The organism is Embleya sp. NPDC056575, from assembly GCF_042793325.1.
In the GTDB taxonomy this organism is placed as follows: Bacteria; Actinomycetota; Actinomycetes; order Streptomycetales; family Streptomycetaceae; genus Embleya.
In genome coordinates this window covers 1-54877 of record NZ_JBHTVA010000042.1, presented here as the reverse complement: position 1 = coordinate 54877, position 54877 = coordinate 1, and the positions used below count along the sequence as shown (strand labels likewise).

Annotated in this window: 56 protein-coding genes and 1 pseudogene (1 of these 57 cut by a window edge); 26 read left to right on the top strand and 31 right to left on the bottom strand. The window is 71.8% G+C overall.

The genetic code is table 11. From position 1 onward, the window contains the following. Together ACFRCG_RS29845 and ACFRCG_RS29840 are read right to left on the bottom strand one after the other, a co-directional pair. Nucleotides 1-678 carry the 5' portion of an MFS transporter gene (locus tag ACFRCG_RS29845; protein WP_380037151.1) on the bottom strand. 516 nt of this gene lie to the left of the window's left edge, so only the first 678 of its 1194 coding nucleotides appear in the window; it begins with the start codon at nt 676-678; its stop codon lies off the left edge, out of view. A gap of 386 nt (nt 679-1064) precedes the next feature. Further along, the gene (locus ACFRCG_RS29840; RefSeq protein ID WP_380005044.1) at nt 1065-2135 is read right to left on the bottom strand and encodes an NYN domain-containing protein; all 1071 of its coding nucleotides are present in this window, start codon (nt 2133-2135) and stop codon (nt 1065-1067) included. A gap of 340 nt (nt 2136-2475) precedes the next feature. On the opposite strand from ACFRCG_RS29840, the gene ACFRCG_RS29835 reads away from it, so the two are divergent. Further along, on the top strand, nt 2476-2646 hold the full coding sequence (locus tag ACFRCG_RS29835; protein WP_380037099.1) for a hypothetical protein: 171 nt from the start codon (nt 2476-2478) through the stop codon (nt 2644-2646). An 89-nt stretch (nt 2647-2735) separates the two neighbouring features. Here ACFRCG_RS29835 and ACFRCG_RS29830 read toward each other — a convergent pair whose 3' ends face one another. The 5 genes from ACFRCG_RS29830 to ACFRCG_RS29810 form a co-directional block, all read right to left on the bottom strand. Next, the gene (locus tag ACFRCG_RS29830; protein WP_380037149.1) at nt 2736-3365 is read right to left on the bottom strand and encodes an MBL fold metallo-hydrolase; all 630 of its coding nucleotides are present in this window, start codon (nt 3363-3365) and stop codon (nt 2736-2738) included. Next, complete coding sequence (locus ACFRCG_RS29825) at nt 3362-4447, bottom strand: S-(hydroxymethyl)mycothiol dehydrogenase (RefSeq protein WP_380037097.1); 1086 nt, start codon at nt 4445-4447, stop codon at nt 3362-3364. Before ACFRCG_RS29825 ends, ACFRCG_RS29830 begins: the two co-directional genes overlap by 4 nt. Nucleotides 4448-4490: 43 nt before the next feature. Then, nucleotides 4491-5105 carry a MarC family protein gene (locus ACFRCG_RS29820; protein ID WP_380037095.1) on the bottom strand — a complete coding sequence of 205 codons (615 nt, stop codon included), beginning with the start codon at nt 5103-5105 and terminating at the stop codon, nt 4491-4493. Further along, nucleotides 5102-5950, bottom strand: a complete 849-nt coding sequence (locus ACFRCG_RS29815) for a PHP domain-containing protein (RefSeq protein WP_380037093.1) — start codon at nt 5948-5950, stop codon at nt 5102-5104. The genes ACFRCG_RS29820 and ACFRCG_RS29815 overlap by 4 nt, the downstream gene beginning before the upstream one ends. Nucleotides 5951-6041: 91 nt before the next feature. Beyond that, nucleotides 6042-6677: a DUF6758 family protein gene (locus ACFRCG_RS29810; protein ID WP_380037091.1), complete on the bottom strand. Its 636-nt coding sequence runs from the start codon at nt 6675-6677 to the stop codon at nt 6042-6044. Between the two features lie 395 nt (nt 6678-7072). Between ACFRCG_RS29810 and ACFRCG_RS29805 the strand changes: the two genes are divergently transcribed. Both ACFRCG_RS29805 and ACFRCG_RS29800 read left to right on the top strand, forming a co-directional pair. Further along, the gene (locus ACFRCG_RS29805; protein WP_380037089.1) at nt 7073-7474 is read left to right on the top strand and encodes an NUDIX hydrolase; all 402 of its coding nucleotides are present in this window, start codon (nt 7073-7075) and stop codon (nt 7472-7474) included. Further along, nucleotides 7471-8382, top strand: coding sequence for a ribokinase (locus ACFRCG_RS29800; protein ID WP_380037087.1), 912 nt, complete (start codon nt 7471-7473; stop codon nt 8380-8382). Before ACFRCG_RS29805 ends, ACFRCG_RS29800 begins: the two co-directional genes overlap by 4 nt. Before the next feature lie 97 nt (nt 8383-8479). Here the strand turns inward: ACFRCG_RS29800 and ACFRCG_RS29795 are convergent, their stop codons facing one another. Both ACFRCG_RS29795 and ACFRCG_RS29790 read right to left on the bottom strand, forming a co-directional pair. Beyond that, complete coding sequence (locus tag ACFRCG_RS29795) at nt 8480-8986, bottom strand: MaoC family dehydratase (protein ID WP_380037085.1); 507 nt, start codon at nt 8984-8986, stop codon at nt 8480-8482. Between the two features lie 312 nt (nt 8987-9298). After that, the gene (locus ACFRCG_RS29790; RefSeq protein ID WP_380037083.1) at nt 9299-9907 is read right to left on the bottom strand and encodes a suppressor of fused domain protein; all 609 of its coding nucleotides are present in this window, start codon (nt 9905-9907) and stop codon (nt 9299-9301) included. 489 nt (nt 9908-10396) lie between these two features. On the opposite strand from ACFRCG_RS29790, the gene corA reads away from it, so the two are divergent. Beyond that, a complete protein-coding gene (gene corA / locus ACFRCG_RS29785; protein ID WP_380005073.1) occupies nt 10397-11473 on the top strand; it encodes a magnesium/cobalt transporter CorA in 1077 nt (358 codons plus the stop codon). 48 nt (nt 11474-11521) lie between these two features. On the opposite strand, the gene ACFRCG_RS29780 is transcribed toward corA, so the two are convergent. From ACFRCG_RS29780 to hutU, 7 genes are all read right to left on the bottom strand, one after another. Next, nucleotides 11522-12019 (bottom strand): general stress protein, encoded by a 498-nt coding sequence (locus ACFRCG_RS29780; protein ID WP_078975563.1) that lies wholly within the window; start codon nt 12017-12019, stop codon nt 11522-11524. Between the two features lie 140 nt (nt 12020-12159). Continuing rightward, nucleotides 12160-13041 (bottom strand): alpha/beta fold hydrolase, encoded by an 882-nt coding sequence (locus ACFRCG_RS29775; protein ID WP_380037081.1) that lies wholly within the window; start codon nt 13039-13041, stop codon nt 12160-12162. A 307-nt stretch (nt 13042-13348) separates the two neighbouring features. Beyond that, nucleotides 13349-14545, bottom strand: coding sequence for an acyl-CoA dehydrogenase family protein (locus ACFRCG_RS29770; RefSeq protein WP_380037079.1), 1197 nt, complete (start codon nt 14543-14545; stop codon nt 13349-13351). A gap of 174 nt (nt 14546-14719) precedes the next feature. Further along, nucleotides 14720-15886, bottom strand: coding sequence for an imidazolonepropionase (hutI, locus tag ACFRCG_RS29765; RefSeq protein ID WP_380037077.1), 1167 nt, complete (start codon nt 15884-15886; stop codon nt 14720-14722). Between the two features lie 96 nt (nt 15887-15982). Continuing rightward, a complete protein-coding gene (locus ACFRCG_RS29760) occupies nt 15983-17320 on the bottom strand; it encodes a formimidoylglutamate deiminase (RefSeq protein WP_380037075.1) in 1338 nt (445 codons plus the stop codon). Further along, nucleotides 17317-18504 (bottom strand): allantoate amidohydrolase, encoded by a 1188-nt coding sequence (locus ACFRCG_RS29755; RefSeq protein ID WP_380037147.1) that lies wholly within the window; start codon nt 18502-18504, stop codon nt 17317-17319. The genes ACFRCG_RS29760 and ACFRCG_RS29755 overlap by 4 nt, the downstream gene beginning before the upstream one ends. Nucleotides 18505-18521: 17 nt before the next feature. Beyond that, on the bottom strand, nt 18522-20195 hold the full coding sequence (hutU, locus tag ACFRCG_RS29750) for a urocanate hydratase (protein WP_380037073.1): 1674 nt from the start codon (nt 20193-20195) through the stop codon (nt 18522-18524). Nucleotides 20196-20439: 244 nt separating this feature from the next. Between hutU and ACFRCG_RS29745 the strand changes: the two genes are divergently transcribed. Continuing rightward, a complete protein-coding gene (locus ACFRCG_RS29745) occupies nt 20440-20760 on the top strand; it encodes a hypothetical protein (RefSeq protein ID WP_380037071.1) in 321 nt (106 codons plus the stop codon). Between the two features lie 32 nt (nt 20761-20792). On the opposite strand, the gene ACFRCG_RS29740 is transcribed toward ACFRCG_RS29745, so the two are convergent. Together ACFRCG_RS29740 and ACFRCG_RS29735 are read right to left on the bottom strand one after the other, a co-directional pair. Continuing rightward, on the bottom strand, nt 20793-21626 hold the full coding sequence (locus ACFRCG_RS29740) for an ABC transporter permease (RefSeq protein WP_380037069.1): 834 nt from the start codon (nt 21624-21626) through the stop codon (nt 20793-20795). Continuing rightward, entirely contained in the window at nt 21623-22636 is a 1014-nt protein-coding gene (locus ACFRCG_RS29735; protein WP_380037067.1) for an ATP-binding cassette domain-containing protein, read from the bottom strand. The genes ACFRCG_RS29740 and ACFRCG_RS29735 overlap by 4 nt, the downstream gene beginning before the upstream one ends. 65 nt (nt 22637-22701) lie before the next feature. Between ACFRCG_RS29735 and ACFRCG_RS29730 the strand changes: the two genes are divergently transcribed. Next, nucleotides 22702-23310 carry a TetR/AcrR family transcriptional regulator gene (locus tag ACFRCG_RS29730; RefSeq protein WP_380037065.1) on the top strand — a complete coding sequence of 203 codons (609 nt, stop codon included), beginning with the start codon at nt 22702-22704 and terminating at the stop codon, nt 23308-23310. Between the two features lie 471 nt (nt 23311-23781). On the opposite strand, the gene ACFRCG_RS29725 is transcribed toward ACFRCG_RS29730, so the two are convergent. Beyond that, the gene (locus tag ACFRCG_RS29725) at nt 23782-24312 is read right to left on the bottom strand and encodes an ATP-binding protein (RefSeq protein WP_380037063.1); all 531 of its coding nucleotides are present in this window, start codon (nt 24310-24312) and stop codon (nt 23782-23784) included. Between the two features lie 119 nt (nt 24313-24431). On the opposite strand from ACFRCG_RS29725, the gene ACFRCG_RS29720 reads away from it, so the two are divergent. Together ACFRCG_RS29720 and ACFRCG_RS29715 are read left to right on the top strand one after the other, a co-directional pair. After that, nucleotides 24432-25331 (top strand): helix-turn-helix transcriptional regulator, encoded by a 900-nt coding sequence (locus ACFRCG_RS29720; protein WP_380037061.1) that lies wholly within the window; start codon nt 24432-24434, stop codon nt 25329-25331. A 17-nt stretch (nt 25332-25348) separates the two neighbouring features. Further along, on the top strand, nt 25349-25537 hold the full coding sequence (locus ACFRCG_RS29715; protein WP_380037059.1) for a DUF397 domain-containing protein: 189 nt from the start codon (nt 25349-25351) through the stop codon (nt 25535-25537). Nucleotides 25538-25810: 273 nt separating this feature from the next. Here the strand turns inward: ACFRCG_RS29715 and ACFRCG_RS29710 are convergent, their stop codons facing one another. The 3 genes and pseudogenes from ACFRCG_RS29710 to ACFRCG_RS29700 form a co-directional block, all read right to left on the bottom strand. Next, nucleotides 25811-26407 (bottom strand): hypothetical protein, encoded by a 597-nt coding sequence (locus ACFRCG_RS29710; RefSeq protein WP_380037057.1) that lies wholly within the window; start codon nt 26405-26407, stop codon nt 25811-25813. Between the two features lie 197 nt (nt 26408-26604). Beyond that, nucleotides 26605-27915 carry a histidine--tRNA ligase gene (gene hisS / locus ACFRCG_RS29705; RefSeq protein WP_380037055.1) on the bottom strand — a complete coding sequence of 437 codons (1311 nt, stop codon included), beginning with the start codon at nt 27913-27915 and terminating at the stop codon, nt 26605-26607. Between the two features lie 269 nt (nt 27916-28184). Beyond that, nucleotides 28185-28343 (bottom strand): annotated as a pseudogene (locus ACFRCG_RS29700) (XRE family transcriptional regulator); the annotation flags it as partial. 20 nt (nt 28344-28363) lie between these two features. On the opposite strand from ACFRCG_RS29700, the gene ACFRCG_RS29695 reads away from it, so the two are divergent. Beyond that, entirely contained in the window at nt 28364-28720 is a 357-nt protein-coding gene (locus ACFRCG_RS29695) for a hypothetical protein (protein ID WP_380037053.1), read from the top strand. 74 nt (nt 28721-28794) lie between these two features. Beyond that, nucleotides 28795-28983, top strand: a complete 189-nt coding sequence (locus ACFRCG_RS29690; RefSeq protein ID WP_380037051.1) for a DUF397 domain-containing protein — start codon at nt 28795-28797, stop codon at nt 28981-28983. A gap of 104 nt (nt 28984-29087) precedes the next feature. Here the strand turns inward: ACFRCG_RS29690 and ACFRCG_RS29685 are convergent, their stop codons facing one another. Together ACFRCG_RS29685 and ACFRCG_RS29680 are read right to left on the bottom strand one after the other, a co-directional pair. Beyond that, nucleotides 29088-29288 carry an acyl-CoA carboxylase subunit epsilon gene (locus ACFRCG_RS29685; protein ID WP_078975586.1) on the bottom strand — a complete coding sequence of 67 codons (201 nt, stop codon included), beginning with the start codon at nt 29286-29288 and terminating at the stop codon, nt 29088-29090. A 24-nt stretch (nt 29289-29312) separates the two neighbouring features. Continuing rightward, nucleotides 29313-30899 (bottom strand): acyl-CoA carboxylase subunit beta, encoded by a 1587-nt coding sequence (locus tag ACFRCG_RS29680; protein ID WP_380005103.1) that lies wholly within the window; start codon nt 30897-30899, stop codon nt 29313-29315. A 103-nt stretch (nt 30900-31002) separates the two neighbouring features. Here ACFRCG_RS29680 and ACFRCG_RS29675 point away from each other — a divergent pair, with 103 nt between their 5' ends. Further along, nucleotides 31003-31818, top strand: a complete 816-nt coding sequence (locus ACFRCG_RS29675; protein ID WP_380037049.1) for a biotin--[acetyl-CoA-carboxylase] ligase — start codon at nt 31003-31005, stop codon at nt 31816-31818. A gap of 9 nt (nt 31819-31827) precedes the next feature. Here the strand turns inward: ACFRCG_RS29675 and ACFRCG_RS29670 are convergent, their stop codons facing one another. Continuing rightward, nucleotides 31828-32568: a class I SAM-dependent DNA methyltransferase gene (locus tag ACFRCG_RS29670; RefSeq protein ID WP_380037047.1), complete on the bottom strand. Its 741-nt coding sequence runs from the start codon at nt 32566-32568 to the stop codon at nt 31828-31830. 120 nt (nt 32569-32688) lie between these two features. Between ACFRCG_RS29670 and ACFRCG_RS29665 the strand changes: the two genes are divergently transcribed. Further along, a complete protein-coding gene (locus tag ACFRCG_RS29665) occupies nt 32689-33222 on the top strand; it encodes a PH domain-containing protein (protein ID WP_380037045.1) in 534 nt (177 codons plus the stop codon). 58 nt (nt 33223-33280) lie between these two features. Then, nucleotides 33281-34351 carry an adenylate/guanylate cyclase domain-containing protein gene (locus ACFRCG_RS29660; RefSeq protein ID WP_380037043.1) on the top strand — a complete coding sequence of 357 codons (1071 nt, stop codon included), beginning with the start codon at nt 33281-33283 and terminating at the stop codon, nt 34349-34351. A 66-nt stretch (nt 34352-34417) separates the two neighbouring features. On the opposite strand, the gene ACFRCG_RS29655 is transcribed toward ACFRCG_RS29660, so the two are convergent. After that, complete coding sequence (locus ACFRCG_RS29655) at nt 34418-34813, bottom strand: SRPBCC family protein (protein ID WP_380037041.1); 396 nt, start codon at nt 34811-34813, stop codon at nt 34418-34420. A gap of 466 nt (nt 34814-35279) precedes the next feature. Between ACFRCG_RS29655 and ACFRCG_RS29650 the strand changes: the two genes are divergently transcribed. Next, entirely contained in the window at nt 35280-36995 is a 1716-nt protein-coding gene (locus tag ACFRCG_RS29650; protein WP_380037039.1) for a diguanylate cyclase domain-containing protein, read from the top strand. 51 nt (nt 36996-37046) lie between these two features. On the opposite strand, the gene fdhD is transcribed toward ACFRCG_RS29650, so the two are convergent. Continuing rightward, a complete protein-coding gene (gene fdhD / locus ACFRCG_RS29645; protein ID WP_380037037.1) occupies nt 37047-37895 on the bottom strand; it encodes a formate dehydrogenase accessory sulfurtransferase FdhD in 849 nt (282 codons plus the stop codon). A gap of 197 nt (nt 37896-38092) precedes the next feature. Between fdhD and hutH the strand changes: the two genes are divergently transcribed. The 4 genes from hutH to ACFRCG_RS29625 all read left to right on the top strand — a co-directional run bounded on the left by hutH (nt 38093) and on the right by ACFRCG_RS29625 (nt 41573). Beyond that, complete coding sequence (gene hutH / locus ACFRCG_RS29640; RefSeq protein WP_380037145.1) at nt 38093-39628, top strand: histidine ammonia-lyase; 1536 nt, start codon at nt 38093-38095, stop codon at nt 39626-39628. Nucleotides 39629-39774: 146 nt separating this feature from the next. Next, nucleotides 39775-40635 (top strand): MurR/RpiR family transcriptional regulator, encoded by an 861-nt coding sequence (locus ACFRCG_RS29635; protein ID WP_380005119.1) that lies wholly within the window; start codon nt 39775-39777, stop codon nt 40633-40635. Nucleotides 40636-40749: 114 nt separating this feature from the next. Next, nucleotides 40750-40866 (top strand): morphogenic membrane protein MmpB, encoded by a 117-nt coding sequence (mmpB, locus tag ACFRCG_RS29630; protein WP_380037035.1) that lies wholly within the window; start codon nt 40750-40752, stop codon nt 40864-40866. A 98-nt stretch (nt 40867-40964) separates the two neighbouring features. Next, nucleotides 40965-41573 (top strand): nucleoside triphosphate pyrophosphatase, encoded by a 609-nt coding sequence (locus ACFRCG_RS29625; RefSeq protein WP_380037033.1) that lies wholly within the window; start codon nt 40965-40967, stop codon nt 41571-41573. 88 nt (nt 41574-41661) lie between these two features. On the opposite strand, the gene ACFRCG_RS29620 is transcribed toward ACFRCG_RS29625, so the two are convergent. After that, a complete protein-coding gene (locus tag ACFRCG_RS29620) occupies nt 41662-43440 on the bottom strand; it encodes a hypothetical protein (protein WP_380037031.1) in 1779 nt (592 codons plus the stop codon). Between the two features lie 232 nt (nt 43441-43672). Here ACFRCG_RS29620 and ACFRCG_RS29615 point away from each other — a divergent pair, with 232 nt between their 5' ends. Continuing rightward, nucleotides 43673-44122, top strand: a complete 450-nt coding sequence (locus ACFRCG_RS29615; protein WP_380037029.1) for a hypothetical protein — start codon at nt 43673-43675, stop codon at nt 44120-44122. A gap of 77 nt (nt 44123-44199) precedes the next feature. After that, on the top strand, nt 44200-45036 hold the full coding sequence (locus ACFRCG_RS29610) for a helix-turn-helix domain-containing protein (RefSeq protein WP_380037027.1): 837 nt from the start codon (nt 44200-44202) through the stop codon (nt 45034-45036). A gap of 40 nt (nt 45037-45076) precedes the next feature. Here ACFRCG_RS29610 and ACFRCG_RS29605 read toward each other — a convergent pair whose 3' ends face one another. Next, complete coding sequence (locus tag ACFRCG_RS29605; RefSeq protein WP_380037024.1) at nt 45077-45610, bottom strand: GNAT family N-acetyltransferase; 534 nt, start codon at nt 45608-45610, stop codon at nt 45077-45079. Between the two features lie 223 nt (nt 45611-45833). On the opposite strand from ACFRCG_RS29605, the gene ACFRCG_RS29600 reads away from it, so the two are divergent. Continuing rightward, nucleotides 45834-46046, top strand: a complete 213-nt coding sequence (locus ACFRCG_RS29600; protein WP_380005133.1) for a hypothetical protein — start codon at nt 45834-45836, stop codon at nt 46044-46046. 214 nt (nt 46047-46260) lie between these two features. Then, complete coding sequence (locus ACFRCG_RS29595) at nt 46261-48027, top strand: acetyl/propionyl/methylcrotonyl-CoA carboxylase subunit alpha (protein WP_380037022.1); 1767 nt, start codon at nt 46261-46263, stop codon at nt 48025-48027. Nucleotides 48028-48385: 358 nt separating this feature from the next. Here the strand turns inward: ACFRCG_RS29595 and ACFRCG_RS29590 are convergent, their stop codons facing one another. Beyond that, complete coding sequence (locus ACFRCG_RS29590) at nt 48386-49204, bottom strand: DeoR/GlpR family DNA-binding transcription regulator (RefSeq protein WP_020552647.1); 819 nt, start codon at nt 49202-49204, stop codon at nt 48386-48388. 544 nt (nt 49205-49748) lie between these two features. Continuing rightward, nucleotides 49749-51167 (bottom strand): NAD(P)H-quinone dehydrogenase, encoded by a 1419-nt coding sequence (locus ACFRCG_RS29585; RefSeq protein WP_126637467.1) that lies wholly within the window; start codon nt 51165-51167, stop codon nt 49749-49751. Nucleotides 51168-51203: 36 nt separating this feature from the next. Here ACFRCG_RS29585 and ACFRCG_RS29580 point away from each other — a divergent pair, with 36 nt between their 5' ends. From ACFRCG_RS29580 to ACFRCG_RS29565, 4 genes are all read left to right on the top strand, one after another. Beyond that, nucleotides 51204-51644, top strand: a complete 441-nt coding sequence (locus ACFRCG_RS29580) for a gamma-glutamylcyclotransferase (RefSeq protein WP_126637468.1) — start codon at nt 51204-51206, stop codon at nt 51642-51644. Nucleotides 51645-51750: 106 nt separating this feature from the next. After that, the gene (locus ACFRCG_RS29575; RefSeq protein WP_380037019.1) at nt 51751-52230 is read left to right on the top strand and encodes a hypothetical protein; all 480 of its coding nucleotides are present in this window, start codon (nt 51751-51753) and stop codon (nt 52228-52230) included. After that, the gene (locus tag ACFRCG_RS29570) at nt 52227-53036 is read left to right on the top strand and encodes a purine-nucleoside phosphorylase (RefSeq protein WP_380037017.1); all 810 of its coding nucleotides are present in this window, start codon (nt 52227-52229) and stop codon (nt 53034-53036) included. The genes ACFRCG_RS29575 and ACFRCG_RS29570 overlap by 4 nt, the downstream gene beginning before the upstream one ends. Nucleotides 53037-53106: 70 nt before the next feature. Next, entirely contained in the window at nt 53107-54801 is a 1695-nt protein-coding gene (locus ACFRCG_RS29565) for a phospho-sugar mutase (RefSeq protein ID WP_380037015.1), read from the top strand. Nucleotides 54802-54877: the final 76 nt, after the last annotated feature.

Here is a 54877-nt window from a genome sequence, read left to right as displayed (position 1 = left end):
GCTCATGTTCAGCACGAAGGGGGTGAACGCGAGCACCGTGAAGAAGCCGTAGTTGTAGAAGAAGGCACCGGCGGCGGTGGTCGCCAGACCCCTGTGCCCGAGCGCCTTGAGCGGATCGAGCAGACCGATCTTGCGCGCGGGCCGGGGTTGTTCCTTCAGCAGCCCGACGATCAGCGCGAAGCCGATCGCCATCAGCGCGGCGGTGCCGTAGAACGGGTAGCGCCAACTGGCGTCGCCGAGCACCGCGCCGAGCAGCGGGCCGCAGGCCATGCCGAGCCCGAGCGCCGATTCGTAGAGCAGGATCGCCGCGGCCGAACCACCGCTCGCCGCACCGACGATGACGGCGAGGGACGTCGACACGAACAGCGCGTTGCCCAGCCCCCAGCCGGCCCGGAAGCCGACCAGTTCGCCGACCGAGTCCGAGGTGCCGGCGAGGCCGGCGAAGATCACCACGAGGGCGAGGCCGAGCAGGAGTGTGCGTCGCCCGCCGATCCGGCTGGAGACGAATCCGGTCACCAGCATGGCCACCGCGGTGATCAGGAAGTAGCTGGTGAACAGCAGCGAGACCTGGCTCGGCGAGGCGTCCAGCCCCTTGGCGATCGAGGGCAGGATCGGGTCGACCAGCCCGATCCCCATGAACGCCACGACGGCGGCGAACGCGGTGGCCCACACGGCCATGGGCTGTTTGAGGATTCCGGGCTTGGGGGCGGTGTGGTCGGCCTGGGCTTCGCCCCGGGTCGGCGCGCCTTCGGGATGGGACCGCATCCGAGACCTCCGAACAATATTGTTAGCGCAGCTAATAAATGTAGCCTACACCCATCGCGCTGCGGAGCGGGGCACTCGCGGGGGGCCGACAGCGGGATACCGGGCCACACGCGAGGGGGACCGAGGCGGCGGGCGCCGGGCGCGGGGCCAGGGCGCGGGGATGCGGCAGGCGCGGGGCAACCGGGTGGCAGGCTGCCAGGCCAGGGCTCGGGGCGGGGGGCTGTGCGGCGGGCTAGGGGGCGGCCGGGGCGGCGGGCTGCCGGTCGTGGCCGGACGCGCTTCGCGGGGGTGGGCCGGGTTCAGGACTCTGCGGGCTCCGTGCCGGAGAGGCCGAATTCGTGGTTCAGGCGGTCCCAGAAGCCGTTGCGCAGGGCACGACGCAGGTCCTCGTGCGGGCGCAGCGAGTATTGGAGGACACTCTCGGCGTCCACGAGCAGGCCGCGGTCGATGGCCTGGGGCAACATCGGACCGGGCATCAGGTCGGCCAGGTTCTCCCGGCCGCGCACCACCAGCCAGCGCTCGGCGATCTCCTGGCCGATCCGCCACGCCTGTTCGGCGGTCGGCGGGCCGCCGGGTTGTACGGTCAGCACGCCGGCGTGCGTCGGCGGCAACATCACCGGCGTCACGCAGGTCTCGCAGAATTCGCGGTGCAACATTCGGGTGACGTCGGCCTCCCACACCAGCGGGTCGGCCTGATTGGTGCCGTACGCGGGTTCGACCCCCCACAGGTGCACCCGTACGCCGTAGGACTGGGCGGCCTCGACCGCCGAGACCAGGTCCTCGTCGCCACTGATCACCACCGCGTCGTCGATCGCGTGGTTGCGGGCCAACGATTCGAGGTCGCTGCGGATCAGCGAGTCGACGCCCTTTTGCTGGTTGTGCGCGTTGAGGTTGCCCAGTCGTACCTTCACGTCGGGGAGCTCGGCGATCTGTCGCTGCTCCACGGTGTGCACCCGCTCGCGCGCGCCGTCGTACCAGTACACCCGCAGCAGCCGACCCTCCGGGAACACCCGGCGGGCCTCGTCGATCAGGCCGGTGATCAACTGCTCCGCGTCCACCCGGAAGGCCCGGCGTTCGGCCGAACCGGCGACGAGCAGGCCCATCGCCGCGTACACGTAGCCGACGTCGACGAACAGCGCGTGCGTCCCGAAGTGCAGCGGCGGCGAAACCGATCGCACCAGGACGGCCGGTCGGGTGAACGGGTCGGTCAACTCCGCCAGTGCTCCGGGGGCGCCCTCGAAGCCCGCGACCGGGTGGTCCTCCAGCGGACCGCCGTGCTCGGCGCCGAGGTCCTCGCCGGATTCGTGCACCACGGCGCCGAAGGCGGCCGTCGCGCCCGTCCGGACGTCGTCCTCTCCCGGATCGTGCAAAGTCTCTCGTCCTCCCGTGGCGGCCGGGTGCCCGGCGCCTGGATGCGTGTCGATGTGTTCAGACCGCATTGTCCTATGCCGGCCGCCGTCGCGTCCTCGCTTGCCTCACGCGCGATCTCGCGTCATGCGTCACGTGTAAGCCATCGGATGTCAGGAAAGGAACATTTCAGTCACGGGAATGCTATCGGTGTGACCGCTGTTGTTCAGTGCGGTGCCGGTTGTGACCCCTGCCGGGTCTTACCCGATCCTCACGGATCCCGGCACCCATCCTTGTGAGCGGGGCTGTCGGCATGACCGTGTCGCCCCGCGCTACTTCGGACCGGAGGGAAGGGAGACGCACATGCGTTACCGAATCACCAACCTCAGCCGAGCCCAGGAATCGACCGGGTCCAACCCGGCCAACTGCGCCGTCGTCGACATCGACACCGTACAGGCGGCCCTGAAACGGGCCGAGGCCTACGGCGAGCGCCTGTACATCCGCCCCGTGAAGGCGGCGGCGGACGCGGGCTGATTTTCGAATGAGGCTGAATCGAGGGCGCTCCCCCGTTCGGGGAGCGCCCTCGTCGTATCCGCACACGATCGGGTCGGGTCGGGGCCGGCTCAGTGGCCGCGGGTCACCCACGCGTCGTAGTCCGTCGCCTCCGCGCCGATCGTCGTCTCGTCGCCATGGCCGGTGAGCACGCGCGTGCCCTCGGGCAGCCCGAGCAGGCGGCCCTTGATCGATTCCAGGATCACCGGGAACGACGAGAACGAGCGCCCCGTGGCGCCGGGGCCGCCCTTGAACAGCGTGTCGCCGGAGAACAGCGCGGCCAGGTCCGGGGCGTACAGACAGACCGCGCCCGGTGCGTGGCCCGGGGTGTGCAGCACCCGCAGGTCCAGGCCCGCGACGGTGATCACCTCGCCGTCGGCCAGGTCGGCGTCCGGCGCGCGGTCGGGATACACCGCGTCCCACAACATGCGGTCGCTCGGGTGCAGATGGATGGGCGCACCGGTGCGTTCGGCCAACTCGGCGGCGGCGTTGATGTGATCGTTGTGGCCGTGGGTGAGCACGATGCCGGTCACCGTACGATCGCCCACGCGCGCCGCGATGGCCGCCGCGTCGTGTGCGGCGTCGATCACCACCACCTCGCGGTCGTCGCCGACGATCCACACGTTGTTGTCCACGTCGAAGTCCTGGCCGTCGAGCGAGAACACGCCCGAGGTGACCACGTCGTCGATGCCGGCCATCAGAGGATCACCACCGAGCGCAGCACGTCGCCGTGGTGCATCTTCTCGAACGCGGCCTCGACATCGGCCAGGGTGATGCGCTCGCTGACGAACGCGTCCAGGTCGAAGCGACCCTGGCGGTACAGGTCGATCAGCATCGGGAAGTCGCGCGAGGGCAGGCAGTCGCCGTACCAGGACGACTTGAGCGCGCCGCCGCGGCCGAACACGTCGAGCAGGGGCAGTTCGAGCGTCATGTCCGGGGTGGGCACACCGACCAGGACCACGGTGCCGGCCAAGTCGCGGGCGTAGAACGCCTGCTTGTAGGTCTCCGGACGGCCGACCGCGTCGATCACCACGTCGGCGCCGAAGCCGCCGGTGAGTTCGCGGATCGCCTCGACCGGGTCGCCCGACGTCGAGTTCACCGTGTGCGTGGCGCCGGCCCGGCGGGCCCACTCCAGCTTGCGGTCGTCGAGGTCGACGGCGATGATCCGCGCCGCGCCCGCGAGCCGGGCACCGGCGATGGCCGCGTCGCCGACCCCGCCGCAGCCGATCACCGCGACCGTGTCGCCGCGGCCGACGTTGCCGGTGTTCACCGCCGCGCCCAGGCCCGCCATCACGCCGCAGCCGAGCAGGCCCGCCGCGGCGGGGTCCGCCTCGGGGTCGACCTTGGTGCACTGTCCGGCGGCGACCAGGGTCAGTTCGGCGAACGCGCCGATCCCGAGCGCGGGGCTCAGCTCGGTGCCGTCCTCCAGGGTCATCTTCTGCGTGGCGTTGTGCGTGGCGAAGCAGTACTGCGGACGGCCGCGCCGACACGCGCGGCAATCACCGCACACCGCACGCCAGTTCAGGATCACGAAGTCGCCGACGGCCACCTCGGTGACGCCCTCGCCGACCGACTCGACGATGCCGGCGGCCTCGTGGCCGAGCAGGTACGGGTAGTCGTCACCGATACCGCCCTCGCGATAGTGCAGGTCCGTGTGGCACACGCCGCACGCCTGCACCTTCACCCGCGCCTCGCCCGGACCCGGGTCCGGCACCACGATGGTCTCGATCGAGACCGGTGCGCCCTTGGCGCGTGCGACGACGCCGCGTACCGACTTGCTCATGTCCTCCGCCTCTCCCCAACCACCGGCTGCTGCCTTTCGCACCCTATGGCTTCGCCTCGATGAAACCCCGGACCCCGTCCGCGCACAGCTGTACCGCGATCGCCGAGAGCAGCAGGCCCGAAAGCCGGGTCACCAGGACCACGCCGCTCTCCTTGATGATCTTGATGATGCCGAGCGAGAAGCGCATGGTCAGCCACAACACCACGTGGATCGCCACGATCGCGGTCCACACCCCGAGGTACTGACCGGCGCCGTGCGCCTTCTGCACGCTGACGATCGCGGCCACGATCGCACCGGGGCCGGCCAGGAGGGGTGTGCCGAGGGGCACCAGGGCGACGTTGACGTCCTTGTTCTCGGTCGGCTCCTCGGCCTTGCCGGTGAGCAACGACAGTGCCACCAAAAGCAGGAGCAGACCTCCGGACACCTTGAGCGCCGGGATCGACACGTGCAGATAGTCGAGGATCTTCTGACCGAACAGCCCGAAGACGGAGATCACGCAGAACGCGACGGTGGCCGCCTGCCAGGCCATGTGCTTGCGCACGGCCTGCGGTCGGCCACCGGTGAAGCTCAGGTACAGCGGGATGATGCCCGGCGGGTCCATGATCACGAAGAGGGTGACGAAGGACGAGCCGAAGAGAGTGACGTCGAACCAGTTCATGGGGTGAGGGGTCTTGCTCCTGTCGCCAGTTCCGCAATCGCCCCGTACGACTCTGGATCTGTAGTGTTTTCTCCGAGATTGATCGTTTTGCGGGTGCCATGGTAGTCACTCGAACCGGTGGTGATCAGCCGCAGCTCACCCGCGAGACCACGCAGGTGTGCCCGCATCGTGTCGTCGTGGTCCATGTGGTCCACCTCGATCCCGGCCAGACCCGCCTCGGCCAGCTCGGCGATCGTGGTGTCGGAGACGGTGCGCCCGCGCGTGACCGCGCCCGGGTGCGCGAACACCGCGGCCCCGCCCGCGCCGGTGATCAGCCGTACCGCGTCGGCGGCTTCGATCTCGTACTTGCCCACGAACGCCCGTCCGCCGTCCTTGAGCCACTCGGGAGTGAACGCGGCGGACACGTCCGCGACCACGCCCGCCTCGACCAGGGCGGTGGCCACGTGCGGCCGACCCACCGCGCCGCCGCCCGCGATCTCCCGCACCCGCTCCCAGGTGATCGGCGCGCCCAGCTCGCGGCAGCGCGCCACCATCGCCTCGGCCCGGCGGACCCGGTCGGTGCGCACCAGCTCGCGCGCGCGGGCGAACTCCGGCTCGGCGGGGTCGAACAGGTAGCCCAGCATGTGCAGACTGATCCCGCCCTCGGCCACACAGGAGATCTCCGCGCCGCGCACCAGGGTCAGCCCGTCGGGCAGCGCCTCGGCCGCCGCCGCCCAGCCCGCGGTGGTGTCGTGGTCGGTGAGCGCGACCACGTCCAGGCCGGCCGCCCGCGCCTTGCGGACCAGGTCGGCGGGCGCGTCGGTGCCGTCGGAAGCGGTGCTGTGGGTGTGCAGGTCGATACGCACGCGGACCTCGTCTGCGGGAGGGTCGATGGACGCTCCCGACCCTAGCCGGCGGGACCGGGCTCCTACGGCCCCGGGCCCCGTCCCCCACGGATCAGCAGTCGAGCAGTTGCGGGGAAAGCGCCCCGCACGGCAACAGCTGCAACTCGGCCCCGGCGTCGCGCAGATCGGTGAGCACGACGTCGTCGTAGACCAGATGCCCCGCCTTGCCGGGCCACAGGATCGCCCACAACCACAGGCCCATCGCCTCGCCCGCGTACACCGCGCGGTCGGCCGGCGCGTCGGTCACGCACCACAGCGGGGTCGGCCGACCGGCCGCCATCACCTTCGCGGGCGCGGACTTGACGAAGTCGCCGCCCGGGTCGTGACCGGGCAACCCGGCGTAGCGGGCGCCGAGTCCGACCCCCAGCTCCTCGGCCACGAGCACCAGTTCGCCGCGTCCGCCCAGCGGCGCGGGGCCGGTACAGGCGACCGCGACCGCCCGCGAGCCGCCGCGATCGTCACCCGCGTGGGCGACGCCGGTGTAGAGCCAGCCGAGCGGCAGCGGCCAGGGCAACCAGACCGGCACCCGGGAGCGGCACACCACCGCGTCCAACGCCTCGACACTGGGCGGCACGACGGGTTGCAGCGGAGGCACGGCGCCATGGATCTCGCATTCCCACGTCTCCGAGAACAGACCCGGAGCGCGGACCCGGCCGCCGCAGCGGGGGCAGCTCGGCTCGCCCTTCATAGGACAAGACGGTCCACTGCCCGAGGCTTCGCGTCAAGGACGATCACTCCTTCGGTGCGTCCGGACCGCCGACCGGCGTACGACCGTGCACGGCGCGCCGGATGAGCGCGCCCGCGCGCCGCGCGACGCTTGCCGCTCGCCCCTCGACGCCGAATCCGGCGGCGCGGCCCCGACGGGATCCGCCGGACGGGGACCAGCCCGTGTCTTCGAACTCCCGTCGGGCTCCGCGGCGTGAGCGCGGCGAGGAGCCCGCAGGGCGGATGCCGTGCATCGGCGTGCCGGAGAAGCGGGTGCACAGTGGTTCTGTTCGCCTGTTTCTCCGGGGCGGCGAGGTGCGGTGCCGGGCGTCGTGGAGCCCGACGGGAGTTTGAAGACACGCGCTAGGCTCGGGAGGCATGCGGCTCATTTCCTGCGTCGGTGCGATCGTCCTGGACTCGGAGGGACGGGTGCTCCTGGTGCGACGCGCGAAAATGCCGGGCGAGGGACAGTGGTCGCTGCCCGGCGGGCGGGTCGAGGAGGGTGAGACCGACGCGGTCGCGCTGGCCCGGGAGATGGTCGAGGAGACCGGGCTCGAGGTGACCGTGGGACCGCTGGTCGGCTCGGTGTTGCGACCGGCGCCCGGCGGCGGCACCTACGAGATCCGCGACTACGCCTGTACACCCCACGGCGGCACCCTGCGCGCGGGCGACGACGCCGACGCGGTGCGCTGGATCGCCGCCGGCGAACTGGGCCGACTCGACCTGGTCGACGGCCTCCTCGACGCCCTGCGCGAGTGGAACGTCCCGGGGGTGGCATGAGCGGCCCCGCCCGCTTGCTGGTGGTCGGCTCGATCAACGCCGACCTGGTGGTCCGGGTGCCGGCGCACCCCCGCCCGGGCGAGACGGTCCTCGGCGGCGACCTGGCGGTGCACCCGGGCGGCAAGGGTGCCAATCAGGCGGTGGCGGCGGCGCGGCTGGGCGCCGATGTGGCACTGGCCGGCCGGGTGGGCGACGACGACCACGGCCGCATGTTGCTCGCGACGCTGCGCCGTGAGGGCGTGCGCACCGAGGCGATGCGCACCTCGCCCGGCGCCTCGGGCGTCGCGCTGATCACGGTCGACGACGCGGGCGAGAACGCCATCACCGTGGCCCCCGGAGCCAACGCCCGCTTCGGGCCGACGGACGTGGCCGATCTGGTCCCGGCGATCGAGGCCGCCGCGGTGGTCTCCCTGCAACTGGAGATCCCCCTCGACACGGTCCGGGCGGTGATCGAACGCTGCGCGGCGGCGCACACCCGGGTGGTGCTGAACCCGTCGCCGGCCGTGTCGAGGCGCGTGCTGACGTCCGGGACGCTGCTCGGGGCCTGCGACCCACTGGTCCTCAACGAGCACGAGGCGACCACGATCGCGGGCGAGGGCAACGCCCGCGACGCGCTGAAGGTGTTGCGGGCACTCGACCCGAGCCCACGCTCGATCGTCCTGACCCTGGGCCCCGCCGGCGCGCTGGTCACCGAGGCCGGCGCGGAACCGCTGCACATCGCCGCGCCGGCGGTGACCGCCGTCGACACCACGGGCGCGGGCGACGCCTTCACCGGCGCCCTGGCCTGGCGCCTGGCCGCCGGCGACGACCTGCCCACGGCGACCCGGTACGCGGTCCGCACAGGCGCGGCCGCGGTCCGCCGCGCGGGCGCCCAGTCCTCCTATCCGACACCCGACGAACTGCCGTAGGACGACCGCCCGTGCGGTCGAATCGACCGGGCGGGTCGCGCGCTCCCCGCGACGACCCGCCAGCACTCGATCCCGCTGGTTCGCGCTCGGCCCTCGATCAGCCTTCGATCAACTCGGGCCGCCCGGGCTGCTCGCCGCCACGCTTCACCCCGTAGCTCTCCTTGGGCACCATGACCTTGCGCTTGAACACGCACACCAGCGTGCCGTCCTGCTTGTAGCCCTTGGTCTCCACGTAGACGACGCCCCGGTCGTCCTTGGACTTCGACTCCCACTTGTCCAGCACGAGGGTCTGCCCGTAGAGGGTGTCCCCGTGGAACGTGGGCGCCACGTGTCGCAGGGACTCGATCTCCAGGTTGGCGATCGCCTTGCCCGAGACGTCCGGCACCGACATGCCGAGCAGCAGCGAGTAGATGTAGTTGCCCACCACCACGTTCCGACCGAAATCGGTGGTCTTCTCGGCGTAGTTGACATCCATGTGCAGCGGGTGGTGGTTCATGGTGAGCAGACAGAACAGGTGGTCGTCGTACTCGGTCACGGTCTTCCCGGGCCAGTGCTTGTAGATCGCACCGACCTCGAACTCCTCGTAGTAGCGGCCGAACTGCATCTCGGTCCCCTCTCACCTGGCAACACATCGAACAGGACACATCACGTCGAACGCTCGTCGAACCCGATTCGGGTACCCGCCCCTGGGAGGTCGGGTGGCGAGGGAACGACGAGCACGTCGACGGACGGCTTCGAGAATAGGGAGCCCACCCCGCCACGCAGTAGGGGGCGCCCGGTGACGTGGGTCATGGACAACCCCCGTGAACCCGGTCACCCGGTCGGAACAGTCCTGCGACCGTGGATGCGGCCGGCTGCCGCACTCGCGTCCGCCGGCCTCGGATGCCCCGGATCACGCCGCCGGAATCTCGGCGGCTCAACCGAGGGGTACCGCGCGGCGGTTGGGGTCGCGGAGGTCGGTGGCGTGGTGGAGCCATTTCTCCTGGAGGGCCTCCGCGCCCTGGGCGCGTTTCCAGGCGGCCTCGGCGGGGGTCATCGGGAGCAGGGGGAAGAAGCGCACCGGGTCGGCGGGGGGCGGCAGCGGCAGGTCGGCGACCAGGCCGCCGGGTTCGGCGACCAGGACCGCGTGGAACGCGCCGCCCTCCCACAACGGGCCGCCCAGGTCGAGCGACGCGCCGGGGGCGATCACCAGGCCCTCCACCTGCGGGGTCGCGCCGAGCACGGCCAGCGGGCGCAGCACCGAGTCGTGGCCGCCGCGCACCGAGAGCACCAGTTCCGCCCGCGGGCCCGCGACCGGATCGGCGAGCGCCGCCGCCGGATCGGCCATCGGCGCCCGGGACATGCCCACCGTGGCGTACCGGAGCACACCCTCGGCGTCGGGACCGAAGCGCAACACCTCGATGCGATCGGCCCCCACGAAGGTGACGCCGGCCCGTCCGGTCGGCTCACCGAAGGCCGCCGTCAGATGCGCCTCGACCTGCGGAGTGGGGTCGATCGGCTCGGGTCCCGGCGTGAAGTCGAACATGCCCGCATGCTAATTCGCCGTCAGGAGCCGCACGAGCCAAGGCCGTCGCGGCCGTGGGCGCGAGCACTCTGGTGTACTCTGCATAGTCGGCCCGCAGGACGTACGACGTCCGCGCGCCATCGGATGACGGATGCGTCCTCGCCCGACCCGCCCGGTCGGCGCCCGAGGACTTCCCCCAGCGGGGACCGGCCGTGGGAGGTGATCGTGGTGCATACCAGCACACCGTGCAGTACCGGCGGCTCACCCGATCTTCCCCGATCCAGTCGCACGCCCCGCCCTTTCTGAGGGTTTCCGAGACCTTCCCCGGATTCCGACCGCCCGCTCGTGGCGGCCCGGTTCCCGTTCTCCGAATGTCCTCCGTGACGGGGCGTCAGGATCTTTTGCCGTTCTTTCGGTGATTCGTTCCGCTTGCACGTGTCGACGCTCCCCTCGGCCTGCCCGCCGCGGTGGTTCGGCGTCGGCGTGTGCCGGTCATCCCAGGAGCCCGTCATGTCGATGATCCGCGACCTCCGCGCCGCAGTCCGCCCGTACCGCCGCACCCCGCTGCCGTCGAGCACGCCCGTGGCGGCCGGGAACTGTGTGGTGGACTGTGCCGTGTATCGCGACGGCCATCGCCTGGACGGCTACGCGAACCCCGACTCGGCGATCCACGAGGTGCGCCGGGGCGGCGGCTTCGTCTGGATCGGCCTGCACGAGCCCAGCGCGCTCGAACTGTCCGGTATCGCGGAGCGGTTCGGCCTGCACCCGCTCGCCGTGGAGGACGCCGTACACGCGCATCAGCGGCCCAAGCTGGAGCGCTACGACGACACCCTGTTCGCGGTGTTCAAGACGGTCACCTACGTCGAGCACGAACAGCTCTCCGCGACCAGCGAGATCGTCGAGACCGGCGAGATCATGGTCTTCCTCGGCAACGACTTCGTGGTCACCGTGCGGCACGGCCGGCACGGCGCGCTCGGCGATCTGCGCTGTCGCCTGGAGGACGGCGCCGAACTGCTCGCCGCGGGCCCCTCGGCGGTGCTGCACGCGGTCGCCGACCGGGTGGTGGACACCTACCTCGACGTCGCCCAGCTCATCCAGGACGACATCGACCAGGTCGAGAACGACGTGTTCGGCGGCGGTGGCGCGGGCGACGCGGGCCGGATCTACCAGCTCAAGCGCGAACTGCTCGAACTCAAGCGCGCGGTGGCCCCGCTCGCCCGCCCGCTGCACGCGCTCGCCGAGCGGCCGATGCGCCAGGTGCACCCCGACATCCGCGAGTACTTCCGCGACGTCGAGGACCACCTGTCCCGGGTCGGCGAACAAGTGGCGTCGTTCGACGAGTTGCTGACCTCGATCCTGCAGGCCAACCTCGCGCAGGTGACGGTCGCGCAGAACGAGGACATGCGCAAGATCTCGGCCTGGGTGGCGATCTTCGCCGTGCCCACGATGCTCGCCGGGGTGTACGGGATGAACTTCGAGCACATGCCCGAGCTGAAGTGGCGGTACGGCTATCCGATGACGTTGTCGGTGATCGTGGTCGTGTGCACGCTGATGCACCGGGGCTTCCGCCGCAACGGCTGGTTGTAGCGGGCGCGGCGGACCTCGGGGCGGGTCGGCCCCGGGGCGCCGGCCCGCCTACAGCTCCAGTCGGCCCACCAGGTTGCGTGCCCGCTCGGCCAGGTCGGGCCGCACCACCACGTCGTAGCGCGAGGCCACGATCTGGCTGGTGGAGACGAAGTCCCGGCGTCCGCCCAGCGCCTTGTACCCCAACCAGCCGAACAGGGCGCCCGCGGCGATGCCCCAGACCAGGCCCATCAGCACCAGCCAGAGCCACCCGTGCGCGCGAACCGCGAAGATGCCCAGGAACAGGCCGATCATCAGTCCGAACCACGCACCGCTCGCGGCCCCGGACGCCGCCGCCTTGCCGGCGGTGAGCCGACCCAGCACGTTCTCGACCATGCGCAGGTCGGCGCCGACGATCGCGGTGTTCTCCACCGGGAACTCGTGGTCCGACAGATAGTCGACCGCCCGCTGGGCACCCGCGTAGTTCGTGTAGGACGCGATCACCTGGCCGGTGTTCGCCAGGTCGGGCCCGGGCGCACCCGCGCCGGGAGGAAGGTTCTGACCGAACATGCTGCCGCCTCGCCTGAATGCCGGCCCGATCCCGGCCCGTATGGTCGTTCGACCGGGAGCCTGTACCCGACAGGATCCGCGACAACACGCGACCGATGAGCCGAATGGCCGGTGGCGCCCGGGTGTGCGGCGGCCGGCGCCTACCCCGCCAAGACCTCGCGCACCGCGGCCCCCACCGCGTCCGGGCGGTCCAGCATGACGAAGTGGGCGGAGTCGTCCAGCACCTCGCAGCGGCCCTGCGGGGACAGGTTCGCCAGGGTCCGCAGGGCCCGTACCCAGCGGGCCCGGGCGGCCAGGCTCTCGTAGCCCCCGGCGGCGGCCAGCACCCGCAGCGGCACGTCCGGCAGCGGCGCGACCCGGCGCAGGTCGGCGAGTTCGGCGGCCACGTCGAAGTACGTGGCGTTCTCGGTGAGCGCCGCCGCGAAGAACCGCCCCGAGCCGTACGACCCGCGCACCCAGCGCGCGTCCGCCACGTCCCGATGCCGGCGCGACTGGGTGAACAGGATCGAGCGTCGCGCCGCGGGCCCGATCGCCCGACTCACGCCGGTGGCCCGCATCGCCCCGCCCAGTGCCCGGGCCGCCCGGATCCGGGCCTGCCGGGCGGGCCGCGGCCGCGGCTTCTCCTCGTTGCTCGGGTCGACCAGGACCAGGCCCGCCGTGCGCTCGGGGTACATGCGGGCGAAGCCCTCGACGTGGAACGCGCCGAGCGAGTGGGCGAGCAGGACGTACGGGCCGGGCAGCGCGAGCGCGTCGGCCAACGCGGCGATGCGGTCGGCCTCGTGGGCAAGCGTGGGCGGTCGCGGATCGGGCTGCGAGTAGCCCAGGCCCGGGCGGTCGAAGCGCACCACCGTGCAGTCGGCGGTGAGCGGCGGCACCACCGGATCCCAGTCGAACCACGCGCCGCCGAGCCCGCTGGTGGCGATCACCACGGGCCCGGTGCCTTCGCGGACCACGTGCAGCGCGGTCCCGTCGATCCGGACGAACTCCCCGGGCGGTACCGGTACCGGGTGTCTCGCGACCATGGTGGGCTCCCCGTCACTCGAGGTTGCGCGTGTCGCCATCATCGGTCGCGGGCCGAGCCTCGCCCGGCAACGACGCGACCGCTACGCCAACCGAGCCGATACCGGACCCGGTTGGCCGCCGGCCACCCCGGCGCGACGGCGCCACGTGCCGATCGTTGGACCGGTCGCGTCGCGCTTCGTGCCCCGCCCGACGGGGATGGTTCCGCGTTCGGGATCGAACGGCGGTATCGGGACGCGTCGGCCCCGCGCCCGCGGGGGTGCGCGGCTCCCGTCCCGAGATCCGGGGCGGGAGCCACGACCCGGGGGCTCAGCCCTTGAGCTTGTAGTCCTCCAGCAGCCGCCGGCCGATGATCATCTTCTGGATCTCGGCCGTGCCCTCGCCGATCAGCAGCATGGGCGCCTCGCGGTAGAGGCGTTCGATCTCGAATTCGCGCGAGAACCCGTACCCGCCGTGGATCCGGAACGCGTCCTCGACGACCTCCTTGCAGTATTCGGAGGCCAGGTACTTGGCCATCCCCGCTTCGAGGTCGTTGCGCTCGCCCGCGTCCTTCTTGCGCGCCGCGTTGACCATCATCGCGTGCGCGGCCTCGACCTTGGTGGCCATCTCGGCCAGCTTGAACTGGATCGCCTGGTGCCCGGTCAGCGGCTTGCCGAAGGTCTCCCGCTGCTGCGCGTAGCGGATGCCCAGCTCGAACGCGCGCTGCGCGACCCCGCAACCGCGCGCGGCCACGTTCACCCGGCCCACCTCGACGCCGTCCATCATCTGGTAGAAGCCCTTGCCGGGCACCCCGCCCAGAATGCGATCGGCCGGCACCCGGCAGTTGTCGAGCACCATCTCGGTGGTGTCGACGCCCTTGTAGCCCATCTTGTCGATCTTGCCGGGGATGGTCAGGCCCGGGCGCGTCTCGCCGAAGCCGGACTCCTTGTCGATCAGGAACGTGGTCATGTTCCGGTAGACCGCGTCCTCGCCCAGCTCGGTCTTGGTCAGCACCGCGACCAGGTTGGCGCTGCCGCCGTTGGTGAGCCACATCTTCTGGCCGTTGAGTACGTAGAACTCGCCGTCCGGCACCGCCTTGGTGCGGATCGCCGACACGTCCGACCCGCAGTGCGGCTCCGACATCGAGAACGCGCCGCGGATCTCGCCCTCGGCCATCTTCGGCAGGTAGTACGCCTTCTGCTCGTCGGTGCCGTGCTGCTTGATCATGTACGCGACGATGAAGTGCGTGTTGATGATGCCGGACACGCTCATCCAACCGCGCGCGATCTCCTCGACCACCAGCGCGTAGGTCAGCAGCGACTCGCCGAGGCCGCCGTACTCCTCCGGGATCATCAGGCCGAACAGGCCCATGGCCTTCATGCCCTCGACGATCTCCGCCGGGTACTCGTCCCGGTGCTCCAGCTCGGTCGCGACCGGAATGATCTCCTTGTCCACGAACGTGCGGACGGTGGCGAGGATCTCCCGCTGGACTTCGGTGAGTCCGTCGGTCTGTGCGAGGCGGCCCATGGGCGGCGCTCCTTCCGTCTGCGCATGTCCGGGCCCCACACCCTCGGGGTCCCGGCCACGCTTCTGGCTTAGAGAGTTACCGGGGAGTATCCACGAGCGCGCCGGGTCGCGACAGAGGGGGTCCGTAACGCGGGCACCCCGATTTCGAACGATCTGTCGGCCACTCGACCTCGCTCAGACCGCCACGCCCGCCCGCCACACCGCGCGCACCAGCGGTACACCGGGCCGGTAGGCGAGGTGTACGTGTGAGGGCGCGTCCAACTCGACCACGTCGGCGCGCGCCCCCGGCCGCAGCACGCCCACGTCCGAGCGACGCAGCGCGCGCGCACCGCCGGCGGTCGCCGCGTACAGCGCCTCGTCGGGCGTCATGCCCATGTCGCGCACCGCGAGCGCGATGCAGAACGGCATCGACGTGGTGAAGCTGGAGCCGGGGTTGCAGTCGGTGGACAGCGCCACCTCGATGCCGGCGGCGAGCAGCCGGCGGGCGTCGGGGTAGACCGCGCGGGTGGAGAACTCCGCGCCGGGGAGCAGCGTGGCCACCGTGTCGCCGGCCGCGAGCGCGTCCACGTCGGCGTCGGCGAGGTGGGTGCAGTGGTCGGCCGAGGCCGCGCCCAGCTCGACGGCCAGTCGTACGCCGGGCCCGTGCCCGAGCTGGTTGGCGTGCACGCGCGGGATCAGGCCCTTCGCCTTGCCGGCGGTCAGGATCGCCCGGGCCTGGTCGCCGTCGAACGCGCCGCGCTCGCAGAAGACGTCCACCCAGCGGGCGTGCGGCGCGCAGGCGTCCAGCATCGGGCCGGTGACCAGGTCGACGTAGCCGGCCGGGTCCTCGGCGAATTCGGGCGCGACGATGTGCGCGCCGAGGTAGGTGGTCTCGGCGGTGAACGCCGACGCGATCCGCAGCGCGCGTTCCTCGTCGGCGACGGTGAGGCCGTAGCCGGACTTGATCTCGATCGTGGTGGTGCCCTGCCGGGCCGCCTCGCCGACCAGCCGGCCGGCGTTCGCGGCCAGCTGCTGCTCGCTCGCGGCCCGGGTCGCGGCCACCGTGGTACGGATCCCGCCGGCCCGGTACGCCTGGCCGGACATCCGCGCGTCGAACTCGGCGGTGCGGTCCCCGGCGAAGACCAGGTGCGAGTGCGAGTCGACGAATCCGGGCTGGACCGCGCGGCCCTCGGCGTCGTGCCGGGTGTCCGCGTCCGGGGCGCTCGCGGCGGGCCCCACCCACACGATGCGGTCGCCGTCGAGCACGAGGGCCGCGTCCCGGAGCAGGCCGAGGGGGCCGGCGCCGAGTTCGGGGTCGTTGGTGACCAGCGAGCCGATGTTGGTGATCAGGGTGGTGGCCACGCGCGAGTGGTCCCTTCGGTCCGGGGTGGCGGCCGTTCGCGGCGGAGCGGCCGGGTTGCGAGGGAGGCGGCCGCTCCGCGGGGGAGCGGCCGTGGATCAGCGGAACAGCTCGTGGATTGCCGTGGTCAGCGCCTGCGGGACCGCCTCCACGAGCTGGTGCACGCCGTCGCGGACGACGACCCGGCCGTCGACCAGCACGTGGGTGACGTCGCCCGCGGTGGCGGCGAACACGGCCGCCTCGCCGGCCAGTCGGGGCATGGTGCCGGCCAGCCGCACCGAGTCGAGACCGATCGTGGTGAGGTCGGCCGGGGCGCCCGGCTCGATCCGGCCCGCGTCCGGCCACCCGAGGGCCCGGTGGCCGACGGTCGTGGCGTACGCCAGCAGCGCGGCCGAGGTGAAGTGGCCGCGTCGCCCGGTGCGCAGGCGTTCGTCGAGTTCGACCGCGCGGGCCTCCTCGAACAGGTCGATCACCGCCTGGCTGTCGCTGCCCAGGGACAGCGGCACCCCGGCCCGGACCAGGTCGCCGGCCGGGCCGATGCCGTCGGCGAGGTCGCGCTCGGTGGTGGGGCAGAAGCAGACCCCCGCCCCGGACCGGGCCAGTGCGGCGATGTCGGCGTCGGTGAGGTGGGTGGCGTGTACCGCCGTCGCGTTCGGGCTCCAGAATCCGTGCGCGTCGAGCAGCGCGGCGGGGGTCAGCCCGTAGTGCGCGACGCACGCGGCGTTCTCGGCGGGCTGCTCGGACAGGTGCACGTGTACCGGCACGCCCTCGGTCCGCGCCGCCCAGCCGGCGTAGTCGTCCTCCTTGGCGAACGCCCGCACCGAGTGGATGGCCGCCCCGATGCGGGTGTTGGCGTCGCCGCGCAGTGCGCTCCAGCGCTCGTACCAGGCGTCGGCGCCGCCGTCGCCGAAGCGGCGCTGCACGCCCGCCAACGGCTGATGGCCGTCGGCGGTGAGGCCGCCGTGCAGGTAGCAGGTGTCGAGCAGGGTGAGCCGCACGCCGGCCTGCCGGGCCGCCTCGATCAGCGCGTGGCCCATCGCGTTGGGGTCGTCGTACGGCGTGCCGTCCGGGCCGTGGTGCAGGTAGTGGAACTCGCCCACGGAGGTGATCCCGGCCAGCGCCATCTCGGCGTACACCGCCCGCGCGAGCGCGAGGTAGGTGTCCGGGTCGAGCCGGCCGGCCGCCTTGTACATCTGGTCGCGCCAGGTCCAGAAGGTGCCGGTGCCGGACTGGGTGCGCCCGCGCAGCGCCCGGTGGAAGGCGTGCGAGTGGGCGTTGGCCAGGCCCGGCAGGGTCAGTCCGGGCAACACCGAGGCGCCGGCCGGCACCGGGCGGTCGGGGGTGACCGAGGTGATGCGGCCGTCGGCGATCGAGAGCACCACGTCGCGCTCGATCCCGGTGCGGGTCCACACCAGTTCACACCAGTATTCGCTCACACCGCGTCCTCGCTCGTCAGGTCCGTCACCACGTCGGCCAGCGCCGCCACACCCGCGAGGCAGTCCACCATCTCCGCGCTCTCCGCCGGCGAGTGCGACACGCCGGTGGGGTTGCGGACGAACACCATCGCGGTGGGCACGTGCGCGGACAGGATGCCCGCGTCGTGGCCGGCGCCGGTGGGCAGGATCGGCGCGCCGCCGAGCCGCTTGGCGATGCGGTCGCGCAGCGGTGCGGCGAACTCGACGATCGGGGTGTACGACTCGCGGGCGACCTGGACGCAGACCGCGTCGCGCTCGCCGCGTTCGGTGGCGGTGCGGATGATCTCGCCGACCACCTCGTCCAGGGTCTGCTCGTCGGCGGCGCGCGCGTCGAGCCAGCCGTGCACCTCGGACGCGATCGCGTTGGCCGCGCCGGGGCGCGCGTCGACCTTGCCGAAGGTGGCCAGGGCACCGGCGAGATGGGCCTTCTTGCGGGCCGCGAGCACGGTGTTGGCGTAGGTGAGCATCGGGTCGCGCCGGTCCTCCAGGCGGGTGGTGCCGGCGTGGTTGGCCTCGCCCCGGAAGTCGAAGCGCCAGCGCCCGTGCGGCCAGATCGCCGAGGCGACGCCCACCGCGCGGTCCCGGTGCACCAGGTCGCGGCCCTGCTCCACGTGCAGTTCGACGAACGCGGCGATGCGGCCGAGCCGTTCGGGGTCGGGCCCGATCGCGGCCGGGTCGAATCCGGCGCGCTCCATCGCGTCGCCCAGGAACACCCCGTCGGCGTCCTTCAGCGCCCGCGCCTGCTCCGGCGTCAGCACCCCGGCGGACAACCGCGATCCGACACAGGCCACGTTGAACCGGGCGCCCTCCTCGTCGCCGAAGTTGACGATGCCCAGCGGGCGGGTCGGCTCCTCGCCGCGCTCGCGCAGCAGGTCGAGCGCGGCGAAGGAGGAGACCACGCCCAGCGGTCCGTCGTAGGCGCCGCCGTCGGGCACCGAGTCGAGGTGGCTGCCGATCACGACCGCGTCGGGGCCGGTCGCGGTCCACGCCCACTGGTTGCCGTTGCGGTCCTCCTCGTACAGCAGTCCCCGGCTGTGCGCCTGCTCGCGAAACCACGCGCGGCACTCGGCGTCGGCCCCGGTCCACGCGAAGCGGCGATAGCCGCCGGACGCGGCGCGACCCACCGGGAGCAGGTCGCGCCACATCGCCTCGAAGCCGGTGCTCACGCGTCGCCTTCCCGCATCGGCACCCGCACACCACGCTCGTCCGCGACCTCGCCGGCCAGGTCGTAGCCCGCGTCGACGTGGCGGATCACCCCCATGCCGGGGTCGTTGGTGAGCACGCGGCGGATCTTCTCGCCGGCCAGCGGCGTGCCGTCGGCGACGGTGACCTGGCCCGCGTGGATCGAGCGGCCGATGCCGACCCCGCCGCCGTGGTGGATGGACACCCACGAGGCGCCGGAGGCCACGTTGACCATCGCGTTGAGCAGCGGCCAGTCGGCGATCGCGTCGGAGCCGTCGAGCATGCCCTCGGTCTCGCGGTACGGGCTGGCCACCGAGCCGCAGTCGAGGTGGTCGCGGCCGATCACGATCGGCGCGGCCAACTCGCCCGAGGCGACCATGTCGTTGAACCGCGCGCCCGCCTTGTCCCGCTCGCCGTAGCCGAGCCAGCAGATCCGCGCGGGCAGCCCCTGGAAGTGCACCTTCTCCTGGGCCAGCTTGATCCAGCGGGCCAGCGACTCGTTCTCGGGGAACAGGTCGAGCACGGCCTTGTCGGTCTTGGCGATGTCGCGCGCGTCGCCGGAGAGCGCGGCCCAGCGGAACGGGCCCTTGCCCTCGCAGAACAGCGGCCGGATGTACGCCGGGACAAAGCCCGGGAAGTCGAACGCCCTCGTGTAGCCCGCGAGTTGCGCCTCGCCGCGGATCGAGTTGCCGTAGTCGAAGACCTCGGCGCCCTTGTCCTGGAAGCCGACCATGGCCTCGACGTGCCTGGCCATCGACTCGCGCGCGCGGTCGGTGAACTCGGCGGGCTTGGTCCGCGCGTATTCGGCCATGTCCTCGAACGCGACGCCGACCGGCAGGTAGGCGAGCGGGTCGTGGGCCGAGGTCTGGTCGGTGACGATGTCGATCGGGGCGTCCATCGCGAGCAGCTGCGGGACCAGTTCGGCGGCGTTGCCGAGCAGGCCGATGGACAGCGGTCGGCGGGCGTCGCGCGCCTCGACGGCGAGGTGCAGCGCGGCGTCCAGCGTCTCGACCCGGGTGTCGCAGTAGCCGTGCTCGATGCGCCGGTCGATGCGCGAGGGGTCGCAGTCGATACAGATGACCACGCCGCCGTTCATGGTGACGGCCAGCGGTTGCGCACCGCCCATGCCGCCGAGCCCGGCGGTGAGGGTGATGGTGCCCTCCAGGCTGCCGCCGAAGCGCTTGGCGGCGACCGCGGCGAAGGTCTCGTAGGTGCCCTGGAGGATGCCCTGGGTGCCGATGTAGATCCACGAGCCGGCGGTCATCTGGCCGTACATGGTCAGCCCGGCCGACTCCAGCCGGCGGAACTCCTCCCAGTTGGCCCAGTCGGGTACCAGGTTGGAGTTGGCGATGAGCACGCGCGGCGCCCACTCGTGGGTCTGCATCACGCCGACCGGACGGCCCGACTGCACGAGCAGCGTCTCGTCCTGCTTCAGCGTGGTCAGCGTGCGGGTGATCGCCTCGAAGGAGCGCCAGTCGCGGGCGGCCTTGCCGGTGCCGCCGTACACGACCAGCTTGTCCGGGTGCTCGGCGACCTCGGGGTCGAGGTTGTTGAGCAACATCCGCAGGGCGCCCTCCTGCTGCCAGCCCCGGGTGGTGAGCGTGCTGCCGCGCGGTGCGCGCACCTCGCGCGGTCCTGCGGTGTGGTCCGACATGGCGGCGCCCCTTCTGCTTCGGCGTGCATCGGTCCGTGTGCGGAACCGGATGCGGATCTGTTCAGGCATCTGTATGAAAACATTCAGTCGCTTTCGGAGTGAATCTATCTGTTCTAAGAGGTGGCGCCAAGAGAACCGGCCGAGTGGACGGCGTGAGGACCGCGACAGCGCGGGATTTGACCCATCCGGTGCCATTTCCGACGCCCGGTGATCGGCCGGGACCGGCGCCGGGTAGCCCGACCGCATGGATCTGCAGGAGGTGCTGTGGGCGATCACCGCCCTGGGTGCGTTCGTGGCGTTCGCGGGCCTGGTGATGCTGCTGCGCGGGCGCGGGCGGGAGCCGGGCGTGGTGGCCCTGGTGGTGATGACGGGCGCGCTGCTGTGCACCGGCGGCTTCCTGCTCAGCATTCCCCGCTATCGGGACACCGCGCTGATCGCGGGCGGCTCGGCGGTGGTGGGCGTACTGGCCATGCTCGCGGCGATCACGCTGATGCCGGCGCACCGGGGGGCGGGTGACGGGTCGCGCGGGGTGACGTTGGAGAAGGATCCCGGGCGGCGCGGCTGAGCGGGGCGCCGCCTGCTCTCGATTCCTTCCGCTCAGCCCTGCCTGCCGTAGAGGCGGAGCGTGATCGGGGCGCACACGAGGGCGATGCCGGCGGTCGTGGCGAGGGACCAGGCGACCGCGCCGCCGGCGGCGCCGGTGTCGTTCATCAGGTCGCGGGAGGCGGTCGCGAGCCGGCTGAGCGGGTTGACCTCGACGAAGGCCCGGAGCCAGCCGGGCATGGTGTCGGGCCGGACGAAGATGTTGCCGGCGAACGAGAGCGGGATCAGTACGGCGTTGGCGATGCTCAGCACGACGGCCGGATCGCGGACGACCAGGGCGACCGCGGCCCACAGCAGGGACAGCGCGAGTCCGAACACGATCACCACGGCCACTGCGGCGAGCACCCCCGCTACACCGCCGGCGGGGCGGTAGCCCATGGCCAGGCCGAGGCCCACCACGATGGTGGAGGCGAACAGGTAGCGGGCGGCGTCGCTGAGCAGACCGCCGAGAATGAAGGCGCCGCGCCACACGGGCAGGCCGCGGAAGCGGTCGAAGGCCCCGCCGCGCACGTCCTGCGCGAGTCGGGCCCCGCCGTACATCGTGACGATCGCGACGCTCATGCCGAGTACGCCGGGCAGGAGGGTCGTGAGGTAGTCGCCGGTCGATCCGCCGAGCGCGCCGCCGAACAGGTAGGTGAACAGCACGGTGAACAGGATCGGGATGGCGGCCGAGTCCACGAGTTGTTTGGGGTCGTGCCGGATCTTGAGCATGGCGCGCCGGCCGAAGGCGGCCGAGGCGGCGAGTGCCCCGGCGTGGTGACGGACCCGTCCGGCGGCGAGCAGGGCGTCGAGTGGGTCGGCTTGCGCCGCGGCGGTCCGGGTCGTCATGCGTGCGACTCCTCGTGGTCGGCGCCGGCCGGAGCGGTCCGATGTCCGGTCAGGGCGAGGAATGCCTCGTCGAGGCTGGGCCGGCCGAGGGAGAACTCGGCGACGCCCACCCCGGCGTCGGCCAACCGAGTCATCGTGTGCCCGACCAGTCGGCCGACGTCCGTCGCGTCGGATCCGCCGGCGAGCGCCACGGACAGGGCGAGCGGATCGTCGGCGAGCCGGACCGAGCCCGGGACGCCGGCCAGGATCCGGAGCGCCTGCGGGCGGTGCTCGCCGTCGAGCAGTCGCAGGTGCAGCGTGCCCGAGCCGACGCGGGACTTGAGCTGGGCGCCGGTGCCCTCGGCCACGATCCGGCCGTCGTCGATGACCACGATGCGCTCGGCGAGCCGGTCGGCCTCCTCCAGGTACTGGGTGGTGAGCAGCACGGTGGTGCCCGTCGCGGCGATCCGGCGGACCAGTTCCCATACCCGGTTGCGGCTGCGCGGGTCGAGGCCGGTGGTCGGCTCGTCGAGGAACAGCACGTCGGGGGTCGTGATCAGACCGGCGCCGATGTCGAGCCGCCGGCGCATGCCTCCGGAGTAGCCGCTCACCGGGCGGCCGGCCGCGCGGGCCAGGTCGAACGCGGCGAGCAGGTCGTCGGCGCGCCGTGCGGCGGCGGCCCGGGTCAGGCCGTGCAGTCGGCCCAGGATCAGCAGGTTCTCGTGGCCGGTCAGGTCCTCGTCGAGGGAGGCGTACTGGCCGGTCACCGCCACCCGGGCGCGGATCGTGTCCGCCTCGGTCGCCACGTCGTGGCCGAGCACGCGGGCGGTGCCACCGTCCGGCCGGGTCAGCGTGGCCAGGATGCGGATCGTGGTGGTCTTGCCCGCCCCGTTGGGGCCGACGAACCCGAACACCTGCCCCCGCCCGATGGTGAGGTCGATGCCGTCCAGCGCCCGATTGCCGCCGAAGACCTTGACCAGACCGCGTGCCTCGATCGCCGGGTGATCGCCACCCGAGCTTTTCTTTGACATGACGTAAGAGTTGAGCCAACTCTTGCAGCTTGTCAAGGTTATGGTGGGAGCCATAGATTCCGGACATGGTCGACCCGCCCGCCACCGCTCCGCCGCCGGCTCGCCGCCGCCGCGCCGACGCCCGACGCAGCATCGGCGCCATCCTCGACGCGGCCCGGGTGGTGCTCGGCGAACGGCCCGACGCGAGCATGGAGGACATCGCCGGCGCGGCCGGCGTCACGCGCCAGACGGTCTACGCGCACTTCCCGTCCCGCGACGCGTTGGTGGCCGGCCTGGTCGAGTCCGCCGCCGCCGAATACGCCGGCCTGCTCGACGAAGCGGACCTCGACACCGCCCCGCCCACGGAAGCCCTGACCCGATTCCTCGACGCCGGCTGGCGCTTCCTGGACCGCTACCCCCTGCTCGTCAACGCCGGCGCGCCCCGAATCCCCCGCCCCGTCGAGGACCCCCACGACTTCGCCCCGCCACGCCTGGAGCGTCTCCTCCGACGCGGCCAAAAATCGGGCGACTTCGCCCCCACACCCCCGGCGTCCTGGCTCGCCACCACCATCTTCGCCCTGCAACACGCAGCAGTGGCCGAAACCACCACCGGCCGCCTCGCCAGGACCGAAGCGGAAACCCTGTGCCTACACAGCACCCTCCGCCTGTGCGGCGCCAATCCGGATCACCACTGATTCCAGCCGATTTCACCGGCAAAGCCACCGTGCCCACGCAACGCCCGCGATGGTCCAACCGCATCAACCGCCGTACCGCCTCAAGCAGTTCCACGTCGAGATCGAGTGCCACCAGGTGACCGACCGGACATAGGTAGGGCGACTGTCCGACCACGTGCGGCTGCACGACGGCGACCCGCTCCGACGCCGGAGGGAGCGCCACGACAGTGCCGTCCGGAAGATCCGCGTGGCCATCGACGTGCCGGACCCGCGAACCCATACGGATCGTCGCCCCTCCACCGCCTCGGGCCGCCGGACTCCGCATCGGCGCCCCTTCGTCGCTCATGCGATCGCGCCCGGAGTCCCGAACGCCCTCCTCCGCGTCCGAGCCGAGGCGACCGAGCAACCCGGCGCGGCACGAATCAAGTACGCGATGAAGCTCGCGGTAGCGCACGCGCACGTCCCACCACTCGCCCAGCGCGACGCACGGCTTCATCGGGCCCCCTCGTCGCCCGCCGCCGGGATCGTGCACCACGTACACGAGCCATCGCGCCCCCAGGCACCGGTCAGCGCCTGGACGATCATCAGCCCGCGACCGTCTTCCGCGTCCTCGTCGAAGGGCCGGATGTCGGGCCGCCCGTCGGCGTGGTCGTCGACCTCGATGCGAATCGCGCCGGACTCGTCGCACGCGAGCATGAAGGTGACCGTGTCCGACTCCGCGTGCTCGATCGCGTTCGTGACGAGTTCGCTGACCACCACGCCGGCCATGTGGATGGCATCGGAGTCCCGGTGACCGCAATGGCGAAGCTGCGAGCGGGTAAACCGGCGCATCTGCTCCACTCGCCGAGGATGCGGCTCGAACTCCACCTCAATGTGGCCGCGTTCGATGCGCCCTTCGGCTGTTGCGGGCAAGACCGCGACGATGTGCGGCGGTTCCGTCGATAGCTGGTGCCGAAGCATGACCAGACGCCTCCAAAGGGGCACATGCGGGCACCGCCGAGCAGGCATGAAGATCTCCTGCACCCGTCGCCGTCCGCATGGTAGTGATCACTACACGTAGTGCTGGTTGCATTAGAGTCGCGACTGCAACTTCTATTTGCAACACGCATCAGTCAAGCATAGGCAAAATTTGGCGTGCTCGTATGTACGTGCGCTTCACTGATGCGCCGACCAGGGAGGGACAACGGATGCCCACAACACCGATGTTGGCTCGGCGGAGGCTCGGCAACGAACTCCGCACGTTGCGAGACCTGCGACGACTCACGGTCGAGGAGGTGGGGGCGCAACTCGGGTGGCACAAGTCCAAGGTGTCGCGGATCGAGAACGCACAGTCGGGCATCACGCGACGCGACCTGTACAAACTGATGGAGCTATATGAGGTCGACTCGGACGGCCGGGAAAAGTGCGAGGCGCTGGTCGCGGACGGGCGGGAACGCTCGTGGTGGGCAATCGCGCCGTACGCCGACGTCCTCAACAACGACTACCAGGAACAGATCGGGCTCGAAGCGGAGGCCGCCGCAATCTGCGAGTACCAACCCCTGCTCATCCCAGGTCTGTTGCAGACGGCCGACTACTCCCGGGCGGTTATCGGCAGCGGGCCGTTCGTTCAGGACGAGGAGGACATCGAAACCCTGGTCGATGTGCGTCAACGACGGCAGCGCGTGCTGCTCACCGAGGACGATCCCGTGGAGTACGCGGGTGTGATCACCATGGCCGCGCTCATGTATGAGACCGGCGGAAGGCGGACGCTTCGCGCCCAACTCGCGCACCTGCTCGACGTGGCCCGGCGGTCCAACGTCACCGTGCAGGTGATTCCCTACGATGCGCCGGCACCGACGACCGCTGGTCTCACGCTTCTGCACTTTCGCGAGACCGAGGATCCGACCGTTGCATTCGTGGACACTGTCACCGTGAGCCATCAGCGGGATAATGCCCGTGAGATCAGGCGCTACGTGCGGTTCTTCGACTACCTGCGCAACAACGCTCTCGACAGCACGAAAACCCAAGCGATCATCAAGAAGCGACTGGAAGACCTCAAGTGACTCAGCTTCCCCCCGTCGTGCAGCAAGCATCCGAGTACGGTCGGCTGACCTGGTTCAAGAGCATTCGCAGCGGTCAGCAGAACGGCTGTGTCTCGGTGGCCCACACGAACTCCCAGACCGCTGTTCGGGACAGCAAGAACCCGACGGGACCGGCGTTCGCCGTTCGGTCCGCCGCCTGGATGTCGTTCGTCTCCGCGGTTCGCTGACCTTCGGGACGGCGAAAGCCCCTCTCCTGGAGGGGCTTTCGCTGTGTCCGCCTGCTTGTCGCGAATGGAACAACGCATACGCGTTGCGTGGCTCAGGTGGTGAACAGGCTGCGGTCACCGGCTTGGCGTTCGACGCCCGCGACCGCAGGCCCTCACCCGACTCCCCCGGGCAGCGCTGCAGCGCGAAGCACAGCCTGTGCGGCGCGGCAACGGATCGTGGCTGAGGGGTGGCCGGCGATTTGCCACCTGTTCGCTACGCGCCGCTGCGTCCGTCTACCCGAGCGGATCTTCGTCGAAGCCCCGTCGATGGACCACCGTCCGCCGTCCACTCTGATCGACGAGGGCGACATGCGGAGCGAACTCACCCAGCAGTCGAGCCAGTTGAGTCAGGTCGAGGCGGACTCCATGCACCAGGGAGCACATCTCGGCGGCATCCCCGGCCACCCAGCGTCCAACGCGACGCAGCCACGCCGGGCCCGCGTCTCTCGGCACCGCACCCGGGCGGGGGATGACGCCTATCCACTTGTTGTGATTCATCTTCCAGACGACTATCGCGTCGACCCGGTCCCATGGCAGATGCACTCGATGGTCACCGCGGATCGTCGTGGAACGGATCACAGGTCCCTCGGCGTCGGCCCGAAAGAACCAGTTGCCGCGTATCGCACTGGCCGCCACCGGCAGCCCGGTACCGGCCATCACCCACAGAAGGACGGCCACACCCCAGCCGGGCACCAGAAACCCGGCACCGGCCAAGCCCACATCGAACACGCAGACCAGCACGGTGGCCCGATTCCAGCCCTTGCGTAGCTCGAAGACCGCATCCCCGGGGCCCGTCATCGACCGGTCGCCATTCCGCCCGGACGCGCCCATCACGTCTCCGCTCTCGCAGGGGCCCACGCGATACCCGCAGGCGACATACGCCGCTCCGACGGCACCGTGATCGCAACCTTGCCCACGCCGCGTCCGAACCGGTCCACCCGCATCAACCGCCGCACCACCCGCAGCAGTTCCACCTCAGTCGGCAGCCGCGCCATCGAAGAACGCGGGTGCGGCTGTGCCGTGTTCGACTATTCGGCGAAAAACTCGGCGACCTGGTCGACCGGGTGCGCGGTCTGCTCGCCGGACGTCATGTCGCGAACGATCACCTCACCGGCCGCTCGTTCGCGGTCGCCGTAAATCAGACAGAACCGCGCGCCTTCGGCCGCCGCCCACTTCAACTGCCGGGCGAGCTTGCTACTCGAACCCATGTAGACGCCCGTACGCAGCCCGGCGCGACGGACTGCGGCAGCCATCCGAAACGCTTCGTCGGCGTGGTCGTCTCCGAGCACGGTCACCGCGACGTCCAGCACAGAAGCAGGCTTCTCGCCGGCCGATGTCAGCAGCGGAAGGATGCGTTCGATTCCCAACGACCCACCACAAGCGGGAGTTTCGGCACCGCCGGACATGCGCCCGATGAGGCCGTCGTACCGTCCGCCCGAGGCGATCGACCCAGGCATGCCCGGCGCCGTCACCTCGTAGATGACACCCGTGTAGTAGTCGAGACCCCGAACCAGGCTCGGCACAAAGCCGATGCGCTCGCGCGGGACGGTAGCGGACAGCAGATCCAGCAGCCGATCGATCTCGGTCAACCCTTCCTGTCCGATCGGACTGTTCGTCAACTCCTTGCGAATACGTGTGATCGAGTCGGGCGCCGTGAGGTCGGCAACCAGGCTGCTCGCGGTTGCTTCGAACTGGCCGCGACCTTCGACCAGTTCCCGTACGACCGCTTCCGGGCGGAGCTTGTCGAGTTTGTCCAGCGTGATCAGCACGGCCCCGCCGGCGTCGGCCGGTACCCCGTACACCTCCAACAACCCCATGAGGACCTTGCGGCTGTTGACCATGAATCGGAACTCGGGCACGCCGAGTGCATCCAGCGCTTCATACAGAGCGGACACCACCTCGGCGTCGGCAAGTGGGGACGCGGTACCCACAACGTCCAGGTCACATTGCACAAACTCCCGAAACCGACCCTTGCCCGGGCGATCGGCGCGCCATACAGGCGCCAGTGCGTACCGCTTGTACGGCGTCGGAAGCCGGCTCCCGTACGCTGCCACGACCCGCGCGAGAGGGACCGTGTGGTCATAGCGCAGCGCCAGATCCGCTTCCCCGGTCGCTTCGTGCTCCCCACGCCGAAGGATCTTGAAAACAAGCTTGTCGCCTTCGTCGCCGTACTTGCCCGTCAGAACTTCGAGCCGTTCGAACGCGGGAGTCTGCAGGGGCTGGAAGCCATACCGAGCAAAGACGTCTCGAACCGTGGCGAACGCCCGCTCGCGGGCTTCGGATTCGGCCGCGAGGAAATCCCTCGTGCCGGACGGGGGAAGGAAGCTTTCGGTTGCCATGGGATGAATGATTCCGCATTTCGAGCAGGCACCCGTCGCTCTCGGGCCGCCCGTCCGGGCGGTCGCGGCCGAAGGTGGCGACAGGGACGACGGCACCGACGACGAGTGCGCTTCCGGCTCCCGGGCTCAGGGTCGCGCCTACCGGCGACAACGTGCGCGGGGCCGCCGCTCACGTTGCGAACAGGCCGAGGTCGCGCGCGACCCGCAGGCCCTCCCCAACTCCCTCGGGTAGCGCGGCAGCGCGAAACACAGCAGGCCTCACCAGAAAGGAGGGCGGTTCCGTGCGTACGCACCTGGACCCCGTCGAGCCTTCCAAGAGGCTGATGGTGCATGAGGGCCAGACGGCAACGGCTCTCGATGCCGTGGCCGCAGCGTTCCTCCCTCCTCTTGGCGACGACGTTCTGGGAATCGGGATCTCCCGGCGCGATCTCGTCGCCACGATCTACTCATGGGCAAAGCACAGACGGGGCGGGCGGGCCTGCGTCACGTAATCACGCGGGTTCGGCCCGACGAGCGGGAGCGGGACTCCGTACCCGACTCGCAGTGGTCGGAGGCGGATGGGCGGCCGAGTCCGGGTGAACGCCGGCTCGGGGCGATGCTCGCCGGCCCGGGCCGGGACCCCGTATGGGTCCGCGAGCGTACGTGGGAGTCCCACCCGGCGTCGGTGGCGCAAGCTCGGGCCTTGACCTGGGCGGCCATAGCCGATTGGAATCTGCTCGAACTGACCGACGAAGCCGAACTCTGCGCGTCCGAGTTGGCGACCAACGCGGTGGTGCATGCCACGATGCCGGATCAACTGACGTGACGCTCTCGACGGCACGAAAACCCAAGCGATCATCAAGAAGCGACTGGAAGCTCAAGTAACTCAGCTCCCCCGTCGTGCGGCAAGCATCCGAGTACGGTCGGCTGTCCCGGTTCAAGAGCATTCGCAGCGGTCAGCAGAACGGCTCCGTCTCGGTGGCTCACACGAACTCCCAGACCGCTGTTCGGGACAGCAAGAACCCGACGAAACCGGCGTGCGCCGTTCGGTCCGCCGCCTCGATGTCGTTCGTCTCAGCGGTTCGCTGACCTTCGGGACGGCGAAAGCCCCTCTCGTGGAGGGGCTTTCGCTTTTACCGACGGCCGATCGCCCGGTGCGTCCTCGGCGGCGCGCGGTCCGGGCGCTCGATCGGTCAGGACGGCCAGGCGCTCGCCTGCCACGCGCCCGGGCCCGGCCGCAGTGGTCGGCGTACCAGGCGCGCCGGGTCGTTCCACTGCGACGGGGCCGCCGGCGCCGGCGCGGGTGCGCCGCCGCCGCTCGCCTTGGCCGCCACGACGGTGACGATCACCGCCAACTCCTCCGGGGTGGGTTCACCCCGCACCACCTTGATCATGGGGACCTCCGGGTCCTGGCCGGGCTAGAGCGGGATGTTGCCGTGCTTCTTCGGCGGCAGCGTCTCGCGCTTGCCGCGCAGCGCCCGCAGCGCCTTGACCACGTGGGCCCGGGTGGACGACGGGCGGATGACCGCGTCCACGTAGCCGCGCTCGGCGGCCACGTACGGGTTGCACAGCGTGTCCTCGTACTCCTGGATCAGCCGCGCGCGGGTCGCCTCGGGGTCGTCCGAGGCGGCGATCGTGCGCCGGTGCAGGATGTTGGCCGCGCCTTGCGCGCCCATCACCGCGATCTGCGCGGTCGGCCAGGCCAGGTTGACGTCGGCGCCCAGGTGCTTGGAGCCCATCACGTCGTACGCGCCGCCGTACGCCTTGCGGGTGATGATCGTGACCAGCGGCACGGTGGCCTCGGCATAGGCGTAGATCAGCTTCGCGCCGCGACGGATGATGCCGTTCCACTCCTGGTCGGTGCCCGGCAGGAAGCCCGGGACGTCGACGAAGGTGAGCACCGGGATGTTGAACGCGTCGCACGTGCGCACGAACCGGGCGGCCTTCTCCGACGCGTCGATGTCGAGCGTGCCGGCGAACTGCATCGGCTGGTTGGCCACGATGCCCACGGAGCGGCCCTCGACCCGGCCGAAGCCGACCACGATGTTGGGCGCGAACAGCGGCTGGACCTCCAGGAAGTCGGCGTCGTCCAGGACGTGCTCGATCACCGTGTGGATGTCGTACGGCTGGTTCGCCGAGTCCGGGATCAGCGTGTCGAGGTCACGGTCGTAGTCCGTGGTCTCGAGGTCGGCCTCCTCGTCGAAGGACGGGGCCGGCTCCAGGTTGTTGCTCGGCAGGTAGGACAGCAGACCCTTGACGTAGTCGAGCGCGTCCTTCTCGTCGGCGCCCATGTAGTGGGCGTTGCCCGACTTGCTGTTGTGCGTGCGCGCGCCGCCCAGATCCTCCATCGTGACGTCCTCGCCGGTGACCGTCTTGATCACGTCGGGGCCGGTGATGAACATCTGCGAGGTCTGGTCGACCATCACCACGAAGTCGGTGAGCGCGGGAGAGTACACGTGGCCGCCCGCGGCGGCGCCCATGATCAGCGAGATCTGCGGGATCACCCCGGAGGCGATCACGTTGCGCCGGAAGATCTCGCCGTACAGGCCGAGCGAGACCACACCCTCCTGGATGCGCGCGCCGCCGCCCTCGTTGATGCCCACCAGCGGGACGCCGGTCTTGATCGCGAGGTCCTGGACCTTGACGATCTTCTCGCCGTACACCTCGCCGAGGCTGCCGCCGAAGACGGTGACGTCCTGGGAGAACACGCACACCTGGCGGCCGTCGACGGTGCCGGAGCCGGTCACCACGCCGTCGCCGTAGGGGCGGTTGGCCTCCAGGCCGAAGTTGGTGGAGCGGTGCCGCGCGAACTCGTCGAGTTCGACGAAGGAGCCCTCGTCGAGCAGGTATTCGATCCGCTCGCGGGCGGTCATCTTGCCCTTGGCGTGCTGCTTCTCGACCGCTCGGGCGCTTCCCGCGTGCACCGCCTCGTCGATCCGGCGCTCGAGATCGGCCAGCTTTCCGGCGGTGGTGTGGATGTCGGGATCGCCCTGTACTGGGTCCATCGTGCTGACTCCTGTCACGTCGAACGGCGGCGATCGGTAGCGTAGCCGCGCCACGCCGGCGACCATCACCGCCCTGCCCCGCAGTGCCTTCTAGGGTGATCGGATGGACTCTCCTTACAAGGATCTCGACCGCCCTCCGCTGCGTGAGGCGGCCCTGCGTCGGGCCCTGCTGGTACCGGGCGGCCTGTGGCGCGAGCTGGACGTGCTGCCCGAGACCGGCTCGACCAACGCCGACCTGGCCAACCGGGCCGACGAGGCCGAGGGGCTGGTACTGGTCGCCGAATCGCAGGTCGCGGGACGGGGTCGGCTGGACCGGCGGTGGACCGCGCCGCCGCGCTCGGGCCTGGCGGTGTCGATGACGCTGGCGCCGAACGAGGTCCCGGTCGCGCGCTGGGGCTGGCTGCCGCTGCTCGCCGGGGTGGCCGCGGCGTCGGCGGTGTCCCGGGTGGCCGGGGTCGAGGTGCGGCTGAAGTGGCCGAACGACCTGCTGGTGGGCGAGCGCAAGCTGGCCGGGATCCTGGCCGAGCGGGCCGGGTCGAGTGTGGTCCTGGGCATCGGGCTGAACGTTTCGCTGCACGAGGAGGAACTGCCGGTACCGACCGCGACCTCGCTGCTCCTGGCCGGCGCCGAGAGCACCGACCGGGACCCGATCCTGCGGGCACTGCTGCGTGAGGTGGAGGAGTGGTACACGCGGTGGCGGCTGGCGGAGGGCGATGCGCGTGCGTGTGGGTTGGCGGCCGCGTACACCGACGCGTGCGCCACCATCGGGCGACGGGTCCGGGTCGAGTTGCCGGCGAAGCCGGCGCTGGAGGGCCCGGCGACGGGGATCGACGACGAGGGTCGGCTTTTGGTCACCGGGCCGGAGGGGCAGGTGGCGGTGGGTGCGGGGGACGTGGTGCACGTTCGGCCCGCGACCTGAGGGAGGGTCTCAGGTCGGTTTGCGCCATACGGAGATGTGCTTGGTGGAGTCCTGGGTGAAGGGGGCTCCGTGCCAGTCGGCGACGCGGCGCTCCAGGGTGAGGCCGGCGATTCGGGCCATCAGGTCGAGTTCCGCCGGCCAGGCGTATCGGTGCCGGGAGTGGCCTCGGCGGTAGCGGCCGTCGTCGCCGTCGCGGGTGAAGTGGTGTGAGACGAGGATCTGCTCGACCAGGTCGAAGGTGTCGAAGCCGAGGTGTCGCTCGGAGACGTCGAACGGCACCGCGACCTGGCCGGGCGGCAGGAAGCGCAGCGGCGGTACGCCCAGCTCGATGACGAATCGGCCGCCGGGCCGTAGATGACGTGCGGCGTTGCGGAAACACTCGACCTGCTCGTCCTGGGTGAGCAGGTTCGTGATGGTGTTGTAGACGAGGTAGACCAGGGTGAACTCGCCGGGGACGACGGTGTCGGCCATGTCCCCGACGACCACCGGGAGCGTGTCCTCGTCGATCTTGCGCCGCAGGACCGCGGCCATGTGCTCGGACAGTTCGATGCCCACCACCGGGACGCCGCGTTCTCGCAGCGGGACGCCCACGCGCCCGGTTCCGATGGCGAACTCCAGGGCCGGGCCGGCTCCGGCGAGTTCGGCGAGGAAGGCGAGGGTCGGTTCGAGAACGGCGGCCGAGGCCATCGCGGCCTCCTCGGCGTCGTAGCGCTCGGCGGTCGCCCGGCTCCACTGCTCACTGCTCGTCACGGACGGCCACTCTGGCCGGTGCCGGGCGGGCTGTCGACGCATTTATGGCGGCGAACGGCATGCCTGCGCCCCTCCCGCCCGGGAGAACCGCACAATCGTGGGTGACCCCCAGGAGGCCCGGTGTTCACAACCACAGCCGAGGTCGACGACGACATCCTCTTCGTCGTGCGCCCGCACTGGATGCACCTCGTCCGTCCCGCCCTGGCCCTGTTCGGCACGGTCGCCGTCACCGGCTTCCTCGCCGCGCTCACGCCCCCGCCCTCGGCGGGCGGCTGGATCCGGCCCGCCGTGCTCCTGGCCGGCCTGGCGGTCCTGGTCCGCTGGAGCGTCGCGCCGTGGCTGGCCTGGCTGGGCACCATGTACTCGGTCGCCGCCGACCGACTGACCGTGCGCACCGGCGCGCTGACCCGGGAGATCCGGGTGGTGCCGTTCGCGCGGGTGGCCGACGTGCTGATCGAGCACGAGTCGTTCGTGGACCGGATGCTCGGCGCCGGCACCATCGCCCTGGTGCCCGTCGACGACGACCGGGAACGCCTGGAACTGCCCGGTCTGCCGCACGTGGTGCGTCTGCAGAGCGAGCTGCTCGTGCTCGTCGAGCGGGCCGCCGCCGGGCAAAGGAAGCACGTGGGACCGCCCGACCCCGAACCTTTGTGACCCCCGACACGTAGTGTGGCTCCGACGAGACCATCCTTCGCACACCCGGTGGAGCCACATGCCCGAGGAACGGACCCGCGTGGAGCCCGGCGCGGGCGCCGGGGCCGACGCGGTCGATCAACCCGCCCTGCCCGACCTGTCCGACATCGAGGCGGTCAACAACACGATCGCCGACGTCGAACAGGTCGTCCTGGGCGCGCCCCGGCGCTACACCTCCGGTCAGGTCGCCGACCTGGTCGGAGTGCCCCTCGACGAGGCCCGCCGATTGTGGCGCGGCCTGGGCTTCGCCGACTTCGGCCCGGCCCGCGCGTTCACCGACGCCGACGTCGCGGCCCTCAAGCACCTGCGCGAGCTGACCGAGTCGGGGCTGCTGCCGGCCACCGTCGCGGCGCAGTTCGTCCGCTCCGTGGGCCAGACCATGGCCCGGTTCGCCGAATGGCAGACCGAGGCGTGGGTGGAATACATCGGCAACGAGCTGACCGGCAGCCGTTCCGAGCAGGTGGTCACCACCGCCGGCGACGTGATGCTCGAACTCGAACCGCTGGTCATCTACGCCTGGCGCCGGCACCTGGCCGCGGCCAGTTCGCGGGCCATGCAGGGGCTCACCGACCAGCAGACGGTGGGCCAGTCGCTCGCCGTCGGGTTCGCCGACCTGGTCGGCTTCACCCGGTTGTCGCGCAACCTGGAGGAGGCCGAGCTGGGCCGCCTCGTCCAGACGTTCGAGGACACCGCCGTCGACGTGATCGCCGAGCAGGGCGGGCGCCTGGTCAAGACGCTGGGCGACGAGGTGTTGTTCGTGACCTTCTCGCCGGACTCGGCGGTGGAGCTCGGGCTGCGGCTGGTCGAGGCGATGGCCGAGGAGGAGATCCTGCCCGCGCTGCGGGTGGGCATCGCGTACGGCCACGTGTTGTCCCGGATGGGCGACGTGTTCGGGACCACGGTGAACCTGGCCAGCCGGCTGACCGCGCTCAGTCCCAAGGACGCGGTGGTGGTCGACCGGGAGTTGGCCGCGGCCCTCGAAGGGGACACCCGCTACGAACTGCATCCGATGTGGCGGCGTCCGGTCCGCGGTCTGGGGCTGGTCGAACCCTGGACGGTGTGCCGCCCGGGTACGCCGATACCGCAGTGACTCGCGTACCGCGGTGACCGCGGACCCGCTCGACCCGCCCGGCGTGCGCGCCGGCGGCTCGGCGGGTCAGCCGAACGCCTCGCGCAGCGATCGCAGCCCGGGGCGCAGCACCGCGTGTTCGAGTTCGCGCAGCAGCGGAAGTTGTTCGGCGGGTGCGCTCTCGAACCGGACCGACCAGACGACCAGGCACATCGTGCCGCCGGCGATCGATTCGAGCGCGAGCCGGCCGGACAGCGGCAGGCCGTCGAGCGTGCGATAGCGGTAGGAGTGCCCCGCCGCGTCGTGCTCGACCAGTCGTTCGCGGACGGTCGTACCGTCGGGTGTACGCAACCGCCGCTCGTCCCCGGAGTGCTCCTCGACCGGCCACGGATGCCATGCGGACGGGTCCTCGAAGTCTCCTACCGCCTCCCAGATCCGGGCGGCCGGTACGTCGATCGCGGCGATGACGGAAAGCGTGGGCACGCGTGGCTCCTTCGGACTGTGCCCGCGACCGTACCCTTTCGGCCGAGATCGCGGGAGTCTTCCACGTTCTCTTCACAACCCGGCGCGCTCGCGCGCCGCGGTTTGGCACAGCCCGGACACGGGCCGGACACGGGGCGTTGCGGAGCCGGGCCACAGGAGTAATGTGCGCAGGACGCGAAGCCGGGGTATACAAGCGCTTCGCTCGGACCGGCGCGAGCCCGGCTCGCACGCGGGCGCTCGGCGGACGCACGGGAGCTGTCTGGGGCCCAATCAGGAACGCACGCGAACAGCGACCCGTCGAGGTGACGGCATGACGCGGGTGCACGTTGCCGTTAATCGGGCAATATATGACATATCCTCTGGTCTCGGTACCGGCGGATTGGGGGTGAGAACCGTAGCTTCGCGACCCGATTCGAGCACTCCCGGAACCGACGGTTCGGGCGGCCCTGCCGACGACCTGCCCGGTATGCCCGGCGACACGTGTCCGGAACCCGCCGCCCTGGTCGAGGGACCCGACGCCGCCCGTCGACTGCACGCGATCATCCACCTGGCCAAGACGCTCGCCACGACCCACCACTTCTCCGAGGTGGTCCGCGTCTCGGCGGCCCAGGCACGCCTGGCGATGGGCGCCGCGCACGCCTCCATCTCGGTCTGGGAGCGGGACAGCGGGCAACTGCGGGTGCTGGTCAACGACGGCGAGCTGGCCGAGGGCGAGGAGCCGCTGCCGGCCGCGGAGACGTATCCGGTCACCGACTTCCCCGACATCATCGAGTCGGAGGGCTGGCCCACCACGTGGTCGCGGTGCGTGGACGACCCGGAGCACACGCGCGACCCCGAGCGGGTCGCGGCGATGTTGCGCCGGGGGCGGCACGACTGCATGGTCGCGCCGATCATGGTCGAGGGCCGAGTGTGGGGCGAGCTGTATCTGGCCCGGCGGGCCGACCAGCCGCGCTTCGAGCCGGTGGACGCCGAGTTCGCGGGTGTGCTGGCCGCGCAGATCTCGGCCGGCCTGGCCCAGGCGGAGCACTTCGAGCGCATCGAGAAGCTGGCCTTCACCGACCCGCTGACCGGTCTGGCCAACCGCCGCGCGATCGACGCCCGGCTCGACGAGGCGATGGCCCGGCACTACCGCGACGGCGTCGTGGTCAGCCTGATCGTCTGCGACGTCAACGGCCTCAAGCGGCTCAACGACGAGCGCGGGCACGATGTCGGCGACCGCCTCCTGGAGCGCTTCGCCGACCAGCTCTCCGCGTGCGGCGCGATGTTGCCGGGGGCGACCGCCGCCCGGCTCGGCGGCGACGAGTTCTGCGTGCTGGTCGAGGGCTACCCACCCGACGACGTGGTCGCGGTCGCCGAGGAACTGTGCCGCCGGGCGCTGCGCATGCACGACGGCGAGGGCGTGGCCTGCGGCGTCGCCTCCACCGGCGACCCGGTGGGCCCGGTGACCAGCGCGGACCGGCTCTTCCGACTCGCCGACGCGGCGCAGTACCGGGCCAAGGGCTCGCGCTCGACCCGCCCGGTGGTCGCCGGGCGCGGCCAACAGCCCGACCTGACCCTGTCGCTGGCCCGCGAGGCGCAGGACGAGGCGGAGGCCGAGGGCCCCGGCCCGCACCGCGACCGCCGCCGGTTCCGCGGCGCGCTGCACAACGCGGAGCCGGGCCGGCTGCTGGCCGCGGTGCTCGCGGTCCTGGACGAGCGCGAACCGAAGAGCGTGCACCGGGCGGACACGCTGGGCCGCCTGGAGATCGTCGCGGACACCTTCGCCCGGATGCTGGACGGGGTGGCGTGGTGGGTGTCGTACCTGCCGCCCGGCGGTCGGGTGTTGCGCACGGTGCGCTATTCGATCCACCGCCTGACCGGTGTCCAGAGCGAGTCCGGGCCGCGCTACGACGCGGTGACCGCCGAATACGACCTGGCGCACTATCCGGCCACCGCCGACGCGGTCCAGGGCGGCGGCTTCGTCGCCGAACTCGGCGATCCGGGCACCGACCCGGCCGAGGAGGACCTGCTCCTGGTCGGCGGCTACAAGGCGATGGTCGCGGCGGGCGGGAGCAATGCGGCGGGCGGCTGGCTGGTGGAGATCTACGCCGACGACCTGAGCCTGAGCGTGACCGGGCTCGCCCCGGTGCTGCGCGCGCTGGTCGCGGTGGCGCTGACCGGCGGCGCGTCGCTGCCGGACTGACGCCGGGGCGGACCGGGGTGCGCGCGAGCGCTCGGAGTGGTCCGGGAGGGCTCAGGCGGTCGTGGCGGGCTCGGACACCGTGATCCGATCCGGGAGGCTGTACACGTTCGCCGAGCGGCCGCGCAGGAAGCCGACCAGGGTCACGCCCGCGTCCGCGGCCAGGTCCACCGCCAGACCGGACGGCGCGGACACCGCGGCCATCACCGGCACCCCCGCCATCGCGGCCTTTTGGGTCAGCTCGAACGAGGCCCGCCCGCTGACCATCAACACATGCCCGGCCAGCGGCAGCCGCCCCTCGCGCAGCGCCCACCCCACCACCTTGTCCACCGCGTTGTGCCGGCCCACGTCCTCGCGCACGCACACCATCTCGCCGGCGGCGGTGAACAGCCCCGCCGCGTGCAGACCGCCGGTACTGGCGAAGACCTTCTGCGCCGCGCGCAGCCGGTCGGGCAGCGTGTACAGCACCTCCGCGTCCACCCGCACCCGGTCCGCGCGCACGTCGAAGCGCGACATCCGGCGCAGGCCCTCGATGCCGGTGCTGCCGCAGATCCCGCACGCGCTCGACGTCCACACCCCGCGCATCAGGCCCGGATCCGGGGCCGGCACGTGCGGCGCGAGCACCGCGTCCACCACGTTGTACGTGTTGCGGCCCTCGTCGTCGGTGCCCGCGCAGTAGCGCATCGCGGCCAGGTCCTCGGCCGCGCCGACCACCCCCTCGGCCGCCAGGAACCCGGCGACGAGGTCGAAGTCGTCGCCGGGGGTGCGCATCGTCACCGTGACGGTGCGCCCCCCGAGCCGGATGTCGAGCGGCTCCTCGGCGACGAGCGTGTCGATCCGCGGTACCGGGGGCGCGTCGCCGCCCAGCCGTACGACCTTGTGGCGAGAGGTGACCCGACCCACGACACTGCCTTTCCCTGGTGCGTTCCCGACGGTGTTTGCCCGACGCTCGCGCGTTTCGATCCGGATCGGATGCCCCGTGCGAAGGTGCGAACTCCTTCAGGCACGGTAGCCGCCCTGGTGTTGTCGCGATCCATGCACATAATGTTCGAGTGAATAACGATCTGCACAGCGCTCCCGAAGCAGCTCCCGCCACCGTCCTGATCGGCGAGGCCGGGATGTCCCCGAGGGACGTCCTCGCGGTCGCCCGCGCCGGCGCACGCGTCGAACTCGCCGAAAGCGCGATCAAGGCGATGACCGGCTCCCGGGCCGTCGTCGAAGGACTCGCCGCGCGCACCGAACCCGTCTACGGGGTGTCCACCGGATTCGGCGCGCTCGCCGTCCGGCACATCAGCCCCGAACTGCGTACGCGCCTGCAGCACTCGCTGGTCCGCTCGCACGCCGCCGGGATGGGCCCGCGCGTCGAGGACGAGGTGGTCCGCGCGCTGATGCTGCTCCGGCTGAAGACGCTGTGCTCGGGTCGTACGGGCGTGCGGCCGGTCGTCGCGCGCACCATGGCCGCGCTGCTGAACGCCCGCGTCACGCCCGTGGTGCGCGAATTCGGCTCGCTCGGGTGCAGCGGGGACCTGGCGCCGCTCGCGCACTGTGCCCTCGTACTCACCGGCGAGGGCGAGGCGGCCGGCCCCGACGGCGAGGTGCGTCCCGCCGCCGAGCTGCTCGCCGCCGCCGGGATCGAGCCGATCGAGCTCAAGGAGAAGGAGGGTCTGGCGCTGATCAACGGCACCGACGGCATGCTGGGCATGTTGTTGATGGCCGGCGCCGACCTCGCCCGACTGTTCACCACCGCCGACATCACCGCCGCGATGACGATGGAGGCGCTGCTCGGCACCTCGCGCGTGCTCGACCCGGCGCTGCACGCCATCCGCCCGCACCCGGGCCAGGCGGCCAGCGCGGCCAACATGCTGCGGGTGCTCCAGGGATCGGCGCTGACCGGGCACCACCAGGACGCCGCGCCGCGCGTACAGGACGCCTACTCGGTGCGCTGCGCCCCGCAGGTGGCCGGCGCCGGCCGGGACACCCTGGCCCACGCGCTGCTCGTCGCCGACCGCGAACTGGCCGCCGCCGTGGACAACCCGGTGATCCTGGAGGACGGCCGGATCGAGTCCAACGGCAACTTCCACGGCGCCCCGGTCGGCTACGTACTCGACTTCCTCGCCGTCGCGGTCGCCGACCTCGGCTCGATCGCCGAGCGCCGCACCGACCGGCTGCTCGACCCGTCCCGCTCGCACGGCCTGCCCGCGTTCCTCGCCGACGACCCGGGAGTCGACTCCGGCCTGATGATCGCGCAGTACACCCAGGCCGCGCTGGTCTCCGAGTGCAAGCGTCTGGCGGTGCCGGCCTCCGCCGACTCCATCCCCAGCTCGGCGATGCAGGAGGACCACGTCTCGATGGGCTGGAGCGCGGCCCGCAAGCTGCGCCGCGCGATCGACAACCTGAACCGCGTCCTGGCGATCGAGCTGACCACCGCCGCCCGGGCGCTGGACATGCGGGTGGCCGCCGGGGCCGGTGCGCCCGCGCCCGCGACCGCCGCGGTCGTGGCCGCGCTGCGGGCGAGTGGCGGCGAGGGAGTGGGCCCGGACCGCTTCCTGGCACCGGATCTGGAGGCCGCCGACGCCTTCGTCCGCACCGGCGGTGTGATCGAGGCCGCCCGATCGGTGGCCGGCGAGCTGAACTGATTCCCTGTCAGATCAGGCAGGATGACCTGATACCGCGGCCGGGTCCGACGCAGGTCCCCGGCCGCGGCATCGGCGCGGACCGCGATCGGTCCGCGCCGGCCCGGGTCCGCGGCGGTACCCGGGCGACGTGCGAACAGCGAGGAGACATGCCGGTGGCCGACGACGACGCGAGCCCTTCCGCCCGCCTGCTCGCCCTGTTCGAGCGCCACCGGCTCACCCCCACCCAGCGCCGGATCGCGCACTGCCTGGTCCGGCACGCGGGCGAGGCGGTGTTCCTCTCCAGCGTCGAGGTGGCCCAACTCGCCGGGGTCAGCCAGCCCTCGGTGACCCGGTTCGCGGTCGCGCTCGGCTTCGACGGATACCCGGCGCTGCGCCGGCACCTGCGCGAGTTGGGCCTGCCGACCACGCCCGAGTCGGCCACCGAGGTGGACCGCAACGAGTACGTCGGCGCCGTGCACGCCGAGATCGCCAACCTGGCCCGGCTCGCGGATCAACTCGCCGACCCGGGCCCGATCGCCCGCGCGGCCGAACTGCTGGCGCCCTCGCGTCCGTTGGTGGTGCTCGGGCTGCGTACCGGGATGGCGCCGGCGCGCGGCTTCGGCTACTTCGCCGCCAAGGTGCTGCCCGAGGTCCGGGTCCTGGACGAGGGCGGCTCGCTGCTCGTGGACCGGCTCGACCAGGCCCGCGCGGCGGGCGCCACGGGCCTGCTGTGCTTCGCGCTGCCGCGCTACCCGAGGGAGTTGGGCGAGGGCCTGCGGGTCGCGCGCGACCTCGGCCTGAGCATCGTGACGGTCACCGACAGCCCGTTCGCCCCGGCGGCGGCGCTGTCCGACGCGGTCCTGATCGCGGGCGTCGGCTCGCAACTGGTCTTCGACTCGTACGGCGCCCCGATCCTGATGGGCCAGATCCTCCTGCAGGCCATGTGCGACATCGAACCCACCCGAACCCAGGCCAGGCTGGAGGACTTCGAACGCCAAGCCGGCGAGCGGGGCCTGTTCGCCACCTGAGCCGCGCAGCCCGTACGCGTTGTTCCGTTCGCGACACGCAGGCGGACAATCGCACGACCCGACTTGAGTACTCGTACTCAGGATCGGACCGGGGCCGCGCCCCACGATGGACGAATGCGTGACCGTGACGAGTTCTCCGAGGAAACCCGGCGCGCCGTGGCCCAGCTGCGGCGCGCCTTGTGGATCCTGCCCGTGGTGCTGATCCTCGGCCTGACCCTGCTCGCACTGTGAGTCGGGCGGCGGCGGCCACCGCCCGATCCCCGCCGCCGCCCGACACCGGCCGCCCGATACCTGCCATCCGCCGCTTCGGCGCCCGGTACGTTGGCGCCATGACCGACCGCTCCCCCTCCCGCTCCCTCGTGCTCGCCTCGGCCTCCCCCGCGCGCCTGAAGCTGCTGCGCGACGCCGGACTCGACCCCAAGGTCGTGGTCAGCGGCGTCGACGAGGACGCCCTCGCCGCCGGCTCCCCGCGCGAACTCGCGCTGCTGCTCGCCGAGGCCAAGGCCGACGCGGTCGCCGCCGGGCTGACCGGCGACGAACTGGTCGTCGGCTGCGACTCGGTGCTCGAACTCGACGGCAAGGCGCTGGGCAAGCCCGCCGACGCGGCCGAGGCGCTGGTGCGCTGGCGGTCCATGCGCGGACGCTCGGGCGTGTTGCTCACCGGGCACTGCGTGATCGACCGCCGCACCGGCCTGCGGGTGTTCGAGGTGGCGGCCACCACGGTGCGCTTCGGCACCCCCTCCGACGCGGAGGTGGCCGCCTACATCGCGACCGGCGAGCCGCTGCACGTCGCGGGCGCGTTCACCCTCGACGGCTACGCGTCGCCGTTCGTGGACGGCATCGACGGCGACCCGGGCAACGTGATCGGCCTCTCGCTGCCGCTGCTGCGCCGCCTCCTGGACGACGTGGGCGTACGGATCGTCGACCTCTGGACCTGACCCCCGACGGCCCACCCGGACGACCGGCCCGGCCGCCACGCGCGGACGACCGGCCCGGGGCGACCCGCCGGCTCCCGACCCGCCTTCGTCAGGCGTCCGGCCCCTCGGCTCGGTTCAGGTCGCGGCGGACCGGGCCCGGTCCCAGGTTCGGCAGGCCCGACGGCCGCGGGTGGTGCGGGCTGTCGGTGCCGGGCTGCTGTGGGAGATACCCGGCGGCGCCCGCCCGCGGTGCCGGCCCGGACGGTGGGCCGTAGCCGCCCGGCTGTTGCGACGCGTGCGGTTGGCCGTAGCCGCCCGGCTGGTGCGGCGGATACGGCTGCGGGGCCGATTCGGCGTAGGCGTTCGGCGCCCACGGGTCGCCGCCGCCCACCGGCGCGCCCACCGGCCCGGGCCCGGGACCGGGACCGCGCGGCGGAGGCGGCGCGGGGGTGCCGCGCATCCCGGCGAACATCGCGAGCGGCAGCGCGACCGCGGCGAGCACCAGGAGCGGCAGCGGTACCCCGCCCGGCTTCTTCGTCAGCCACTCCACCCAGCCGTAGTCCGCCGACGCGGCCTGGAGATCCGGCCACACCGGCCCGCACGCGGCGCCGAGCCCGAACGCCGCGATCGCCGCCTCCGGCCGCAGACCGCCGATCACCACGCCGATCGCCGCCGCACCCGCACAGCGCACCGCCAGCTGGTGTCCGGACCCGGCGGCCGGACCGATGAACTCGGCGAGGACGAGGGCAAGCGCCGCGAGGCCGATCGCGTACGCCCCGAACAACCGCGCCGCCACCGCCCCCACGACACCGGCGACCACGAGGCCGAGCAGCCACGGCACGTATTCGCCCGGTCCGTCCAGGCCCAGGCCCGGATTGGCCCGCGTGCGGTCCCACGCGAACAGCGCGGCCGGGAAGGCGGCAAGACCGACCGCCATCGCGAGCAGCGCGCCCGCCACCGAGCGCACGCCGTCCACCCGGTAGGTCAGCACCGCCGCGACCAGGCAGCCGGCCAGCGCGACCACCGGCCACAGGCCGAGCACCCTGGGCTTGTCGTCACCCATCACCACGGTCGCCGCGGCCACCCCGACCCCGACCAGGCCGAGCAGGAACACCCCGCCCTGGGCCCCGCCCTCGGACTCCTGCCAGCCCCGCCCCGGCGGCACCAGGATCCGGCCGGTGGGCAGCAGGATCAGCAACCAGGCGAACGCGGCGAGCGGCAACCAGGTCTGCAGGCCGGCCCCCGACTCCCACATCGGCTCCAGCACGTCGCGCCCGCCGAGCACGAACAGCAGCGGCACCGCCGCCGCGAGGGTCCCCGCGAACGCGGCGTTCAGCGGCGCCTGATGGCGCGGGACCGCGAGGTGGATCCACAACACCACCCCGACCAGCACCTGGACCGCGAAGCCGAACCGCAGTAGATACACGAAGCCCAGCCAGCGCGCCTGCGAACCGTCGTAGTGGGCCGCGATCGGGTCGAGCGCGGTGGTCAGCGCGGCGCCGGCCAGGCCGATCGTCAACACGCCGCCGACCGCGCCACGGCGGTGGGTGAACACACTGTCGGTGAGCCCGATCCCGCCGATCACCAGCGGTACGGCCCACGGCAACAACACCGCGACCAGATCCCACACCGACCACGACCCGCCGCCGGCGTCCATCGGCGTCGGCGCCGCGCCGTAGGCGGCCGGATCCGCGGCCGGCGCGGCGGGCGTCGCCGGATCCAGCCCCGCCCGGAGCAGCACCAGCGCACCGGTGGTGGCGAGCACCACGAGCAGCGCGCCCGGCACCCACTCCAGCGACAGTCGACCCACCGGTTCCGGGCGCCGCGCGCGGCCCTCCGCGAATCCGGCGCCGGCCTCGTAGACCTTGCGTACCACCCCGCCGGCCATCGCCGTCTCCCCCTGGTCGTGTGGGTGCAGCTTAGGGAAGAAGCGACCCCGCCCGCTCCCGAAGCGGACACCCCGCACCCCGCTTTTCGAATCCGCCGGAAATCCCTCGGACCACCCGCCCCACGACCCGCGCCGCACCCGTCGACGCTCGGCCATTACCTCCGAGGGAATCGACCGCCCTCCGCGCGCCCGGCACAGTCGTCGGTGTCGGCAAACGACCCTGGAGGACTCGATGAGCACCCAGTCCCTGAACCCCACGTTCGCGACCGGCGGGCCCGGCGACCGTGTCCGCGGTGACACCAACCTGTTGCGGCTCGCGCTGCGGCTCGACGCGATCGCCACCGGCGCGGTCGGACTCGCCGCGCTGGCCGGCTGCGCCTTGGTCGACGGCGCCCTCGGTCTGCCCACCGCGTTCCTGGCCGGCCTCGGCGCCTTCCTGGTCCTGTACGCGGTGGGCGTCTGGCGGATCGGCGGCTCCGACACACCGCACCGCACCGCCGTACGTGCGGTGATCGGCCTCAACCTGGTGTGGTTCGCGGACAGCGTGGCGATGGCGATCGCCGGCTGGCTGGACCCGACCACCCTCGGCACCACGCTGATCGTGCTCCAGGCCGTCGCCGTCCTGGGCTTCGCCGACCTGCAGATCCTCGGCCTGCGCAAGGCCCGCACGTCCCTCCGGTGAGGGAGTCGCGCGGGGCCGGCGGGCCGAACCGGACGCGTCGCGCCGAACTCGCGGCCAACCGCGTACGGTCGGGTCCCATGAGTTCGGGATCCACGACCGTCACCGGCGATCGCTCCGCCGGCCCCGCCGCCCGGCGTACCGGCGGCGAGCTGATCCGGCACTGGCGCCGGCACCGGCGTCTGAGTCAGTTGGAACTGTCCGTGGAGGTCGCGGTGTCCACCCGCCACCTGAGCTTCATCGAGACCGGTCGCGCGGTGCCCAGCCGGGACATGGTGCTGCGCCTGGCCGAGCATCTGGACGTGCCGCTGCGCGAGCGCAACCGCATGCTGCTGGCCGCGGGGCACGCGCCGGAGTACCACGAGAGCCGCCTGGACGCGCCGGAGCTGGACCCGATGCCGGCGGTGCTGCGGCAGATCCTGGTCGGGCACGGCCCGTACCCGGCGGTGATCGTGGACCGGGCGTGGAACATCGTCGACGCGACGCCGAGTATCGCGATGTTCGTCGAGGGCGTCGCCCCCGAACTGCTCACCGAGCCGCTGAACGCCTACCGGGTCAGCCTGCACCCGCGGGGGCTGGCACCGCGGATCGTCAACCTCCCCCAGTGGCGCGCGCACCTGCTGCACCGACTGCGGCGCCAGGTCGCGATCACCGGCGATCCGCTGACCCGGGAGCTGTACGACGAGGTGAGCGGCTATCCCGGCGGCCTCGACGACGAGCCGCCGCCCGGCGCCGGTCCGGGCGCGCCGGCCATCACGATGGGGATCCGGCACGGCGGGGAGGTGTTGTCCTTCGTCAGCACGGTGGCCACGTTCGGCACCGCAGTGGACATCACCGTCGCCGAGTTGTCGATCGAGTCGTTCTATCCGGCGGACAAGCACACCGGCCGACTCCTGCGCGAGTGGTTCGGCGACTGACGCGGGCCCGCCGGATCCGGCCGGGTCCGCGCGGCGCGGCTCACGGGCGGAGCCGGCAACCCCAGACGTCGGCGGGTGGAGTCTGCGGGTCCGGTCGCCACTCGCCGAGCATCGACCAGTCCCAGGAGCGGAACGCGGCCAGGGCGGCGTAATTGTCCCGCGGCACCCGGACCGCGGCGAAGCCGGCGTCGGTGCCGGCGAGCAACCTCTCCCGCATGCGCCCGGCCAGGCCCTGTCGGCGGTGCTGCGGGACGACCATCAGGTCGACGATCACGAACACCTTCCCGGCCGCGGCCGATTCCGCGACGTCCACGGGCAGTTCGCCGTGCAACCCGGTCCACCAGCCGCTCGCCGCGCGCGGCGGGAACCCGTAGGCGCAACCGGCCGCGTCGCCCCCGCCGTTCGCGACGACCATCTCGAAGCCGGGTTGTTGGATGTGGTCGGCGAAACGCCGCAGGAATTCGGGGCGGCCCGACGGATCCCCGCCGTAGGTCTTGACGTATGTATCCGCGACGGTTTCCCGCTGCTGATCGGCCTGCCAACGGGTCAGCCGGCGCAAGAACACCTCTGCCACCACAACCTCCCGTCCAGGCATCGGATGCCTCGGACCTTCACATCGTGGCAGCCCGCCCCGCTCGGGGGAAACACCGTGCGGCAAAACCCGCTCGTCCGGGTCGTTCGCACACCTCCGGCCCGCGGCCGGGCGGTCCGCCCCTTTTCCCCGGTTCCACCGTTTCGCCCGCCCCGAGCCGGCCGGACTCGTAGCCTGCGCACGAGGGACGGCGAGGAGAGGTCGGATGAGCCGAGACGTGCGGGAACCGGGCAACGCGTGGGACATGTGTGCCGAGGGTCACGACGACCACGAATGGGTGTACCAGTACGGCCCGGACGGGCCGGCCGGCAATCCGTGGGCCAAGGCGTGCAAGCACTGCGGAAAAATGGCGGGGGCAAACGTACCCGAAAGCGGACTCCTCGGGCGGTCCACGGGTGGCGACTGTCTGGGCGGCTGACCCACCCGACCCCTAAACTGAAACACGTTCCAGATACACCCGGGCACGAGCACCGGCCTGGTCCGGAGTACGTTGACCCCACCGGCAACGTGGCCGGCAGCTCCATCGCAGGCCATGCAGCCGGCGGGTTGCCGTACCCATGAGGACGTGGGGCGGCGGATCGTGCCCGCCCCCGAATCCCTAGACTCTCCGCAGTTGAGGAGGGAGCCAGATCGTGCGCAAGGTACTCATCGCCAACCGTGGGGAAATCGCGGTCCGCGTCGCCCGAGCATGCCGGGATGCCGGTATCGCCAGTGTGGCCGTCTATGCCGAGCCGGACCGGGATGCTCTGCACGTGCGGGTGGCCGACGAGGCCCACGCGCTCGGCGGGAACACTCCGGCCGAGAGCTACCTGGACGTGGCCAAGGTGTTGGGGGCCGCCCGGGACTCCGGCGCGGACGCCATCCACCCCGGGTACGGATTCCTGTCGGAGAACGCGGAATTCGCCCAGGCCGTGCTGGACGCGGGCCTGACCTGGATCGGGCCGCCGCCGCAGGCGATCCGCGATCTCGGCGACAAGGTGGCCGCCCGGCACATCGCCCAGCGGGCCGGCGCGCCCCTGGTCGCCGGCACCCCGGACCCGGTCTCCGGCTCCGCCGAGGTCGTCGAGTTCGCCGAGGCCAACGGCCTGCCGATCGCCATCAAGGCGGCGTTCGGCGGTGGCGGGCGCGGGCTGAAGGTGGCCCGCACCCTCGAAGAGGTCCCGGAGCTGTACGACTCGGCGGTGCGCGAGGCGGTGGCCGCGTTCGGCCGCGGCGAGTGCTTCGTCGAGCGCTACCTGGACCAGCCGCGGCACGTCGAGACGCAGTGTCTGGCCGACACCCACGGCAACGTCGTGGTCGTGTCCACCCGTGACTGCTCGCTCCAGCGCCGGCACCAGAAGCTGGTCGAGGAGGCGCCCGCGCCGTTCCTGACCGACGAGCAGAACGCCGAGCTGTACCGCGCGTCCAAGGCCATCCTCAAGGAGGCCGGCTACGTCGGCGCCGGGACCTGCGAGTTCCTGGTCGGCAAGGACGGCACGATCTCCTTCCTGGAGGTCAACACCCGGCTCCAGGTCGAGCACCCGGTCACCGAGGAGGTCACCGGGATCGACCTGGTCCGTGAGATGTTCCGGATCGCCGACGGCGAGGAGCTGGGCTACGACGACCCGCCGATGCGCGGGCACTCGTTCGAGTTCCGGATCAACGGCGAGGACCCGGGTCGCGGCTTCCTGCCCGCCCCCGGCGAGGTCACCACGTGGCTGCCACCGTCGGGTCCGGGCGTGCGGCTGGACTCGGGCGTCGAGCAGGGTTCGGTGATCGGCCCCGCGTGGGACTCGCTCCTGGCCAAGCTGATCGTCACCGGTCGCGACCGCGAGCAGGCGCTCCAGCGGGCCAAGCGCGCGTTGGACGAGTTCGTCGTCGACGGCATGGCGACCGCGCTCACCTTCCACCGCGAGGTGGTGGTGGACCCGGCGTTCGCGCCCGAGCTGGGCGGCTCGACCGAGCCGTTCACCGTACACACCCGGTGGATCGAGACCGGCTTCGAGAACACCATCGCCCCGTTCGGCGGCGGCGCGGACGCGGCCGAGGAGGCTGCCGAGCGCGAGACCGTGGTGGTCGAGGTCAACGGTCGACGCTTCGAGGTCACCCTCCCGGCGGGTCTGGGCGCGTCCGGCGCGGCCCCGGCCGCGGCGAAGAAGGCGCCCAAGCGCGGCGGCGGCAAGAAGGCCGGCGCCGCGGCGAGCGGCGACGCGCTGGCCAGCCCGATGCAGGGCACCATCGTCAAGGTCGCGGTGGAGGAGGGTCAGCAGGTCGCCGAGGGCGAGCTGATCGTCGTCCTGGAGGCCATGAAGATGGAACAGCCGCTCAACGCCCACCGCGCGGGCACCATCAAGGGCCTGGTCGCGGAGGTCGGCGCGACGGTCACCTCCGGCGCGGTGCTCTGCGAGATCAAGGACTGAACCGAATCGGGGACCGAGCCGGATCACGGACCGAGCCGGAACGGGAACCGAACCGGCTCGGCGAGTGGGCCGGATCGAGCACCGACCCCGGTCGGACCCGAGCCGCATCGGGTCCGAGCCCGGGTCGAGCGGGACCGAACACCGAGCACCATCGAACACCCGTCGGGATCCCATCCGATCCCGCGCATCGCGATCGCCCCCGTGTCGAAACCCTCGGCGCGGGGGCGATCGCGTCCGTGGGGTGATCGGGCCTTCGGCCCGCGTGCCGCGCGCCGTGCCACCGGCGCCGCGGGCTCGGCCCGCGGTGTGCTGCCCGGGGGGCGCCGGGCGAGGCGGCACGTGGTCTTCGATCGCTCGCTCACTGGTCGGGCATCACCCCCGGGACACGCATGTCGCGCATTCGCTCCCCGTTGAACTCCGCGCGGGCGCCGGGGACGGCCCGTTGCGGAAGGGGGGCGATGTGCACCTGCGCGCCCAGCTCGGCCAGTGCCTCGCTCTCCGGACCGGGGGCGTCCTCGTCGGTGACGAGGTGCGTGATCCGCTCCGGGGCCACCGTCTGGAACATGGTGTCCACACCGATCTTGGTGTGGTCGACCATGACGACGACCTCGTGCGCGGCCTGGATCAGGGCCCGGTCCACGCTCGCGGACAACATGTTGGGGGTGGACAGGCCACGCTCGGCGGTGAGCCCGTTGCCGGACACGAACGCGCGACGCACGCGCAGACCCGCGAGGGCCTGCTCGGCACCGCTGCCGACCAGCGCGTAGGACGACCCGCGCAGCGTGCCGCCGGTCATCACGACCTCGACCCGATTGGCGTGGGCGAGTACCTGCGCGACCAGGAGGGAGTTGGTGACCACGGTCAGCCCGGGGATCCGGGCCAGCCTGCGGGCCAGCTCCTGCGTGGTGGTGCCGGCGCCCACGACGATCGCGTCCCCCTCGTCGACGAGGGAGACCGCGAGGTCGGCCATGGCCGCCTTCTCCGCCGCCGCGAGGTGGGTCTTCTGCGAATAGCTCGGCTCACGGGACAGCCCACCGGGCAGTACCGCTCCACCGTGCCGACGGTCGAGGAGCCCTTCGGCCTCCAGGGCCCGCACGTCCCGCCGAACCGTCACCTCGGACGTCTGGACCACCCGGGCGAGTTCCCGTAGGGACACCGCTCCGTTGGCCCGCACCATTTCAAGAATCAGTTGACGACGCTCTGCTGCGAACACGTGACGAAGGTAACGCGAACGACCGGCTCTTATCAGCCGGTTGCGACTCTTACCCGAACTTGTTCATCGAAGTGATAAGAGTGCTTCGGTTTCCGGGCGCAGCGAAGCCACAGCGTTCGGGAGGGCCAACCATAACGCTGTTCACCGGGCGTCGGATAGCGCTGATGTACAGAGATTTTGCTGCTCCATACAGACTTTGACGGCGCGTCAGCCGGACTCGACGCATGGCGAACACACCGCGAGGCGGCGATCACACCCGGTCCGATTCGAGTATGCGCGGCGACCACGGCGCACATCGGATGTTCGAGAAAAGCCACCCGTAAGTGGAGTACAAGGGAGCGTGGAATCCGAATTCCGCGCGCCCCCCGTGCGCCGGAGGCCACGCCCCCGAGTTACCGATCTTGAACTCGGGGGCCATCCGAGGAGTACCGCGCCGATAGTGATCGGCCCGACCTCTCGGGGCGGTTCGACAGATTTTGCGGGTTTCGCGGATTCGGCGCAGACCGGGTCAGGAGCGCTCGCGCCGGTGCAATTGCCGGGCGGCCTCGGCGATCGAACCCGAAAGCGACGGGTAGACGGTGAATGCGCTGGCGATCTGGTCGACGGTCAGGTGCAGGTCCACCGCGAGCGCGACGGTGTGGATCAACTCGCTCGCGCGCGGCGCCACGATCACGCCGCCGACCACGATGCCGGTGCCGGGGCGGCAGAACAGCTTCACGAAACCGTCGTGGATGCCCTGCATCTTCGCGCGCGGGTTGCGCGACAGCGGCAGCTTCACCCCGCGCGCGTCCATCTCGCCCGCGTCGATCGCGGCCTGGGTGTAGCCGACCGTGGCGATCTCGGGGTCGGTGAACACGTTCGAGGACACGGCCTTGAGGTTCAGCGGGGCCACCGCGTCGCCCAGCATGTGGTACATCGCGATCCGGCCCTGCATCGCGGCCACCGAGGCGAGCGCGAACACGCCGGTGCAGTCACCCGCCGAGTAGACGCCGTTGGCCGTGGTCCGCGAGACGCGGTCGACCCGCACGTGTCCGGTGTCCTTGAGGAAGACGCCGGCCTCCTCCAGACCGATGCCCGCGGTGTTCGGGATCGCGCCGACCGCGACCAGGCAGTGGCTGCCCTCGATGATCTGCCCGTCGGTCAGGGTGACGATGACGCTGTCCCCGTCCCGCTTGACGCTCTCCGCGCGCGAGCGGGACATCACCCGCATGCCGCGCCGGCGAAACACGCCCTCCAGCACCTCGGCCGCGTCCGGGTCCTCGCCCGGGAGCACCCGGTCGCGGCTGGAGACGAGGGTCACCTTGGAGCCCAGCGCCTGGTACGCGCCGGCGAACTCGGCGCCGGTGACGCCGGAGCCGACCACGATCAGCTCGCGCGGCAGCTCCGACAGGCCGTACATCTGCTTCCAGTTCAGGATCCGCTCGCCGTCCGGCTCGGCGCCCGGGATCTCGCGCGGGTGGGCGCCGGTGGCGATCAGGATCGCGTCCGCCTCCAGCGTGCGCTCGCCGCCGTCGGCCAGGTCGGCCACCACGCGGCGCGGCCCGTCGAGGCGGGCGGTGCCGCGCAGCACCCGTACGCCGGCGCGCGTGACGCCCTGCGCGATGTCGTTCGACTGCGCCTTGGCCAGCTGCAATACACGCCGGTTGACCACGCCCAGGTCCACGCCCACGATCGGGCGGTCCAGCGTGCCGGGGGTGCCGTCGTCGACGTAGATGCCGAGCTCGTGATGCGAGTCGGCGAAGTTCGTCATGACCTCGGCCGTGGCGATCAGAGTCTTGGACGGGACACAGTCCGTCAGTACCGCCGCACCACCCACGCCTTCCCGCTCTACCACCGTCACCTCGGCTCCGAGCTGTGCCGCGACCAAAGCCGCCTCGTATCCGCCGGGTCCTCCGCCTACGATCACAATCCGAGTCACGGGTGTCATTCTCTCCCATGACCGCGCGTCGCGTAGGCTGCGGCCATGCCCCTCTACGCCGCGTACGCAAGCAACCTCGACGCGCGGCAGATGGCCCGGCGTGCCCCGCACTCACCTCTGCGCCACACCGGTTGGCTGCCCGGCTGGCGGCTGACCTTCGGCGGCGAGCAGTTGGGGTGGGACGGATCGCTGGCCACGGTCGTCGAGGACGAGATGTCCCAGGTGTTCGTCGCGCTCTACGACCTGGCCGAGATGGACGAGCCCGACCTCGACCGCTGGGAGGGCATGCCACTCGGCCTGTACCGCAAGGTCCGGGTCCGGGTGGAGTCGCTGTTCGGCGAACAACTCGCCTGGCTCTACGTGCTCAACGACTACGAGGGCGGCCTGCCCTCGGCGCGCTACCTCGGCATGGTCGCCGAGTCCGCGGAGTCGGCCGGCGCCCCCGACGACTACGTCAAGGAACTCCGCAACCGCCCCTGCTCGTAGCCCGCGGCGGGCGCTGTCGCGTCCTTGCCCGGCCGTCACCCGCCCGCCGGCCGCGTCACCGACCTCACGGGTGAATACACCCGGCGCTCGGCAGCGGGTCACCTCCGTGCTGCTCGGCGCCGGTGCCCTGGCGGTCGTCGCCTCGGCCTTCGCCCTCCGGCCCGCGTGGGGCGTCACGATCGTGGTCGCGCTCTACTCCTGTGCCCGGCTGCTGCCGCGCGCACCGGGCCGGGTCACCGTGGACGTGCGCCGCGTCGGCGTCGCGCGATACGCGTGGCGCGAGATCACGGCCGTGCGCGAAGTGCGCCGCCGCGGTTCGCGCGAGGTGCGACTGCTCCTGATCGACGGGCGTGCCGTGCGCCTGCCCGCCCCCGGTCGAGCCGCGTCCGGTCGCCGATCGGGGCTGAAGCACCGCGCACGATCCGGGCCGCCGTACCCATCGCGTACCGCGCCGCCTGAACGGATGTATCAGCTCGTATCCGTACGAATCCTCCCCCGCCGTCATTGCGGTCGTATCACAGTCTTCTACGCGCATAGACCCCGGCCACGCTGTTCACAGGTGCAGCATTTACGCTCATCGATGTGAACGTATTGGATAGCCACGACCCGTACACGGCCGCCGCCGAGGCCGCCGAAAGCCTGCAGCGGATCACCGGTGCCGCGACGCACGACATCGCGCTCGTCATGGGCTCTGGCTGGGTGCCCGCCGCGGACATGCTCGGTGACCCGGAACACGAGTTCCCGGTCACCGCGCTGCCCGGCTTCCCGCCGCCCGCCGTCGAGGGCCACGCCGGCACGGTCCGCTCGCTGGTCATCGGCGACCGCCGCGCGCTGGTGTTCCTCGGCCGCACCCACCTCTACGAGGGCCGGGGCGTCGCCTCGGTCGCCCACGGCGTGCGCACCGCGGTCGCCGCCGGCTGCAAGGCCGTCGTGCTGACCAACGGCTGCGGCGGCCTGCGCCCGTCGTTCGTGCCCGGTCAGCCCGTACTGATCAGCGACCACATCAACCTCACCGCCGCGTCGCCCATCGTCGGCGCCAACTTCGTCGATCTGACGGACCTCTACTCGCCGCGGCTACGCGCGTTGTGTCGCGACGTCGAGCCCGACCTCGAAGAGGGCGTGTACGTGCAGTTCCCCGGCCCGCACTACGAGACCCCGGCCGAGATCGGCATGGTCCGGGCGATCGGCGGGCACCTCGTCGGCATGTCCACCACGATCGAGGCGATCGCCGCGCGCGAGGCCGGCGCCGAGGTCCTGGGCATCTCCCTGGTCACCAACCTGGCCGCCGGCATGACCGGCGAACCGCTCAACCACGAAGAGGTCCTGGCCGCCGGACGCGCGTCCGCCGAGCGTATGGGCCGCCTGCTCACCCAGGTCCTGCCGCGCATCTGAGCGTGTGGGTCCGCCGGCCCGTGCGGACCCTTCCCGATCCCCTCCCGATCCCTTCCGCACCGAGGAGTCCGTGTTGAGCGACGTCATCGAGATCGCGCGCGCCTGGCTGGCCGAGGACCCGGATCCGGACACCCGGGCCGAGCTCGAAGCGTTGCTCGATTCGGACGACCGGGAGGCTCTCGCCGACCGCTTCGCCGGCCTGCTCCAGTTCGGCACCGCCGGGCTGCGCGGCGAATTGGGCGCCGGGCCCAACCGGATGAACCGTGCCGTGGTCATCCGCGCGGCGGCCGGCCTGGCCGGCTACCTCAAGAGCGTGTACGTCACCGACACCGCCGCACCCGCCGCGACCCGCAACGCGGTGGTGATCGGGTTCGACGCGCGGCACAAGTCCGACGTGTTCGCCCGGGACACCGCCGCCGTCATGGAGGCCGCCGGGCTGCACGCGCTGGTGTTGCCCCGGCCGCTGCCCACCCCGGTGCTCGCCTACGCGATCCGGCATCTGGGCTGTGTGGCGGGCGTCATGGTCACCGCGAGCCACAATCCGCCGCGCGACAACGGCTACAAGGTCTACCTCGGCGACGGGTCGCAGATCGTGCCGCCCGCCGACGCGGAGATCGCCGCGCACATCGCCGCGGTGCGCTCACTGGCCGACGTACCGCTCGCCGAGGACGGGTGGGAGACGCTGAGCGAGGCGGTGATCGACTCCTACCTCGACCGCGCGGTGTCCGTGGTCGACCCGGCCGGGCCGCGCGACGTGCGGATCGTGCACACCGCGATGCACGGCGTGGGCACCACCGTGATGCTCGGCGCGTTCGACCGCGCGGGCTTCGCCGACATCCGACCGGTGCCCGAACAGGCGGACCCGGACCCGGACTTCCCGACCGTGGCGTTCCCCAACCCGGAGGAGCCCGGGGCGATGGACCTGGCGTTTCGCACCGCGCTCGCCGAGGACGCCGACCTGGTGATCGCCAACGACCCGGACGCCGACCGGTGCGCGGTGGCGGTCCCGGACCCGGCCGCGACGGGCGGCTGGCGGATGTTGCGCGGCGACGAGGTCGGCGCGCTGCTCGGCGCCGAGGTGGCCCGCCGGGGAACCGACGGCGTGCTGGCCACGACCATCGTGTCCTCCTCGCTGCTCGGCGCGATCGCCCGGGACAACGGCATCGTGTACACCGAGACGCTGACCGGCTTCAAGTGGCTGGCGCGGGTGCCGAACCTGGCGTTCGCGTACGAGGAGGCGCTGGGCTACTGCGTCGACCCGGCCGGGGTGTGCGACAAGGACGGCGTCACCGCCGCGCTGATGCTGGCCGAACTCGCGGCCGGCGCCAAGCGGGACGGCCGCACGCTGCCCGCGCTGCTGGACGAGATCGCCACCCGCTACGGCCTGTACGCGACCGACCAGTATTCGGTGCGGGTGGATCGCCTCGACCTGATCGCCGACGCGATGCGACGCCTGCGTACCGAGCCGCCGCACACGCTCGGCGGCCTCGCCGTGGCCGGCGTCGACGACCTGCTGAACCCGCCGGCCGCCGACCTGCCGCCGACCGACGGCCTGCGCTACACGCTGGCCGGGGACGGTGCGGACCTGCTCGCGGGTCGGGTGGTGGTCCGCCCCTCCGGAACCGAGCCCAAGCTCAAGGCGTATCTCGAGGTCGTGGTCGACCCGAAGCGGATCGCCGCGATCGGCGTGGCGGCCGCCCGTACGGCGGCGGACGCGGCGTTGGCGGCCCTGAAGCGGGACCTGGCCACGACGCTGGGCATCTGAGCACGGACGTTTGATCGAACCCCCGGCCGAACGGGCCGGTGGAAGCGCGTGGGGCGGGGCGGCCGATCGGCCGCCC

What these genes read in the sequence shown, in the direction of transcription:
- ACFRCG_RS29580 (WP_126637468.1), top strand. Translation starts at nt 51,204, where the DNA reads ATGCCCCTCTACGCCGCGTACGCAAGCAACCTCGACGCGCGGCAGATG.
- ACFRCG_RS29820 (WP_380037095.1), bottom strand. Translation starts at nt 5,105, where the DNA reads ATGAACTGGTTCGACGTCACTCTCTTCGGCTCGTCCTTCGTCACCCTC.
- ACFRCG_RS29780 (WP_078975563.1), bottom strand. Translation starts at nt 12,019, where the DNA reads ATGTTCGGTCAGAACCTTCCTCCCGGCGCGGGTGCGCCCGGGCCCGAC.
- ACFRCG_RS29625 (WP_380037033.1), top strand. Translation starts at nt 40,965, where the DNA reads ATGACCGACCGCTCCCCCTCCCGCTCCCTCGTGCTCGCCTCGGCCTCC.
- ACFRCG_RS29650 (WP_380037039.1), top strand. Translation starts at nt 35,280, where the DNA reads ATGCCCGGCGACACGTGTCCGGAACCCGCCGCCCTGGTCGAGGGACCC.
- ACFRCG_RS29790 (WP_380037083.1), bottom strand. Translation starts at nt 9,907, where the DNA reads ATGTTCGACTTCACGCCGGGACCCGAGCCGATCGACCCCACTCCGCAG.
- ACFRCG_RS29740 (WP_380037069.1), bottom strand. Translation starts at nt 21,626, where the DNA reads ATGACGACCCGGACCGCCGCGGCGCAAGCCGACCCACTCGACGCCCTG.
- ACFRCG_RS29805 (WP_380037089.1), top strand. Translation starts at nt 7,073, where the DNA reads ATGCGGCTCATTTCCTGCGTCGGTGCGATCGTCCTGGACTCGGAGGGA.
- ACFRCG_RS29685 (WP_078975586.1), bottom strand. Translation starts at nt 29,288, where the DNA reads ATGATCAAGGTGGTGCGGGGTGAACCCACCCCGGAGGAGTTGGCGGTG.
- corA (WP_380005073.1), top strand. Translation starts at nt 10,397, where the DNA reads ATGTCGATGATCCGCGACCTCCGCGCCGCAGTCCGCCCGTACCGCCGC.
- mmpB (WP_380037035.1), top strand. Translation starts at nt 40,750, where the DNA reads ATGCGTGACCGTGACGAGTTCTCCGAGGAAACCCGGCGCGCCGTGGCC.
- ACFRCG_RS29675 (WP_380037049.1), top strand. Translation starts at nt 31,003, where the DNA reads ATGGACTCTCCTTACAAGGATCTCGACCGCCCTCCGCTGCGTGAGGCG.
- ACFRCG_RS29825 (WP_380037097.1), bottom strand. Translation starts at nt 4,447, where the DNA reads ATGAGCAAGTCGGTACGCGGCGTCGTCGCACGCGCCAAGGGCGCACCG.
- ACFRCG_RS29835 (WP_380037099.1), top strand. Translation starts at nt 2,476, where the DNA reads ATGCGTTACCGAATCACCAACCTCAGCCGAGCCCAGGAATCGACCGGG.
- ACFRCG_RS29600 (WP_380005133.1), top strand. Translation starts at nt 45,834, where the DNA reads ATGAGCCGAGACGTGCGGGAACCGGGCAACGCGTGGGACATGTGTGCC.
- ACFRCG_RS29635 (WP_380005119.1), top strand. Translation starts at nt 39,775, where the DNA reads ATGCCGGTGGCCGACGACGACGCGAGCCCTTCCGCCCGCCTGCTCGCC.
- ACFRCG_RS29735 (WP_380037067.1), bottom strand. Translation starts at nt 22,636, where the DNA reads ATGTCAAAGAAAAGCTCGGGTGGCGATCACCCGGCGATCGAGGCACGC.
- ACFRCG_RS29590 (WP_020552647.1), bottom strand. Translation starts at nt 49,204, where the DNA reads ATGGTGCGGGCCAACGGAGCGGTGTCCCTACGGGAACTCGCCCGGGTG.
- ACFRCG_RS29755 (WP_380037147.1), bottom strand. Translation starts at nt 18,504, where the DNA reads ATGTGGCGCGACCTGCTCCCGGTGGGTCGCGCCGCGTCCGGCGGCTAT.
- ACFRCG_RS29610 (WP_380037027.1), top strand. Translation starts at nt 44,200, where the DNA reads ATGAGTTCGGGATCCACGACCGTCACCGGCGATCGCTCCGCCGGCCCC.
- ACFRCG_RS29615 (WP_380037029.1), top strand. Translation starts at nt 43,673, where the DNA reads ATGAGCACCCAGTCCCTGAACCCCACGTTCGCGACCGGCGGGCCCGGC.
- ACFRCG_RS29660 (WP_380037043.1), top strand. Translation starts at nt 33,281, where the DNA reads ATGCCCGAGGAACGGACCCGCGTGGAGCCCGGCGCGGGCGCCGGGGCC.
- hisS (WP_380037055.1), bottom strand. Translation starts at nt 27,915, where the DNA reads ATGGCAACCGAAAGCTTCCTTCCCCCGTCCGGCACGAGGGATTTCCTC.
- ACFRCG_RS29680 (WP_380005103.1), bottom strand. Translation starts at nt 30,899, where the DNA reads ATGGACCCAGTACAGGGCGATCCCGACATCCACACCACCGCCGGAAAG.
- ACFRCG_RS29710 (WP_380037057.1), bottom strand. Translation starts at nt 26,407, where the DNA reads ATGGGCGCGTCCGGGCGGAATGGCGACCGGTCGATGACGGGCCCCGGG.
- ACFRCG_RS29810 (WP_380037091.1), bottom strand. Translation starts at nt 6,677, where the DNA reads ATGAAGGGCGAGCCGAGCTGCCCCCGCTGCGGCGGCCGGGTCCGCGCT.
- hutU (WP_380037073.1), bottom strand. Translation starts at nt 20,195, where the DNA reads ATGTCGGACCACACCGCAGGACCGCGCGAGGTGCGCGCACCGCGCGGC.
- ACFRCG_RS29695 (WP_380037053.1), top strand. Translation starts at nt 28,364, where the DNA reads ATGGGCAAAGCACAGACGGGGCGGGCGGGCCTGCGTCACGTAATCACG.
- ACFRCG_RS29800 (WP_380037087.1), top strand. Translation starts at nt 7,471, where the DNA reads ATGAGCGGCCCCGCCCGCTTGCTGGTGGTCGGCTCGATCAACGCCGAC.
- ACFRCG_RS29730 (WP_380037065.1), top strand. Translation starts at nt 22,702, where the DNA reads ATGGTCGACCCGCCCGCCACCGCTCCGCCGCCGGCTCGCCGCCGCCGC.
- ACFRCG_RS29620 (WP_380037031.1), bottom strand. Translation starts at nt 43,440, where the DNA reads ATGGCCGGCGGGGTGGTACGCAAGGTCTACGAGGCCGGCGCCGGATTC.
- ACFRCG_RS29720 (WP_380037061.1), top strand. Translation starts at nt 24,432, where the DNA reads ATGTACGTGCGCTTCACTGATGCGCCGACCAGGGAGGGACAACGGATG.
- ACFRCG_RS29745 (WP_380037071.1), top strand. Translation starts at nt 20,440, where the DNA reads ATGGATCTGCAGGAGGTGCTGTGGGCGATCACCGCCCTGGGTGCGTTC.
- ACFRCG_RS29585 (WP_126637467.1), bottom strand. Translation starts at nt 51,167, where the DNA reads ATGACACCCGTGACTCGGATTGTGATCGTAGGCGGAGGACCCGGCGGA.
- ACFRCG_RS29795 (WP_380037085.1), bottom strand. Translation starts at nt 8,986, where the DNA reads ATGCAGTTCGGCCGCTACTACGAGGAGTTCGAGGTCGGTGCGATCTAC.
- ACFRCG_RS29770 (WP_380037079.1), bottom strand. Translation starts at nt 14,545, where the DNA reads ATGGGCCGCCTCGCACAGACCGACGGACTCACCGAAGTCCAGCGGGAG.
- ACFRCG_RS29775 (WP_380037081.1), bottom strand. Translation starts at nt 13,041, where the DNA reads ATGGTCGCGAGACACCCGGTACCGGTACCGCCCGGGGAGTTCGTCCGG.